47 protein-coding genes and 2 tRNA genes (2 of these 49 running past the window's edge) are annotated in these 57,671 nt (G+C 51.6%); 28 read left to right on the top strand and 21 right to left on the bottom strand.

Annotated features, from left to right (window positions below):
* Both GBK04_RS19155 and GBK04_RS19150 read left to right on the top strand, forming a co-directional pair.
* Positions 1-153, top strand: partial view of a capsule assembly Wzi family protein gene (locus GBK04_RS19155; RefSeq protein ID WP_152762432.1) — the end only. The gene continues 1,266 nt to the left of window position 1, outside the view; the window shows 153 of its 1,419 coding nt (coding positions 1,267-1,419); the start codon falls outside the window, past its left edge; the stop codon is at positions 151-153.
* Positions 154-265: 112 nt separating this feature from the next.
* The gene (locus GBK04_RS19150; protein WP_152762430.1) at positions 266-1,783 is read left to right on the top strand and encodes a capsule assembly Wzi family protein; all 1,518 of its coding nucleotides are present in this window, start codon (positions 266-268) and stop codon (positions 1,781-1,783) included.
* Between the two features lie 14 nt (positions 1,784-1,797).
* Here the strand turns inward: GBK04_RS19150 and GBK04_RS19145 are convergent, their stop codons facing one another.
* Entirely contained in the window at positions 1,798-2,199 is a 402-nt protein-coding gene (locus GBK04_RS19145; protein ID WP_152762428.1) for an HIT family protein, read from the bottom strand.
* A 309-nt stretch (positions 2,200-2,508) separates the two neighbouring features.
* Here GBK04_RS19145 and GBK04_RS19140 point away from each other — a divergent pair, with 309 nt between their 5' ends.
* A complete protein-coding gene (locus GBK04_RS19140; protein ID WP_152762426.1) occupies positions 2,509-3,204 on the top strand; it encodes a 3-keto-disaccharide hydrolase in 696 nt (231 codons plus the stop codon).
* A gap of 33 nt (positions 3,205-3,237) precedes the next feature.
* A complete protein-coding gene (locus GBK04_RS19135; RefSeq protein ID WP_152762424.1) occupies positions 3,238-4,110 on the top strand; it encodes a hydroxypyruvate isomerase family protein in 873 nt (290 codons plus the stop codon).
* 38 nt (positions 4,111-4,148) lie between these two features.
* Here GBK04_RS19135 and GBK04_RS19130 read toward each other — a convergent pair whose 3' ends face one another.
* Both GBK04_RS19130 and GBK04_RS19125 read right to left on the bottom strand, forming a co-directional pair.
* Positions 4,149-8,231, bottom strand: a complete 4,083-nt coding sequence (locus GBK04_RS19130; protein ID WP_152762422.1) for an AAA domain-containing protein — start codon at positions 8,229-8,231, stop codon at positions 4,149-4,151.
* 126 nt (positions 8,232-8,357) lie between these two features.
* Positions 8,358-9,575 (bottom strand): type III polyketide synthase, encoded by a 1,218-nt coding sequence (locus GBK04_RS19125; protein WP_152762420.1) that lies wholly within the window; start codon positions 9,573-9,575, stop codon positions 8,358-8,360.
* 90 nt (positions 9,576-9,665) lie between these two features.
* Between GBK04_RS19125 and GBK04_RS19120 the strand changes: the two genes are divergently transcribed.
* The 6 genes from GBK04_RS19120 (at position 9,666) to GBK04_RS19095 (ending at position 16,059) form a co-directional block, all read left to right on the top strand.
* The gene (locus GBK04_RS19120) at positions 9,666-10,535 is read left to right on the top strand and encodes a UbiA family prenyltransferase (RefSeq protein WP_152762418.1); all 870 of its coding nucleotides are present in this window, start codon (positions 9,666-9,668) and stop codon (positions 10,533-10,535) included.
* A 113-nt stretch (positions 10,536-10,648) separates the two neighbouring features.
* Positions 10,649-10,724, top strand: a tRNA-Gly gene (locus GBK04_RS19115).
* Between the two features lie 73 nt (positions 10,725-10,797).
* A tRNA-Leu gene (locus tag GBK04_RS19110) sits at positions 10,798-10,883 on the top strand.
* Between the two features lie 184 nt (positions 10,884-11,067).
* Complete coding sequence (locus GBK04_RS19105) at positions 11,068-14,013, top strand: DEAD/DEAH box helicase (RefSeq protein ID WP_152762416.1); 2,946 nt, start codon at positions 11,068-11,070, stop codon at positions 14,011-14,013.
* A 114-nt stretch (positions 14,014-14,127) separates the two neighbouring features.
* Positions 14,128-14,454: a helix-turn-helix domain-containing protein gene (locus tag GBK04_RS19100; protein WP_152762414.1), complete on the top strand. Its 327-nt coding sequence runs from the start codon at positions 14,128-14,130 to the stop codon at positions 14,452-14,454.
* 276 nt (positions 14,455-14,730) lie between these two features.
* Positions 14,731-16,059 carry an APC family permease gene (locus GBK04_RS19095; protein WP_152762412.1) on the top strand — a complete coding sequence of 443 codons (1,329 nt, stop codon included), beginning with the start codon at positions 14,731-14,733 and terminating at the stop codon, positions 16,057-16,059.
* Between the two features lie 240 nt (positions 16,060-16,299).
* Here GBK04_RS19095 and GBK04_RS19090 read toward each other — a convergent pair whose 3' ends face one another.
* The 5 genes from GBK04_RS19090 to GBK04_RS19070 all read right to left on the bottom strand — a co-directional run bounded on the left by GBK04_RS19090 (position 16,300) and on the right by GBK04_RS19070 (position 24,473).
* Positions 16,300-16,914, bottom strand: a complete 615-nt coding sequence (locus GBK04_RS19090; RefSeq protein WP_152762410.1) for a Uma2 family endonuclease — start codon at positions 16,912-16,914, stop codon at positions 16,300-16,302.
* Positions 16,915-16,948: 34 nt separating this feature from the next.
* Positions 16,949-17,449, bottom strand: a complete 501-nt coding sequence (locus tag GBK04_RS19085) for a phosphoribosyltransferase family protein (RefSeq protein WP_152762409.1) — start codon at positions 17,447-17,449, stop codon at positions 16,949-16,951.
* A gap of 105 nt (positions 17,450-17,554) precedes the next feature.
* Positions 17,555-18,475 carry a hydroxypyruvate isomerase family protein gene (locus GBK04_RS19080; protein ID WP_152766237.1) on the bottom strand — a complete coding sequence of 307 codons (921 nt, stop codon included), beginning with the start codon at positions 18,473-18,475 and terminating at the stop codon, positions 17,555-17,557.
* Positions 18,476-18,586: 111 nt separating this feature from the next.
* Positions 18,587-21,283, bottom strand: coding sequence for a PVC-type heme-binding CxxCH protein (locus GBK04_RS19075; RefSeq protein WP_152762408.1), 2,697 nt, complete (start codon positions 21,281-21,283; stop codon positions 18,587-18,589).
* A gap of 106 nt (positions 21,284-21,389) precedes the next feature.
* Positions 21,390-24,473 carry a PVC-type heme-binding CxxCH protein gene (locus tag GBK04_RS19070; RefSeq protein WP_152762406.1) on the bottom strand — a complete coding sequence of 1,028 codons (3,084 nt, stop codon included), beginning with the start codon at positions 24,471-24,473 and terminating at the stop codon, positions 21,390-21,392.
* A 232-nt stretch (positions 24,474-24,705) separates the two neighbouring features.
* Between GBK04_RS19070 and GBK04_RS19065 the strand changes: the two genes are divergently transcribed.
* On the top strand, positions 24,706-25,467 hold the full coding sequence (locus tag GBK04_RS19065) for an SDR family oxidoreductase (protein WP_152762405.1): 762 nt from the start codon (positions 24,706-24,708) through the stop codon (positions 25,465-25,467).
* A 147-nt stretch (positions 25,468-25,614) separates the two neighbouring features.
* On the top strand, positions 25,615-26,211 hold the full coding sequence (locus GBK04_RS19060; protein WP_152762403.1) for a hypothetical protein: 597 nt from the start codon (positions 25,615-25,617) through the stop codon (positions 26,209-26,211).
* Between the two features lie 85 nt (positions 26,212-26,296).
* Here GBK04_RS19060 and GBK04_RS19055 read toward each other — a convergent pair whose 3' ends face one another.
* Positions 26,297-27,307 (bottom strand): mechanosensitive ion channel family protein, encoded by a 1,011-nt coding sequence (locus GBK04_RS19055; protein WP_152762401.1) that lies wholly within the window; start codon positions 27,305-27,307, stop codon positions 26,297-26,299.
* Positions 27,308-27,547: 240 nt separating this feature from the next.
* Between GBK04_RS19055 and GBK04_RS19050 the strand changes: the two genes are divergently transcribed.
* Together GBK04_RS19050 and GBK04_RS19045 are read left to right on the top strand one after the other, a co-directional pair.
* Positions 27,548-28,168 carry a 2OG-Fe(II) oxygenase gene (locus GBK04_RS19050; RefSeq protein ID WP_152762399.1) on the top strand — a complete coding sequence of 207 codons (621 nt, stop codon included), beginning with the start codon at positions 27,548-27,550 and terminating at the stop codon, positions 28,166-28,168.
* Positions 28,169-28,377: 209 nt separating this feature from the next.
* Positions 28,378-29,292 (top strand): alpha/beta hydrolase, encoded by a 915-nt coding sequence (locus tag GBK04_RS19045; protein ID WP_152762397.1) that lies wholly within the window; start codon positions 28,378-28,380, stop codon positions 29,290-29,292.
* A 59-nt stretch (positions 29,293-29,351) separates the two neighbouring features.
* Here GBK04_RS19045 and GBK04_RS19040 read toward each other — a convergent pair whose 3' ends face one another.
* Positions 29,352-29,768, bottom strand: a complete 417-nt coding sequence (locus tag GBK04_RS19040) for a hypothetical protein (RefSeq protein WP_152762395.1) — start codon at positions 29,766-29,768, stop codon at positions 29,352-29,354.
* Positions 29,769-29,936: 168 nt separating this feature from the next.
* The gene (locus GBK04_RS19035) at positions 29,937-30,908 is read right to left on the bottom strand and encodes an aldo/keto reductase (RefSeq protein WP_152762393.1); all 972 of its coding nucleotides are present in this window, start codon (positions 30,906-30,908) and stop codon (positions 29,937-29,939) included.
* 250 nt (positions 30,909-31,158) lie between these two features.
* Here GBK04_RS19035 and GBK04_RS19030 point away from each other — a divergent pair, with 250 nt between their 5' ends.
* The 4 genes from GBK04_RS19030 (at position 31,159) to GBK04_RS19015 (ending at position 35,813) form a co-directional block, all read left to right on the top strand.
* Positions 31,159-31,926: a M23 family metallopeptidase gene (locus GBK04_RS19030; protein ID WP_152762391.1), complete on the top strand. Its 768-nt coding sequence runs from the start codon at positions 31,159-31,161 to the stop codon at positions 31,924-31,926.
* Between the two features lie 121 nt (positions 31,927-32,047).
* Positions 32,048-33,214 carry an ATP-binding protein gene (locus tag GBK04_RS19025; protein ID WP_373331132.1) on the top strand — a complete coding sequence of 389 codons (1,167 nt, stop codon included), beginning with the start codon at positions 32,048-32,050 and terminating at the stop codon, positions 33,212-33,214.
* A complete protein-coding gene (locus tag GBK04_RS19020) occupies positions 33,211-34,266 on the top strand; it encodes an ATP-binding protein (protein WP_152762387.1) in 1,056 nt (351 codons plus the stop codon). The genes GBK04_RS19025 and GBK04_RS19020 overlap by 4 nt, the downstream gene beginning before the upstream one ends.
* A complete protein-coding gene (locus GBK04_RS19015) occupies positions 34,152-35,813 on the top strand; it encodes a tetratricopeptide repeat protein (RefSeq protein WP_373331470.1) in 1,662 nt (553 codons plus the stop codon). Before GBK04_RS19020 ends, GBK04_RS19015 begins: the two co-directional genes overlap by 115 nt.
* Before the next feature lie 82 nt (positions 35,814-35,895).
* Here GBK04_RS19015 and ileS read toward each other — a convergent pair whose 3' ends face one another.
* Positions 35,896-39,360, bottom strand: coding sequence for an isoleucine--tRNA ligase (gene ileS / locus GBK04_RS19010; protein ID WP_373331131.1), 3,465 nt, complete (start codon positions 39,358-39,360; stop codon positions 35,896-35,898).
* A gap of 198 nt (positions 39,361-39,558) precedes the next feature.
* Here ileS and GBK04_RS19005 point away from each other — a divergent pair, with 198 nt between their 5' ends.
* Together GBK04_RS19005 and GBK04_RS19000 are read left to right on the top strand one after the other, a co-directional pair.
* Positions 39,559-40,560 carry a bile acid:sodium symporter family protein gene (locus GBK04_RS19005; RefSeq protein WP_373331130.1) on the top strand — a complete coding sequence of 334 codons (1,002 nt, stop codon included), beginning with the start codon at positions 39,559-39,561 and terminating at the stop codon, positions 40,558-40,560.
* 71 nt (positions 40,561-40,631) lie between these two features.
* Positions 40,632-41,255 (top strand): DUF4230 domain-containing protein, encoded by a 624-nt coding sequence (locus GBK04_RS19000; RefSeq protein WP_152762383.1) that lies wholly within the window; start codon positions 40,632-40,634, stop codon positions 41,253-41,255.
* 83 nt (positions 41,256-41,338) lie between these two features.
* Here the strand turns inward: GBK04_RS19000 and eutC are convergent, their stop codons facing one another.
* The 5 genes from eutC to GBK04_RS18975 all read right to left on the bottom strand — a co-directional run bounded on the left by eutC (position 41,339) and on the right by GBK04_RS18975 (position 46,918).
* Positions 41,339-42,130 carry an ethanolamine ammonia-lyase subunit EutC gene (eutC, locus tag GBK04_RS18995; RefSeq protein ID WP_152762381.1) on the bottom strand — a complete coding sequence of 264 codons (792 nt, stop codon included), beginning with the start codon at positions 42,128-42,130 and terminating at the stop codon, positions 41,339-41,341.
* A gap of 43 nt (positions 42,131-42,173) precedes the next feature.
* On the bottom strand, positions 42,174-42,665 hold the full coding sequence (locus GBK04_RS18990) for a DinB family protein (protein WP_152762379.1): 492 nt from the start codon (positions 42,663-42,665) through the stop codon (positions 42,174-42,176).
* Positions 42,666-42,723: 58 nt separating this feature from the next.
* Complete coding sequence (locus tag GBK04_RS18985; RefSeq protein WP_152762377.1) at positions 42,724-44,082, bottom strand: ethanolamine ammonia-lyase subunit EutB; 1,359 nt, start codon at positions 44,080-44,082, stop codon at positions 42,724-42,726.
* Positions 44,083-44,201: 119 nt separating this feature from the next.
* Positions 44,202-44,513: an isoamylase early set domain-containing protein gene (locus GBK04_RS18980; protein WP_152762375.1), complete on the bottom strand. Its 312-nt coding sequence runs from the start codon at positions 44,511-44,513 to the stop codon at positions 44,202-44,204.
* Between the two features lie 137 nt (positions 44,514-44,650).
* Positions 44,651-46,918 carry a TonB-dependent receptor gene (locus tag GBK04_RS18975; RefSeq protein ID WP_152762373.1) on the bottom strand — a complete coding sequence of 756 codons (2,268 nt, stop codon included), beginning with the start codon at positions 46,916-46,918 and terminating at the stop codon, positions 44,651-44,653.
* A gap of 195 nt (positions 46,919-47,113) precedes the next feature.
* Here GBK04_RS18975 and GBK04_RS18970 point away from each other — a divergent pair, with 195 nt between their 5' ends.
* The 7 genes from GBK04_RS18970 (at position 47,114) to GBK04_RS18940 (ending at position 53,688) form a co-directional block, all read left to right on the top strand.
* Positions 47,114-47,524, top strand: a complete 411-nt coding sequence (locus tag GBK04_RS18970) for a DoxX family protein (protein ID WP_152762371.1) — start codon at positions 47,114-47,116, stop codon at positions 47,522-47,524.
* A 108-nt stretch (positions 47,525-47,632) separates the two neighbouring features.
* Positions 47,633-48,823 carry a Gfo/Idh/MocA family protein gene (locus tag GBK04_RS18965; RefSeq protein ID WP_152762369.1) on the top strand — a complete coding sequence of 397 codons (1,191 nt, stop codon included), beginning with the start codon at positions 47,633-47,635 and terminating at the stop codon, positions 48,821-48,823.
* A 71-nt stretch (positions 48,824-48,894) separates the two neighbouring features.
* Positions 48,895-50,049 (top strand): FG-GAP repeat domain-containing protein, encoded by a 1,155-nt coding sequence (locus GBK04_RS18960; protein ID WP_152762367.1) that lies wholly within the window; start codon positions 48,895-48,897, stop codon positions 50,047-50,049.
* A 178-nt stretch (positions 50,050-50,227) separates the two neighbouring features.
* Positions 50,228-51,166 carry a hypothetical protein gene (locus GBK04_RS18955; protein WP_373331129.1) on the top strand — a complete coding sequence of 313 codons (939 nt, stop codon included), beginning with the start codon at positions 50,228-50,230 and terminating at the stop codon, positions 51,164-51,166.
* Between the two features lie 244 nt (positions 51,167-51,410).
* Complete coding sequence (locus tag GBK04_RS18950; RefSeq protein WP_152762363.1) at positions 51,411-52,061, top strand: Cj0371 family chemotaxis-regulating polar lipoprotein; 651 nt, start codon at positions 51,411-51,413, stop codon at positions 52,059-52,061.
* A gap of 69 nt (positions 52,062-52,130) precedes the next feature.
* The gene (locus GBK04_RS18945; RefSeq protein ID WP_152762361.1) at positions 52,131-53,303 is read left to right on the top strand and encodes a glutathionylspermidine synthase family protein; all 1,173 of its coding nucleotides are present in this window, start codon (positions 52,131-52,133) and stop codon (positions 53,301-53,303) included.
* 10 nt (positions 53,304-53,313) lie between these two features.
* Positions 53,314-53,688: a glyoxalase gene (locus tag GBK04_RS18940; protein ID WP_152762359.1), complete on the top strand. Its 375-nt coding sequence runs from the start codon at positions 53,314-53,316 to the stop codon at positions 53,686-53,688.
* A 79-nt stretch (positions 53,689-53,767) separates the two neighbouring features.
* On the opposite strand, the gene GBK04_RS18935 is transcribed toward GBK04_RS18940, so the two are convergent.
* The 4 genes from GBK04_RS18935 to panD all read right to left on the bottom strand — a co-directional run bounded on the left by GBK04_RS18935 (position 53,768) and on the right by panD (position 56,572).
* Complete coding sequence (locus GBK04_RS18935) at positions 53,768-54,448, bottom strand: zinc metallopeptidase (protein WP_152762357.1); 681 nt, start codon at positions 54,446-54,448, stop codon at positions 53,768-53,770.
* Positions 54,449-54,553: 105 nt separating this feature from the next.
* Positions 54,554-55,036 (bottom strand): D-glycero-beta-D-manno-heptose 1-phosphate adenylyltransferase, encoded by a 483-nt coding sequence (gene rfaE2 / locus GBK04_RS18930; protein WP_152762355.1) that lies wholly within the window; start codon positions 55,034-55,036, stop codon positions 54,554-54,556.
* Between the two features lie 20 nt (positions 55,037-55,056).
* Entirely contained in the window at positions 55,057-56,091 is a 1,035-nt protein-coding gene (locus tag GBK04_RS18925) for a lysylphosphatidylglycerol synthase transmembrane domain-containing protein (RefSeq protein WP_152762353.1), read from the bottom strand.
* A gap of 133 nt (positions 56,092-56,224) precedes the next feature.
* Complete coding sequence (gene panD / locus GBK04_RS18920) at positions 56,225-56,572, bottom strand: aspartate 1-decarboxylase (RefSeq protein WP_152762351.1); 348 nt, start codon at positions 56,570-56,572, stop codon at positions 56,225-56,227.
* Positions 56,573-56,879: 307 nt separating this feature from the next.
* Between panD and GBK04_RS18915 the strand changes: the two genes are divergently transcribed.
* Positions 56,880-57,671, top strand: partial view of a Gfo/Idh/MocA family protein gene (locus tag GBK04_RS18915; protein ID WP_152762349.1) — the 5' portion only. Its footprint extends 699 nt past the window's final position; only the first 792 of its 1,491 coding nucleotides appear in the window; it begins with the start codon at positions 56,880-56,882; its stop codon lies off the right edge, out of view.

Here is a 57,671-nt window from a genome sequence, read left to right as displayed (position 1 = left end):
CGAAATCAATTTTCTTTCATATTACAGGCTGAGAAGCCAGTAAGCTTTGCCAATGGCAGTTTCTTAAGCCTTCGGTTAGCCACCGATCTAGGAACCTTATATCCCACTAATTTTGGGGTAGAGGTAGGGTGGCAAAAGCGGGGTTTCTTATAAGACTTTTCCCACTAGGTTTCCAGCACTATTGAACAATTTGTGGATTTTTTTACTTTTGTTTCCACCGAATTCCCCTCCTTAATAATCCGTTTTCACCATCTGTTGGCTTTTCATGCGATTCTACCGAAGTACTTTGCTCTTTTTGTTGGGGACAATTCCCTTGCTGGGATATTCTCAAACGGACAGTACCTCGCTGGGTTTTATCCCAAATTATATCGAGTTAGGAGGGCTGGCCAACACGGATGATCATACCCCCTTCTGGCTACAGACGAATCAGTTCGGTACCGTGCCGCGTTCGGGATCAGCCCTGCTCGTGCGGGGAGGGTTCCAACATTCATGGCTGCTGAGTAAGCCTGACACTGTGAAGCAATGGCGTAAACAACTGGTGGGTACCTCCACCCCGGAACGGGCCTGGCGCCTAGAGACAGGCGTTGAGATAGCAGCCAATGTGGGGAATTCGGCGCAGGATGTGCTGCTGCCCCAGGCTTATGGGGCCATTCGCTATGGAAACTGGGAATTACGGGTGGGCCGAAGGAAGCAATGGGTAGGTCTGGCCGATTCGACCCTGGGTACAGGTTCCTATGCCTGGTCGGGCAATGCGCTCCCCATCCCAAAAATACAGTTGGGCCTCACCCGGTTTACGGCCGTACCCTTTACTAAAGGCTGGTTCTCTGTCCTGGGATTTTATTCCGATGGCTGGTTTGAAAAAGGTCGTGCAGTCACCAGTGAGCTTAAATTCCACCAGAAGCAGTTTTATGGGCGGATCGGAAAAGCGAATAGCAAACTAAAACTGTACGGTGGATTCAACCATCAGGTACAGTGGGGTGGAAAGTCGCCTTACGAAACGGTAAATGGTCAAATGCCCAATGGATTCAAAAACTACATGGTCATGATTTTCGGGGGCGGCAAGGTAGATACCGTCAACGCCACACACTTCGATAATGCCAATCGGGTGGGGAATCATCTGGGTAGCATCGACTTCGCCTTCGAGATAAATGGTCTCCATTCCAATTGGTTCTTTTACAGGCAAAATATTTATGAAGATGGCTCACTGTACCGTCTTACCAACATTGCCGATGGCCTGAATGGAGTCCGCATTCGGCGGAAGCAAGCCAATAAAAATCGCTTTTCAATTTCTGAAATTGTCTTGGAAGGACTATATACAAAAAGTCAGGGCGGAGATACCTTTATCTTTGATCAGAGGATATTTGGTAAGGATAATTACTTCAACAACGCCCAGGTACGCGACGGGTGGTCGTATTTTGGCCGTACTATAGGTACCCCTTTTATTACACCGACTTTCGAAACCATCTGGAAATTTCCGAACTTCGGGGACTCCTTCACCAGCAATAACCGCGTATGGGTACTACATACGGGATTGCGGGGTACCTTTTCAAGAAACGTCGAGTGGAGTACCAAACTTTCATATTCAAGCAACAATGGCGTTTATGACCTGCCTTTCCCCAATACAGCGTATCAGTTTTCGGGCCTGCTGCGGGTTCAGGTACGTACTGGATGGCTGGGCGGAAATACCTTGCTGACGGGATCGGTAGCAGCCGATTCCGGCGATTTATACCCCAATTCGTACGGGCTCATGCTAAGCCTGCGCAAAGAGGGCTTATTCCGCTAAAGTACCGCCAGGCATCAAGCGTCCAGGTTTACCTTCTGGTGAATTGCTTCGGCCAATTGCGCCAAATCTTCCGAAGGAACATGCATTTTCGTACCAAAATCCATATCCGCCATGGTATTCAGCGGAATCAGATGTACGTGCGTATGAGGTACCTCCAGACCAAATACACTGACTCCGATGCGCTTGCAGGGTACCACGGCTTCGATGGCCGGAGCTACTTTCTTGGCAAACAGTAGAAGCCCGATGTACAATTCATCGCTCAAATCGAAGATATAATCGATCTCCTGCTTGGGAATGACTAGCGTGTGTCCTTTTGCTACGGGATTGACGTCAAGAAAGGCTAGAAAATCCACCGATTCGGCTACCTTATGGCAGGGAATTTCCCCGGAAACGATTTTTGAGAAGATTGAAGCCATGGATTCAGATATCTGAGATGAATAATGGGGGTACTGCGCCCGCAAATACGGTTCATGGCAAGATGTGATATTTCTTCCGGATGGGCAAGCCTTTTCCATCAAGAGATCGCTTGAATCGCTGTTTTCCTAATCAGGTGTATCCTGAATCTTCTACTGGCATTGCGTCACTGTACCTGGGTGAACAAAAAATATCAATCCAATTTCCGGGTAAATCCAGGTAGGGCGCACCTTTGCTTGAAGCAAGGAGCAATAGCCCCGGGCAAGGTTCGTTTCTTTTCAAAATTTATCAACCTGCATCAGAAAAATAGTATGAAATCGGTAAAAATGTATTGTGGCGCGATTCTGGCGCTCTGCCTTATGGGCGGTCTCTTGGCTACTACCCCGGGCAAAAAAGGAAAATGGGAAACCCTGTTTAATGGCAAGAACTTCGACGGTTGGAAAAAATGGAAAGGAGGTGAGATCACCGGCTGGAAAATCGAAGATGGGGCGATGGTACTGGCCGAGCCCAAGGCCGGCGATCTCTTGACCGAAAAAGAATACGGCGATTTTGAGCTGGAGCTGGAATGGAAGATCAGTGAAGCTGGCAACAGCGGCATCATTTACCACGTAAAAGAAGGAGCCGACTACTGCTGTCCCTACGTAACCGGACCAGAAATACAGGTACTGGACGATGCCAAGCACCCTGATTCGTTTGCGGGTAAGGTAGGCAACCATAAAGCGGGTTCACTGTACGACCTGCTCCCGCCCAATGATTTTAATGTGGTGAAGCCCGCCGGGGAATGGAACAAGGCCCGCATTGTGATTCAAAACGGCAAAGGGGAAAGCTGGCTCAATGGCAAGAAAGTCGTGGATTTCCCGACCAAAGGCCCGGAATGGGATAAAATGGTAGCCAATAGCAAGTTTAAGCAATGGAAAGACTTCGGCACCTTTGACAAAGGCTCTATTGCGTTGCAGGATCATGGTAACAAAGTCTGGTATCGCAATATCCGGATTCGAGAATTGTAAGAATATGGATAAACAAGTAAACCCCTAAATAAAATGAAATCATCACGTAGGGATATGGTAAAGAAAATGGCCGGATTGGCCGTGGGGCTGCCCATGGCTGACTCGCTGCAGCAACGGCTGGATGCCTCTGATCAGGCAACGGGTCTCAAAGGACGCGTCAATCACTCGGTATGCCGATGGTGCTATAGCAAAATCGAATTTGAAGATCTGTGTAAGGCCGCCAAGGACATCGGATTGAGCTCCATCGAACTTACGGGACCCGAAGAATGGCCGATCCTGAAAAAATACGGACTTACCTCGGCCATGCCCTGGGGAGCGGGCAAGGGCATCGTGGATGGCTTCAACGATCTTAAACTGCACGACGAACTCGTGGCCAGTTATGAAGCTATTTTCCCAAAACTGGCGGCCGCCGGACTTGATAAGGTGATCTGTTTTTCGGGCAACCGTCGGGGCATGAGCGACGAACAGGGTCTTGAAAACTGCGCCATTGGCCTGAAGCGCCTGATGAGCTCCGCCGAAAAACATAAGATTACGATGAGTATGGAACTGCTGAACAGCAAGGTCAACCATCCCGATTATATGTGCGATCACACCAACTGGGGCGTAGAGTTATGTAAGCGTATCGGCAGCGAAAATTTCAAACTGCTCTACGACATCTACCACATGCAGATTATGGAAGGCGACGTAATCCGTACGATTCAGGACAATCATCAATACATAAACCACTACCATACGGGTGGCGTACCGGGTCGCAACGAAATTGATGATTCTCAAGAGCTATACTACCCCGCCATCATGAAGGCCATTCTGGCTACGGGTTATAAGGGGTACCTGGGACAGGAATTTATTCCCAAGCGCGACCCGCTGGTTTCGTTGAAAGAGGGCGTCATTATTTGTGACGTTTAGGCTTTTAACTATTGGCCGCTAGCTAATGGCTTTAAGATTTATAGATCCCGCGGGGAGGCAATGTTTTGCTTCAGCGCGGGATTTTTTATTTCGTAGGTAGGCTGGTTTCTATACGGGATCGGCTCAATGGGTACCCCCCTATTCAGTTTGTGTTGCCAGAACTCGCGGCTATATACGCGCCGGAAAGGCCAGTGTTTAGCCCGCAGGATGATAGGTAGATACGCATGAGGCTCTTTGGCTGACGAACTGCCGAAATACAAATCATCGTCGGTCAGCAGCAGGCCTTCGTAAGTTTCGTCAGGTCGGAGAGTCAGATCTGCAAAGGGCAACTCTTTTCTGTAAGCCGGGTTTTGAATGGCAAGGCGGTCTTTCAGCATCCATTCGCTCCGGTAGGTCTGGTTGGGCGCAGGCTGAGGACGGTAACGGCCTTCCGACACGTCCAGGGCATATTGTAGATAAGCTTTTAACAATCTAGGACCTTCATTCGCGGCCTGATCGGTATGCAGTTGGTCGGGCCATAGGCTCGTGACCACATACACCCGCTGCCGGGCCCGCGTCACGGCTACATTGAGGCGGTTTTCGCCGCCTTGCGTGTTGAGGGTACCGAACTGCATGGCTAGGCGTCCGCGGATATCGGGTGCATAGCCGATGGAAAAGATGATAACATCACGCTCGTCGCCCTGCACGTTTTCGATGTTTTTCACAAAAAGCCCCGGAGCCGTTGCATTTTCCTGCTCCAGTAATTCCTGAATCCACTGCTGCTGGTGAAAGTTAAACGTAACAATCCCTACGCTCAGGGTACTTTCCGCCAGCTCCCGAACGAGCTGTAGCACCCGTTCGGCCTCGATGGGATTGGTATTGTTTTCCCAAACGCCATCCACGTGCAGATAGTGGATACCCGGCTCGGCGTCGTTGACCTGCCTGAAATCCGGCAGCAGACGGAGGGTATTTTTGTAAAAATGCTGGTTGGAAAAATCGATCAAATCCAGGGAGCTGCTGCGGTAGTGACCGGTTAGCTGCCGTTGGGTAAGCGACTGGGCTGCCAAATCGAGCAAAGACTCAATCTCCAGTGCCACGGGGGTACCTTCTTCTTCATCGGAATTTTCCTCAAACCGAACCCGGTACAAATCATTTGGGGGTAGTTGCTTGCTATCGCCCGTAACCACAATTTGTTTACCTCGGTAGGCGGCGGGTAGCCCGTATTCGGCGTAGCACTGCGAGGCTTCGTCGAAAATAACCAAATCGAACAGTCCGGCCTGCATGGGAAAAAGTGTGGATACGGCTTCGGGCGAAGCCATCCAGCACGGAACAAGCTGAAAGACTTCCTCCGCGTATTGGTCCAGTATGCGCCGGATGGGCCAGATATTTCGCTTCTTGGTGACCTGATGGTAGAGTTCGCGGTAGGTAGTTCGATTGCCCAGGCGGTTCTTTTCCACATTTTCATAGGTAAACTCACGTAGCTTCATCACCGTGATATCGCGACTCAGGTTTTGCCTGTGCAGAATAGAATTCTGTAATTGTTGCTCCCACTCCTGCATTTTCAACGACGAAACAGCTCGCAAGATCGGGAATCGGTTTTCAAGATGTTCGATCCAGGCCAGGCGCAGGCTGTTGTCAAATACAGAGATGGCGTCTGTTTTCAGCTCAAAGGCCGCAGGCTCATTCAGTACCAGCGTCGTGACGGCCGATTCGGTCGGCGTGAAGGCCGCTGCGATCGTATCCATCTCCACCAGTGAATCAAAGTCATTGCCTAATTCCTGCCGGAGTTGCTGAGAAAAGATCTCCGGTTGGGTCAGTAGGTGCTCCCATTGTTTTTCCAACAGAAAGGATAGCATTTCCGCTTCCTTTTTCTCCCACGTCCTGAGCCAATCCAGTATTTCATGCAGTACCCGCGTAAAGTCCTGCGCGGAGGACGCCCGTAGGGCACATGCGGCCAACACAGGGTACCAGAGTTTTTTATCGATCCGTAGCCTGGCGTCAGCGGCCCGCTCGGCGCGTTGGAAATACGCCAGATGGCGTTCATCGAAAGCTTGCGAGGAATCCAAATCAGCGGGGTTGACCGACAGTAGGGAATTTTCCAGCCATTGTTCCAGTTCCAGGCGGTTGTTCAGCCGGGCTTCCAATTTCTGCAAATCGTCGCGTTGGGTGCTAAGCCCGTTGGCTTTTGCCACGCGGGAAACGACTGCCTTTTCTTTCCCAAACCATTCCCACCACTGCCCTTGCAGCGGGGTACCTTTGGCTTCGATCGCCCTGGCCAGTTGCGTCCGGAACGAGTTGAGTTCAGCGCCCGCCAGGGTACCCTCCACCCCTATTTCGTCAGTTCGCCAGCCTTCCAGCGCATCCATGATCTGTCTGAGCAAAGCCAGTCGCTCGGCAGGCGGCAAATTAGCCTGAAGGTACCTTTGGAAAAGTTGGAAGGCAGGTGTGTCACCAACCAGCGAAAGTACCTGCTCAATCCGCTCACGGATCTCGGCCTTCGCCCGTAGAAAATCATTTGAAAAGGCACTTTGGGTGCTTTTTTCAAATTCCTCACGTTGCTTGTGGAAAAAGTCCGGCCACAGGGTCAGTAAATCTTGCATGCGCCGCAAATCGCCTAGATTGTACGACGCAAAACTCTTCCGCTCGTACCAACTGTGTTGAGGACCAATCCGCTGGCGGTAGGTAGCATAGCTCGCCAATCGCCGGCGGTAGCTGTCCGATTCGTGAAGAGGAAAGCTACGGTAGTAGGGGCGTAAGTCTACGCGTGGGCCTTCAGGGTCGGAAGAAAGGTACAGTTCCTTGATAGAAAGCCCACTTTTGGTTTCATCAAAAAGAGCTTTTCTGAATTCTTCCAACTCGGTCACGACCTGGTCGACCAGGCGGCTTTCTTTCGTGAATTCGCGTTCCAGAAAAACCGCGTCCAGACTGTAATTGAGGCTTCTGTACTCATCGACTTTTTCAATTTGGGTAGCCAGTTGCCGGTAGAGCTCGGCCCGGTCGTTGCGAAAATCGTGAATCAGGGCGGCGAAAGGAGCCAGACCCAACGCTTGCAGGCGCTGGTACACGACATCGAGAGCGGCCCGTTTCTGGCATACCAGCAATACGCGCTTGCCCTGCGCGGCAAAGTCCGCCATCAGGTTGACAATCAACTGCGACTTGCCCGTGCCGGGTGGCCCCTGCACCACCACCGATTCGCCCTGCTTCACGAGCCGAACCACGCTTTCCTGCGACGAATCGACAGGAAGCGGGGTCAGGATTTGCTCCTCACGGAGGGCACCTTTTGGTAAGCCGGGTACCTCAATCCTACCATCTTCATCGATTGCTTCGTCGACGTCTTCGGTATTGAAGAGGGGTAGCCTTAGCTCATTTTGTGCCGCTTCCTGTAAGAGCAGGTTATAATCGGGTACCAGGTACGAACCCGCCTGCGGGAAAATGCCCAGCACGAGTTCAGGGTACAGTTTGAGTTCTCCATTCTTTTCAAGCGTTTGCAGGTCGCTGCTCTTGAGCATTTCGAACGGTTGCAGGCTGTCTTCAAAAAGTCTCTGGTTGAAATTCAGCCGGAAGGGCGTTTCCTTCAGCCATTCGTAAAGGCTGGTCCGGAAAGCGAGTGCATCTTTAGGAAAATCCTCAAAGCTTTTTTCCAGTACCTCATCGGGAATTTTGGCTTCGTTGAAATGCGCGTACGCCAGGGCAAAGCTTCGATTTAACGAAACGGTATCGTCGTCACGACTGAACAGGCACCACTGCTCGCGGTCCAGACGCATCGTTACGGGGAAGAAAAGCAGGGGAGCATGGACGACCGACCCATCCGCAAACTTCCCACGCACAAAGGGGTACCCTACGTACAAATCGCGCGAGCCCCGCTCCTCTTCGATGAAGCGCTCGGTGCGGGCAATCCTGCGCAGTTTTTTACTGATGACATTCACGCGCTCGAAGCGCGGATCCTGGACATCACAAAGCGGGATGCGACTTTTGCCTTGGATCAGTTGAGTGACAAGTTCGAAAGATGATTTGCTTAGCAGGAAATCCGTATCGTGCAGATCGAGAAACTGTTCCGCGGGCAGGCGGCTCAGCAGCAGGGACTTGTTGCGGCTACTGAGGTTGGTGAGGCGTTTGAGGTAGGTTTTGAGGAAGGGAAGCATGGTGTTTTTTTGACGTTCGACGTTTGACTCTCGACTAGCAGAATAGCGGGCTAAAAATAGCCCACGTCCTTACCCTCTCTGTTTGATCAGAATCGAGAGTCAAACGTCGAACGTCATTCCAGTATTTCAAACGATCTTCAACAGGGCCGTTTCGGCGGTAAGTCCCGGTCCGAACGCACTGGCAAAAATATAGTCTCCGGCAGACTGATGGTTCAATTCCCATAGTTTTTTCAACACGAACAGAATGGTGGCCGACGACATGTTGCCGTAGTCACGCAGGGTGGCATAGGCGGCCGCGTTATCTTCGTGGGTAAGCCCCAGCACCTCTTCTACAACTTCCAGGATGCGCCTTCCGCCCGGATGGATGGCGTACAGATTCACATCGTCGGGCCGGATACCTGCCGCACGCGTCAGACGTTCCAGTACGGACGACAATCCGGTTCGTAGAATTTCGGGTACCCTGGAGGTCAATTTCATTTCAAAACCGAAATCACTGATATGCCACGCCATGTCGTCCTTGCCATCTGGCAGCACTTCACAGGCAAAATCCACGATTTCCAGAGCATATTCTTTCTGGCTAGCTTCCAGGGAGTCGTCTTTCCGGGATTTTCCCTCCATCAATACCGCCGCTGCTCCATCGGCAAATAGCGCGTTGGCCAGCCAGTGGTCTTCCTCGTTTTTTTTCTGAAAATGTAGGGTACACAATTCCACACAGACTACCAGTACTTTGGCCTCAGGATCGGCTTTCACCAACGCCGAAGCAGCTTTCAACCCATTGAACGCCCCGTAGCATCCCATGAAGTTGACCGCCAGCCGGTGAACGGAACTTCGCAAGCCCAGGCGTCCAATCAATTCGATATCGGGCCCTGGAGCGTACATACCCGTACAACTCACGGTAATCAGGTGGGTAATTTCTTCAGGTTTAATATTTTGAGTGGCCAGGCAATCGCGCAACGCTGCTTCTGCCAATCCTACGGCGTATTGCCGGTAGGCGATCATACGCTGCTGTACCGTGGGAAAAGGCTCCAGTTCGGGCGTGTTTGGATAAAAGGTGTAGGTACCCCGCTCTTCGCCATAATCGGGGAGTACCGAATGCCGAAAGTCGATGCGCGTACTGCGATACAAGGCCCGCAGGCGGCGTTCGTCCTGCCCGGACAGCTTCATAGCCCGAACCATGAAATCGGCAATGCGGCTTTGGTCGAACCGATGGGCGGGAACGGCTGTCCCCATTGCAGTAATATAGGCGCCAGCGCCCGCTCGTATTGACACGCGATTCTTTTTTGAACGAAAAGTAGGTAATTTCACCGGGGGATCGTGTAAGGTAAACGACTTTACGGGAAACATGTTCTGATTAGCTGCTTAATTTCCCGTCCCTGAGGAATCCTAATGAATCAAACTCCCGGCTCATCCATTCAAATTTCTGTGCCAGTATTTATGAGGAATGTACTCTTGCACCTGCGCATCCCGTTTTCGCTCTTCCTGTTACCGGTTTTTTTGTTTGCCCTAAGTCAGACTTCATTCGCGTCGGCCAGTCAGGCCTGGTGGGCGTTTGTGCTTATTCACCTGTTTTTGTACCCGGCCAGCAATGCCTACAACAGTTATTACGATAAGGACGAAGGCAGCATCGGACTGCTTGAAACCCCGCCTCCCGTCAGCGTCGGATTACTCGTCACGGCCTGGGCACTGGATCTGGCCGCCATTGTGCTGGCTATTCTGCTAGATCTGGGTACCCCCTTTGTACTTTATCTTGTACTTTATGGCCTCATTTCCAAAGCCTACAGCCATCCGGCCATCCGGCTCAAAAAGTACCCTCTGCTGAGTTGGCTCATCGTCGGGTTGTTTCAGGGAGCGCTTACCTACCTGGCTACCGTTCAGGTACTCAGCCACATGGAGGTACCTTCTCTTTTTTCGGTACGACACTTGCTACCGGCGCTCATCTGTACCTCCAACCTGTGGGCAGTGTATCCGCTAACCCAAGTCTATCAGCACGACGAAGACGCCCGGCGCGGCGACCTCACGTACAGTCGCCTGGTCGGGATCGAGGGCACCTTCCTGAGCGCGGCAGTCTTTTTCACGCTTTCCTTTGTGGGCTTCCTGTACTATTTTCTGCATTTCGGCTCCGTAAATAGTCTGATCGTGCTGACGGTTTGCATGGGTCCAGTGTTGGGGTACTTCGGGTACTGGTGGTGGCGGGTGCGCCAGAATCCCACCGAAGCCAACTTCCGTCACACTATGCGGATGAATGTGCTGGCGAGCCTAGGGCTCAATCTTTTTTTCGGGATTCTGTGCCTGTACCCACTCTGATTACCAATTCATTATTTTTGTGTGAACGAATTTAGGCAAAAAATTTCCGGTCAGAACTTGCGTCCAATGCCGGAAGCCTCTACATTTGCATCACCTTTTCAGAAAAAGGGCACGCAGAAGTAGCTCAGCTGGTAGAGCGCAACCTTGCCAAGGTTGAGGTCGCGAGTTCGAACCTCGTCTTCTGCTCCAACAAGCAAGCACCTTCACTGGTGCTTTTCTTGTTCATAGACGGCCGGACAGCCCCCGCGTTGTCCGCCTTCGGGCCGGGGTGGTGGAATTGGTAGACACGCAGGACTTAAAATCCTGTGAGCCGCAAAGCTCGTACGGGTTCGACCCCCGTCCCCGGTACTGATTGTCAACGGGTTGCCCTATATAGGGCAACCCGTTTTTTTGTATTAGCATGCTGCTTTCAGTTGCTTTTCACCCCATAAACCCTATATTTGATGTTTTTCTTTTCAGGCTAGCCGGAAAATTCATCTGGAAAAGCCTCTCCTGAATCTTTAAGCAATTCCCCTCAGCTACCCGCCGCCGCATGAAGGTATCTACCACCGAACCCTACCAAATCATCTACTCTCTGCTGCAGCATGAGTACCTGGGCTATCTATTCGAATCGTTCGTGGTGCAGCTGGACAGCCGGGGCGACCTCACTTTTCTTAATCAGAATATTTCGGCCAAGAACGTCCGTGAATTTGCTGCCGGGCTGGACGAAACCGATTTCGAACTGGTCAGGCTGATCGATGATATGCAGCAGGATGTCATTTTACGAAAATACAATCCCCGTAAACTCAGTCCGGTTGATTTTTTCCTCAAAATCTACGATCCCCAAAAGGGCGATAAAGGGATTCAGGAAACCATTGCGGGGTACCTGGAAGGATTCAGGGCAAAGATTCTGGAAAAATTGGTCGGAAAGCAGCTGTTCATTATGGGCAACGACGGTGACCCGATCTGGAAGCGGCTGGAATGGATGCCGGAAAAAACCAGGGTGCGTTTTTACGTCATGCGCAATGAGGAGAACACCCACTATTTCCCCACCATGCTCTACGCGGGGCAAAAGCTTAACTTTCAGTATGCCGATGGCATGGTGATTTGTGACGAACCGGCCTGGCTCGTGGTCAACGGTGGTCTCTATCATTTTGAAGGGGAAGTAGACGGTAAGAAAATTCGTCCTTTCCTCAACAAAAAGTTCATTGCCATTCCGCGCGCGATGGAGGATCAGTACTACCGTAAGTTTGTGGTTCCGTTGATTGCCTCCTACGATGTAGCGTCGAAAGGTCTGGAAATCCGGCAGGAAAAATTGCCCGCCCGGCCTGTTCTTACCCTTTCGGAAATGTATTCCCACAAGAAACAGGTACCTGCGCTTTTTGGAGAGCCGGAAGGCGAGGCAGAAGAAGATCTTTCCGGGGATAGCGAGGTGGCATTCGACCTATCGTTTTGCTATGGTCAATTTTCTTTTCAATTCGACAGTTTTGCCCATGCGTCTAACGTGAGCCTGGAAAAAAGTGGCGACGACTACATTTTCCATAAAGTCAGGCGCGACCTACCCCTCGAACGGCAACGCATCAATCAATTGAAAGACTGGGGGTTGAATGTGCGGCAGGGACGTTGTCTCCTCACCAAAGCACAAGCTTTCGACTGGTTGAACGCGCATTTATTAAAACTCGGTGAGCAGGGTTTTGAAGTGCGGCAGAGCGCCGATAACACACGAAGGTACTTTCTGGGGTACTCCTCGCTGGATGTGTCCATCATCGAGGGCCGCGACTGGTTCGACATCCACGCCAAGGTACGGTTTGGCGAGTTCGAGATTCCCTTCCTTAAGCTGCGTCGCTATATCCTGCAACGTAAAAAGGAGTTTGCGCTACCCAATGGCGAGATTGCCGTCATTCCCGAATGGTGGTTCACGAAATACTCCGAACTCTTTACCTATATTGAAAGCCACAGCACCGACGACACACTGCGGCTAAAAAAGCATCACCTCATTCTGGTGCAGGAACTTCAGCGTGACAGCCTGGCGACCACCGTCCTGAGCCGACGGCTCGAGAATCTCCGTGATTTCCAGCAAATCGAAACCTACCCCCCACCCCACGGATTCCGGGGCGAACTGCGCCGTTATCAGCAGGCAGGCTACGACTGGCTGCGCTTCCTGAATCAGTACCGCTTCGGCGGCTGCCTAGCCGACGACATGGGCCTGGGCAAAACGATTCAGACGCTGGCGCTGCTACAATCGGAGAAGGAAAACGGGGCCACTGCGCCTTCGTTGCTCGTGATGCCCACCTCGCTGCTGTACAACTGGGCGCTCGAGGCACAACGCTTTACGCCCGATCTGAAAGTGTTCCAGTATACGGGTACCTACCGGGAGAAAAATACGGAGCAGTTTGCCGACTACGACCTGATCCTGACTTCCTATGGCATCGCGCGGCTGGACGTGGGTTTACTGAAGACTTTTCGCTTCCATTACATCATTCTGGATGAATCACAGGCCATCAAAAATCCTACGTCCGGCATCACAAAGGCCGTGATGAAACTCCACTCAGCGCACCGTCTGATCCTGACAGGTACCCCGCTGGAAAACAGTACCCTGGATTTGTGGTCTCAGATGACGTTCGTGAATCCCGGACTGCTGGGAAACCAATCGTTTTTTCGGAAAGAGTACCAGCTACCCATCGAGAAAAAAAATGATGAGGAAAAAACCCAGCGGCTCTACCATCATATCAAGCCCTTTATCCTGCGCCGCCACAAGTCGCAGGTAGCCACCGACCTACCCGAGAAAGTGGAGAGCGTGCAGTACTGCGATATGAGCGAGGATCAGGAAGCCAAGTACGAGGAAGCGAAGTCGTACTACCGTAATCTGATTCTGGAACAAATCGAAACCGAGGGATTGTCGAAGTCGCAGATGGTGGTATTGCAGGGACTCTCCAAACTCCGGCAGTTGGCCAATCACCCGCGCATGGTGGATGAAGGCTATGAAAGCGATTCGGGGAAATTCAAGGACATTATCCACAAGCTTGAAACGGCCATTGGTGAAAACCACAAAATTTTGGTTTTCAGCCAATTCGTCAAGCACCTCACGCTGCTCAGGGGGTACCTTGACCAGAAGAAAATCCGCTACGCCTACCTCGACGGCTCCACCAAAGACCGGCGGTACGAAGTAGAAACCTTCCAGAACGACCCTACCCTTAAGCTGTTCCTGATCTCGCTCAAAGCGGGCGGGGTAGGTCTGAACCTCACGGCCGCCGACTACGTGTTCCTGCTGGACCCGTGGTGGAACCCCGCCATCGAAGCACAGGCCGTCGACCGCGCCCACCGCATCGGGCAGGAGCAGACGGTGTTCACCTACAAATTCATCACGAAAAATACCGTAGAAGAAAAAATCCTGGCTCTACAACACTCCAAGCGCCAACTGGCCAACGACCTAATTTCCAGCGAAGAAGGCTTCTTAAAATCGCTCTCGCGGGAGGATGTACTGGGGTTGTTGGATTAAGAGGGTACCTTGATTGAAAGCATATTTTTAAATCTCATAGTCAATAGGGTTTCTAAATTTGGAAACTCTTAATATCTTTATGGCATCTGCGAGATTTAACATTTAGACAGTCCAATGGAAAATAAATACATTAAAACGTATTCGCTGGCCGAAATGAAAGACAAATATATCGGCAAAGCTGGGACGAGTGAGCGTGACGAATACGAATATGAACTTCGTATGGACCTTCTAGGAAAAATGATCAAGTCGGCTAGGCAGGAACGAAATCTGACGCAGGAAGAACTGGGGAAACTGGTCGGAGTTCAAAAAGCACAAATTTCGAAACTTGAAAGTAGTGCCAATAGCGCAACCATTGATACCATTTTAAAGGTTTTCAAAGCCCTGAAAGCAGAAATAAATTTTAATGTAAAGCTGGAAGATAATTTTGTAAAGGTAGCCTAATGGGTCTAATCTGGAAATAAGGTTTAGAGAATCATTCTTGCGGGAGGATGTGCTGGGGCTATTGGATTGAGGGGGTACCTATTTGTTTATGCAGGTAATTGTATAAGACCCAACTGTGAGGTAGTGGTGAGTTTGTAGCTATACGAAAAGTTCAATGCTATATAGGCAAGAGAGAAATAAATACAAATAGCACTGCAACAATAGCGTATATACGAGAGCTATGCGTCATACTTTGGCAGCACCCAATTCAAAAATGGATAGCGAAATATAAAAAATATGGCTCCAGTTTCAGTAAAAGAAAACCTTAAACGAGAAATCGGAGTATGGTCGCTCACATTGGCAATTATCAACCAAACAATAGGTACTGGCATTTTTGTAATTCCTGCACTTATTGCTGTAAACCTTGGAGCAGCAGCAGTGATTACTTATTTCGTTTGCGGGATACTAATTTTCTTAATTGCCTTGTGCTTTGCTGAATTAGGTAGCAAAACAACTGCAAGTGGAGGAGTTTATGAATACATCGAAACTGCATTTGGTCCTTATACAGGATTTTTAGCCAATAATATCTATTGGTTCGGGGCAAGTGTAATTTCAGATGCGGCAATAGCTAATGCACTAGCTGATACATTAAAATATTTTTTCCCTTCACTCAGCAATGAACTATTCAGAATAGGCTTCTTTTTTATAATTTTTGGCGGAATTGCACTCCTTAATATTCGAAGTGTAAAAAATGGAATTCGTTTCATTGAATTTACAGCATTTGGAAAACTTATTCCGTTGCTGGTTCTGGTAATTGTGGGAGCAAGTTTTATCGTAAGCGAAAATTTATACTGGACTATCAATCCAACTACTAGCAACATAGGTTCTGCATCTCTTCTTTTGTTTTTCGCCTTTATGGGATTTGAAACACCGCTTAGCAACGGTGGCGAGATGAAGAATCCAAAGAAAACTGTACCGTTAGGGATATTTTTAGGAATAGCCAGTGTGTTAATCATCTACTTGGCTATTCAATTGGTTACACAGGGTGTACTTGGAGGAACAATTGAAGCACATCAGGATGCACCATTAGCCGCAGTAGCAGGCATTGTCTTTGGTAAAAGTGGAATAGTATTGATAACTGCTACTACATCTATATCCATGCTTGGTGCCCTCGGTGGTGAAATTTTATCTGTGCCTCGTATACTCTTTGCAGGTGCAAGAGATGGCTTGATGCCAAAAGTACTATCCAAAATACATCCACGATTTTCAACTCCGTATATCGCCGTTTTGTTCTACGCTTCATTAGGACTTTTGTTTGCAATTTTTGGCGCCTTCAAGCAGCTTGCTATCATTGCAAGTGCGTCTTCGCTCATTATTTATCTTGGAGTTATACTTGCAACTTTAAAACTTAGAAAAACTGACTCCTTAATATCTGCAAAAACTTTTATAGTTCCTGGTGGTATTATTATTCCAATGCTTGCTATATGTGTTATTGTATGGCTTCTATCGAATTTATCAAAACAAGAACTAATTGGAGTTATTGTCTTCATTATTGTTTTTTCTCTCATTTATTCAATCACAAAGATTTCAAAGAAAAAAAATGATTTATACCGGCATCATAGTTGACAAAATAACACGAACGCACAATATGGGGTTTTGTGCAAGTGTGGCTCAACGGAATAACAATGTTCCACAGTAACTTTTTTGTACTTCAGTTCGGGTCTATCGAATAAAGCCCAGCATTAGCTCATAATATTTAACTTTATCAAAAAGCTTGGCAGTGATTTCAGGCGGTCATTGTTAACTTCACACCTACACAAAGCCCTGTTCGTTACCCACACCACATCTGAAAACCAAGATCCAACCTCACGATCCTTCCCCCACCCCCGCAAACAACTCCCCAAGATCCAGCTTCAAATCGGGAAAAACGACCGAAGGTACCGTTTCGTCGCTCACAAAAATGAGGGGACGTCCGTAGGTACCTCCTTCTTCGAGGTTGTAGCGGGTCAGGGTTTCACGGGCGGGGTCCACGATCCAATATTCCTGCACCCCGGACTCGCCATACAGTTCCCTTTTGATTTTCATTTCACGCGCCGCATTGCCGGGTGAGAGGATTTCCACCACCAAATCAGGCGCGCCCAGGCAGCCGCGCTCATCGAGTTTTTCAAGGTCACAGATAATACACAAATCCGGCTGCACAACGGTGTAAATATCCCGGTCGGCTTTGAGCGACTTGGTACGGTTGTAGAGCCGCACGTCGAAGGGCGCGGCGTAAGCTTCGCAGGGTTGGTTATTGAAATGGTTAAAAAAAAGCCCACTCAATTTCCACGAAATCTTCTGGTGCGTTCGGCTGGGACCCGACATGGGAAATATCTTCCCCCGGATAATTTCCAACGCCTGATCGAACCTCCAACTCAGGTAATCGGCGTAGGAGTAGGTACCCTGTGGGTCAAGCTGCGAAAGACTGGTGATGACGGCCATATCTTTTTAAGGTAAAGGTACCTCTAAAATCTTCTCACTTCAAATACACCCCTTCCTCGCCTTCCCGGCTGAGTACCACCTCTACATGCTCGTTGAAGGTAGTGCTCAGGGCATACCCTACGTAGTCGGCCGATACGGGAAAACGGCGATGGTTCCGGTCCACGATGACGGCTACCTGTAGCTTTTTGAGGCGATATTGCAGAAAGGGTTGCAGGGCGAAGGCCAGGGTACGGCCCGTGTTCAGTACGTCGTCGGCCATGATGACGACCTTGCCGTCGGTCAGCGTGAATTCGTTGCGGAAGGTAATCTCACTTCTATGAGGTTTTTCCTTGTCGAACAGCATCTCGGCCAGGCTGGTTTGCAGGGGAGAAATGCTTTGCAGTTCCGTGGCCAGCAGGCGCGCAAATTCGAAGCCCTGTCCGGCGATGCCCGCCAGAATGATTTCCTCTTCCTCAAAATTACGCTCGTAAATCTCGAAGGCGATGCGCCGGATTTTCTGGCGAGTCTGCTCGATGGTCAGGATTTGCTGGCTCAAATTAGTTGAAAATTGAAAGTGGAAAATTGAAAGATGCAAAGGCACAAAATGACAAAACTGACTTGCCCCTTTGTGCCTTTGGTACTTTGCTCCTCAAGAATTCCCTTAAATCGGAAATTTATCGCTTTCGATGTAGGCATTGATTACCGACTGCTCCCCTTCCTTGCCCGGATTGAAATTGCCGTGTTCCATCCCCATGATGAAGCTCTTGTTTTCCTTCTTGCTGCGGTCGTAGATGTACTTGAAGATATTCTTGTAGTTGATTTCGCCCGTGGTCGGTTCCTTGCGGCCCGGATTGTCGCCGATCTGGAAATACCCGATTTCGGGCCACGCCCAATTGATGTGCGGGATAATGTGCCCCTCGTTTTTCTGCATGTGGTAGATATCAAACAGGATTTTGCAGGAAGGGCTGTTGACACCCCGGCAGATTTCGTAGGTCTGGTCGGAGGTACGCAGGAATAGATTGGGCGTATCGCTCAGGGGTTCCAGCACCATGGTCAGCCCGGCTGGTTCGAGAATTTCAGATCCCCGGCGCAACGCGTCGATGACGTTTCCAGTCTGCAGACCGATGGGTAGGTTGCGCTCAAAGTCGCCAGGTACCACGGTGGCCCACTTGGCATTGACGCGCTTGGCCGTTTCCACGGCCCGCTTACAGCCATCCAGAAATATATCGACGTATTCTTTCTTACCCGCCGCCAGCGTATTGGCTCCATTGCCGCCTTTGTCGATCACAAAAACGCCCATTTCCATGCCCAGGCGCGACATTTCTTTCGCGATTTTTTCCTGTACGTCCACGGGACGCCCCATCATGCCGTTGTCTTCCAGCGCGGTGAAACCCTGGTCAGCCATAAATTTGAGCTGGTCGATCAGATCGTCGCCCGCCATGTTTTTGAACATTCCGAAGTGGGGGGCATATTTCAGGTTAAATTTATTCTTGGCCGTCGGACGAGCCGACAGGTTTCCTGTAGACAGGGCGGCAGCTCCGGCCAGGCCGAGGGTAGATTTTACAAAATTTCTGCGACGCATCATTTTTCTTCTTTTTAAGGTTTACAAGACAAAGGAGGGAAAACGAGAAATATACCAATTCCAATTGTGAATGAGTGAATGAATATTTACTCATTCATCATTCAAAACTCATCATTCGAGCACCTTACTACCTACCCCGCCACCGCGCGAGAAATCGAGGTACCTGTCGGCCTCTTCGCGGATTTCCTTCCGGTAGGCATGGCTGATGCCATCGATGGCAGCGGCTTTGATTTCGCCGTGCAGGCGGTTTTCTTTTAACAATTTTAAGACAAATTCTTCCCCTTCCCAACTACCGCCCAGGTACCTTGCCGCCCGCAGCCGCACCGCGTGGGGGAGCGAGGTACCTGCCGCCGCGCTGGCCAGAATGGTAAGCGAGTTTTGGCTCCCCACCGCCCTGATCGAGGCCAGCAGAGCCAGTTGCTTCTCGTCATTACTGGTTTCAAGCTTATTCCAGATGTAGGCATTCGGTGCCTGGCGCAGCAATTGGCGGCCCGCATCGCGACCGATATCGGTATCAGGGCGATCGGTGGCGAGTTTGAAAAGGCGCTCATTTTCAAATACAGGCTCATAGCGCGCCACCAGTTCGATGTAGTTCTGGGTACCGTAGGTTTCGTCCAGCAACTTCACCAGCGCGATCTTGCCCCAATACGAATCCTGAATAAAATCTTTTCCCAAATGGTACAGTGCCAGTTTGCTTACCTCCACGTGGTCGGGTACCTTCTTTTGGGTAAGTCCCAGGAGCGCTGTAGACTTGTCGTAGCCCGTCGGATTGAAATCGAAGGCGCGGAAGTACCGCAGGCGGTCTTTCAAAGGTACCTCCGGATCGGCCGCAAGTTTGGCCAGGTACGGGATGGTGTACTTGGTACGAGCCCGCCACACGATGTCGCGGTTGGCGGGGGTTTTCAGCGGATCACCTACCTTAGTGAGCCACGCCCGAAACAGCCGGTCCCACTGCTTGTAGCCACCGATGCCAAGGGCCTCAAGGTACCAGCGGTCGTTGCCCTCGTACTGTTCCACCAGTTGCAGCCACACGTCCAGGGCCTCGTAAGTATGGTTGCGGTAAATAGCCAGTGCACACTCGCGGCGTACCTGCGGGTCGCGGTCGGTGGTCAGGAGCTTGATGTATTCGGTAGGATCGGCGTTGCGCTGCCGCACGGCCCGTAGCGCCGTGATGCGCAGATTGGGGTTGATGTTCCGAAAACTATTCTCAAGATGTCGGTTGCTGACCCCCTCGATGTTGTTGAGCACCCACAGCGCCCGCGCACGAAGGCGGGGGTTGGCGTTGTAGCGGTGCAGCAGTTCGCCCAGCGGAGGTTCGGCCTTGAAGCTCATTTTCACCAGGGCATTCCAAGCCAGGTAACGGGTAGCCAGATTGGGGTTCTGCAAAGCATCCGTGGCTTCCTGGGGCGAGGTTAAATCGTACTTCGGAGCGCGGTAGGGTACCTTAGGCGGGGCAATGCGATAAATCCGACCCCGGTTCAGGTCAGTAATACCGATCTCACCCTCACCCGGATCGTACCAGTCGGATACGATGAGCGAACCATCGGGCGCCACACATACATCCGACGGACGAAACCATGTATCGCGGGTACCTTTGACCATCTCCAGCATGTTCGCCTTGTAGCCCGCGCCGTCGTTTTCGATCGGATACGCCCGTACCACGTTGGGACCCGCGTCGGCATGGATGATCTGATCCCAGTATTTGCGGGGTAAAAGTTGTCCTTCGTATATTGCCATGCCCGCCGGAGCGCCCGAACCCGTATGCAGTACATCAGGTACTACGCCGGGGTCGTTCTGGTGCCAGTGGCGCCGGGCAATGTCTTCTTCCAGGTTGGTGCGGTTCACACGCCAGGTGGTACCTGTCATTTCGTCGGTATAGCCAAAATTGCCGTTTTCCATCACGTAGTTGATGCGCACACTTTCGTTACCGTCCTCATCATGGTCCGACTGCCACACGGTACCGTAGCTGTCCACGGCCACTTCCAGGCCATTGCGAAAATTGTCGCCCAGTACTTCCAGGTTCTTGAAATCCTGGTCGCAGCGGAACACCATGCCTTTGCGGTAGTTGTGGAAATTGATGGGTTGATCGAACTTATCGTAGAAGCCCCGGCCCCGCGCGTCGAGCAGTTGCTTGCCTTCGCCACCGAAATTGAAGTAAAATTTTCCGTCGGGGCCAAAAACGAAGGAATGGATACCCTGGTCGTGCCGGGCGCCGCTGACACCCCGGAAAATAATTTCCTTGCGGTCGGCTTTATCATCGCCATCGTCATCGGTGAACAACCATACGTATGGGCTTTGCGACACGATCACGCGGTTACCGATCACACAAATTCCCAAGGGCGCGTCCAGTTCGGGGCCCTGGTAAAAGACCTTGGTCAGGTCCGATTTGCCATCGCCGTCGGTATCTTCCAGAATCAGAATCCGGTCGCCCGTCAGGCGATCCTGTTTGGAGCGGGTTTTGGCATCGCCGTGAATCGTGGGTCGGTAGTTGTAGGCATCGCATACCCACACGCGGCCCCGGTGGTCTACGTCGATGCTGGTAGGATTGGAAAGGGTAGGTTCCGAGGCGAACAAAGTAGCTTCCAGTCCCTCGGCCACATCGAGGCCCGCAACGGCAAATTCAGGAAAACGCTTTTCTTTTTCAGAAAGCGAATCGTAGACAAAAACGGTATCAGCAGCGAGTGAATCGGGAAAAGTTTGGGAAAGAGGGAGGCGGGAGAGGCGAAATGCGCTACTGCCAAAAACGACTAGCAGAATGCTACCTAAAACAAAAACTGACTTTTTATAAACTACTGACTTATAAGACATACGGGATTCTCAATTCTACTGCACGAAAATTATCCCGAAAATTACGGCTTCTTGCGAAGGAAAAAAAGCCCATGGCGATCAGCTGATCGCCATGGGCTTGAAATAATCACTTTCTTTTCAACGAACTTAGGTACTCCACCAGGCCCGTCAGTTCTTCGGTGCTCATGGCCTCCTGCAAACCCGAAGGCATCATGGATTCGTCGAGTTGTTTCATGGATTTCACATTCGACATCTTGTATTCCTGCGTAGTGCCACCGGGGAATTTCATGATGAGGTCGGTTTCGGTTTTACTGGAAACAATGCCCGTGACCGAAGAGCCGTCCTTGAATTTCACTTCCCAACCTTCGTAGCCAAAACTGATGCCCGCGCTGGGATAATAAATGGCCAGGTACTCGCCTTCCTTGGGTAGTTTGCTGCCGATTTCGGACAGTTTGGGTCCGAAGTCAGCGCCATCGCCGTTGACCTGGTGGCAGGTAGCACAGTACATTTTGAACACATTCTGGCCTTTGACCACATCACCTTTCATCTGCGCCAATTCTGTAACGGGCGGATGCTTTTTAGCCGAGGCAGTCGCGCCACCATCCAGGTACTTGGCCGCCTCGGTTCGCACCGCTCTGCGCCACGCCCCACTAACCCCCTGCACGGCAGCGCCTTTCAGTTCACCCGTTAGTTTGCTTTCTTTCAGGAGATTTAGTATCATATCTTCGCCATCCTGACTGCCGCCCATAGCCCGTACGGCTTCGCGACGAAGGGGCAGCGGATATTTAGCATCCAGTGCTACCGTCCGCAGCATGTCCAGCGACTCCTTGCTACCCACGCTTCGGATAGAAGCCAGTGCCGCGCCCGCTTTGGCGGCATCGTTGCCTTTCACCACATTCCACAGCATGGGCGCTCCGCCCTGGGCCAGCAGGAGGCGGCCCGCATCGCGACCGACACCGTCGTAGGGCTTCTGAAGGGCTAAATCGAGCAGGCGCTTGTTTTCGGTGGCAATGCCATAGCGAGTCATCAGGTCGATGTACTCCGGGGTACCATAGGTCGAGTCCAACAGTTTTTGTAACGCCTCCAGGGCTTTGGGCGATTTTTTAACGAATTCCGGGTCGAGGTGTCGCAGGGCCAGTCGATTGATCTCATCCTGATTGGCGGCTTTTCCCTCCATGATTTTCAGCAGAGCTTCCGACTTTTCCTTCCCCCCTGGATTGAAATCAAAGGCCCGGAAGTACCGCAGTCGGCTTTTCAGATCTACGTTCGGATCGCCCGCCAGAGACGCCAGCAAAGGTACCGCCTCGGCCGTACGCGCCCGCCATACGATGTCCTTACCGGCTTCGGTAGCCAGCGGATTTTCTCCGGCGGTTTTCAACCAGACGTCGAAGAAGGTATCCCACTGTCCGGCGGCACCAATGCCCAGGGCTTCCAGGTACCAGCGGTCTTTGCCATCATACTGCTGGGCCAGCTTGGCCCAGGCGGCCGCTGCGCCGCTCGACGTATTGCCATGCAGAGCCAGCGCACATTCACGGCGAACCTGAGGATCGGGATCGCCCGCCAATTTCATAATGATGGAGGTTGGGTCACTGGGAAGTTCCAGTACTGCTCGCAGCGCCGTGATGCGCAGATCAGCATTATAATCGGCCAAGGCTTTATCGAGGCTGGGCGAGGTTCTACCCTCGATTTTACTCAGCAGCCACAGCGCCCGCGCCCGCATCCGGGGGTTGGCCGACTCATCGTTAAACAGCTTTGTCAGTTGCGGAACGGCCTTACTATCCATGTTTTTCAATGAATTCCAGGCCATGTACCGCACCGACATATTGGGGCTTTGAAGTGCTTCCACGGCCCCTTCGGGCGAGGTAGCGTCCACAGAGGGAATGCGATAGGGCGTATTGGCGGGTGCCACGCGATAAATCCGTCCCCGGTTGAGGTCGCCCGCCTGGTGGCCACCCACGCCGGGATCGTACCAGTCGGCTACGATGAGGGATCCATCGGGCGCCACGCACACATCCGAAGGCCGGAACCATTGATCGCGCTTGCCTTCCAGCACATTCACGATCGAGGCGGTGTAGCCCGCTCCGTCTTTTTTGACAGGGTATGAGCGCACCACATTGGGGCCCGCATCGCAGTGGATCATCTGATCTTGAAATACGGGGGGTAGCATCCGGCCTTCGTAAACGATCATGCCGGTAGGTGAGCCGGCCCCGGTCTGTAACAGATTAGGAATTACGCCCGGATCGTTCAGGTGCCAATGTCGGCGGGGGATTTCCTCTTCGATGTTGGTGCGATTGGCGCGCCAGCCTGCCCCGGTGAGTTCGTCCTGGTAGCCGTAATTACCGTAGGGCATCACGTAGTTGATACGTACCCCCTTGTTGCCATCGTCGTCATTATCAGACTGCCACAGGGTACCATAGCTATCGATAGCTACCTCATAGTTGTTCCGGAAATTATTTCCCAAAATCTCGACATTCTTGAAATCGGGATCACACCGGAACACCATGCCCATGCGGTTTTTCTTAAAATCCAGAGCCTTGCCATCTTTATCAAGTACCGGGTTTCCTTTGCCATCAAGCAATTGCCCACCTTCGTTGCCAAAATTAAAATATAGCTTGCCGTCGGGCCCAAATACGAAGGCGTGCATGCCGTGGTCATGTTGGGTACCCCCCACCCCTTCGAAAATAATTTCCTTTTTATCGGCTTTATCGTCGCCGTCGGTATCGGTCATCAGCCACACGTACGGACTTTGTGACACCAGCACCCGATTCCCCATGACCAGGATACCCAGTGGCGCGTTTAACTCCGGCCCTTGGTAGAACACCTTGCTGTTATCGGACTTGCCGTCGCCATCGGTATCTTCCAGAATCACGATGCGATCGCCCTCGGGGCGGGTCGGCTTCCCGGTGATGGCCGGACGGTAGTTGTAGGCTTCACATACCCACACGCGCCCCCGGTAATCCACGTCGATATTGGTAGGGTTAGTAATAGCGGGTTCCGAAGCGAACAGATTGGCCTCCAGTCCTTCGGCAACGTTCAATCCTGCTACGGCATACTGCGGCGAGTGTTTCTGCTCATCGGTCAGGTCGTTGTACAGCGTGTCGAGAGCACCACTCGTCACGCGGCTCGGGTTCAAATTGGGGTAGGAAGCGGCCAAAAAGCCCAGGGCGGCTACGCTGCCCGCTATGAAGGAAAGGGATTTGGTAAATTTCATGGAAGTATGGGCTTTAATATTACATAGAGAAGCACTGCATGGGCCTCATTTTTAGAATCGTGTAATAGGTTAAAGAGAAATAGTAAGCGGTTTTCTCCTTTTCTAATGAAATAAATTTTAGGTTTAAGCCTATTTCAGGTAGTACAGCCCGGATGATAGCGGTTTGTTCCCAGAAATACTTTTACTTAAACTACTTATATAATTCTTCACTCCCGGGACTCATCAAAACAATATGGAAAAGTGGCATCTGAAAGGCAAAAAAGCGCTGATTACCGGAGGCACCAAAGGCATCGGTGAAGCCTGCGCGCTATTGATGGCCGAAGCTGGGGCGGAAGTGATGGTATTGGCCCGAGATGAGGAAGTCATAAAAAGATCGGTTTTTGAGGCCAATCAAAAGGGTCTTTCGATCATGGGTGCAGCCTTCGACATGGCCGAGCCCAAGGTAGCTTCGCGCATTATCGCGCACGTGCAGGAAACCTGGGGTACCCTGGATATTCTGGTCAATAACGCAGGCATGAATATTCGTAAACCTACCGTGGATTATTCGGCGGACGAATACGATCGTATTATGCAGGTCAATCTGCGTTCCGTTTTTGAATTGTGCCAGGCGGCGTATCCCCTACTGAGAGCCAGCGGTGGGTGCATTGTCAACATGAGCTCGGTGTCGGCTCTGACACACATCAGCAGCGGTTCGATATATGGCATGAGCAAAGCCGCCCTCACGCAGTTGACCCGAAATCTGGCCGTGGAATGGGCTAAGGATGGCATTCGGGTCAACGCCATTGCGCCCTGGTACATCAGCACCCCATTGGCCGCTCCGGTGCTGGAAGATCCCGAAAAACTGAAAAATATCCTGGCCCGCACGCCCATGCAGCGCGTCGGCACACCCGAAGAAGTGGCCGCCGCCGCCCTATTTCTGAGTTTGCCCGCGGCCAGCTACATCACAGGACAATGTATCGGGGTAGATGGTGGATTTATTGTGAATGGGTACTAGTAGTTTATGAGTGAATTTAATAGTTCTACAGATTGGAAGTTCCTTTTTTGTACTTTTATAAAAATAGTATCAACCGAAGTCCTGCGCGTATCCGCTCCGGTCCTCAACAGATCGAATAACTTAATTACTTATTTATTTCCTGAATCCATGAAAAAACTACTCATTGCCTCCCTGACCGCCTGCCTGGTTGCACCTAATCTGCAAGCCCAAACTACCCCCGCGCCCAGCGCCGACATGCAGATTAAAACGGCGCTGCTCGCCGCCCCAAGTGACAAAAAAGAGGGTGCCAAAGTCTACGGTTATTCGTCCGACGGCCAGTTCAAAGTACTCCGTGAGGGTACCAACGACCTGATTTGCCTGGCCGACGATCCTGCAACCAAAGGCATTAATGTGTCGTGCTACCATGCCAAGCTGGAACCGTTCATGGCGCGGGGGCGGGAATTGAAAATGGAAAAGAAATCAGCCAAGGAGGTATTCGATATTCGCGAAGCGGAGGCCAAATCGGGCAAATTGAAAATGCCCGACGCACCCTCTACGCTCTTTGTTCTGTCGGGTAATGACGAAAATTACGACCCGGCTACCGGTGAAATCAAGGATGGGTACCTTCGCTACGTGGTGTACATCCCGTTTGCGACGGCCGAGAGTACGGGGCTACCGCTCAAGCCCGAAGGCCCGGCCATGCCGTGGATCATGGACCCCGGCACGCACAGGGCTCACATCATGATCAATCCGCCGAAGCAGTAAAGAAGAACGTTTTGATCGGCTCCTAGTCGGTGGGTAGTGTGGGTGAAAGTGATTTTACAAAAAAGCAGATTACTGTACTGCTTTCCTATTTCTGTGACTCCGTTTTCCCAGAATCAATCTTTTTTGTATCCATCTGCGCTCGCCAGCGTGGCTGCGTGCCGCCCTCCGGCGCGGGCCAACCTTCGCGTTGCTCGGCGCGGTTGCCTTCGCTGGCTTCGGTCTGGTCATGAAAAAGGTGCACCTCCGTGGTGTAGGGTATATCGATATGAGCCTGGTCGAGGGCGTTCTTAACCGCCTGAATCACGCGGGCGTGTACCTTCACCACGTCGGCCCGGCGGCTGTGGGTCCACCAGCGGATGCGGATCGTAACCCAACTCGCGGCCAGATCCCAGGGTAGGGCTTCCACGCCCGGCTCCTTCTCTACGTCCACCACTTCTGCCACTGCCTTTCGGATCACTTCACAAGCCTCTTCGATACCATCGCCGTAGCCAATGCCGACGTCGTACTGACTACGCCGCTTTTCGTGGGCGGTTTTTACCAGTACGGAATTGGTGTAAATATCACTGTTCGGAATCACAACCCGCTGGCCGTCATAGGTCCGCATGATCGTGGCGCGGGTTTCGATGCGCTCTACGGTACCTTCATAGCCATTGACCTCGATCTGATCGTGGGTTTCGAAGGGTTGCCGGAACAGAATCAGCAGGCCCGCCAGCCAGTTTTGCAGAATGTCCTTAAAGGCAAACCCGATCGCCACCGAACTCACACCCAGTCCGGCGATCAGGTCACCGGGTTTGAGCGAAGGAATTATGATGGTCGCACCCAGCAGAAAACCAAGGATAATAATGATCCAGCGCACAAATCCTCCCAGTACCTCGCCGAGGTTGTCACGCTGGTTTTTTGTGGTGCGGCGTTGAATGATTTTCCGGGCCAGGTACCCCAAGCCGTAGAATATAGCAATCACGACGCTGGCTACGATAATATTGGGCAGGAGCCGGATAAATCCGTTGATCCAGTTCTGCACGCGTTCGACCGCGCCACTGAAATCAAAATTCATGGATTGTAGGGCAATTTGGGTAGAGTCAGCCTGAATAAGCATAGAAGTATAGGTCAAGAATAGTAGTAGCTGGTAGCGATATGTGAACGCAGTAAAAGAATTATGCCTTTTCGGCCCCGGTGCCGCGTATACTGAAGTATAGCGCTACCTGTATTCACTAAAAATTTGTATTGCGCTTGGCCACAACATTCGTTTTTACGGTTAGCTTTGTCCACTTTTTGGCGTCGCTTTTCTTCGCCGACAGAAAGGTTGATATTCAATGTACTATAACTTGTATTGACCATGCTACCCGCTTCCGTACACTCGCTTGAAGACGAATTTGAAAAAATAATTGAGGGTATCTTAAGTCGGGGCTACGGATACTCCGACGCTATCCTTACTCCTTCCGAAATCCGCACGTTGAGTCATGCTTTCGATTACCGTCAAAACACAGGCGAGTTTCGCCCGGCGGCGGTGGGCCATCAGGCCGGCAAGCAAATCCTGACCGAGATTCGGGGCGATCAGATTTGCTGGCTTTCGGAAGAAAACCTCATGCCCGCCGAAGTCGCTTATTTTGCCAAAATCCAGTCCCTCATCGAGTATTTCAACCGCACTTGCTACCTGGGTTTGCTGGATGCTGAATTTCATTACGCCGAGTACCCCGTGGGTACCTTTTACAAGCGCCACCTGGATCGGTTCAAAACGGATTCGCGGCGCAAATTATCCGTAATCTGCTACCTGAACGAAAACTGGCAACTGGATGAAGGCGGGCAATTGATTCTTTATCCGGCTGAGAATCAAATTGAAAGCATCCTACCCATCGGCGGCCGACTCGTGTGTTTTGAAAGCGACAAGCTGGAACACGAGGTACTATCGGCTGTTCGTCCCCGCCGGAGCATTACCGGCTGGTTAAGGACGCGCTAAGGATTTAGCGGGTATTTTCAGAAAATATTCGTCTTTTGTGACAATAGCCGACAGCTCTTGGCTGATGGCATTTGACTTTTTATACCCTGCCATGGAATAGGGCTTTACTACCCAGGTAGGTTTGATTAGGGAAAGGCCAAATCCGTTTTGTTCGATTACTATAACCCCAAAAAGGCCGACAGACATCCGCTGTCAGCCACTAGCTATTCATGAAAAAAATCCTATACACCGTGTCGCTTATCGCTTTATCGTTCTCGGCTATGGCCCAAAATGAAACCATCATGCTGTGGCCCGCCGGAAAAATACCCAACGCTATTCCCAACAGTCTGGAAGAGAAAGCCGTCACCACCGGAGGCATCACGCGCCTCAGCAATGTGACGGTACCCAACATGGTAGCCTTTATTCCGGCCAAAGACAAAGCCACGGGCGCGGCGGTGCTGATCTGCCCCGGCGGGGGTTACGGCATCCTGGCCTACGACCACGAAGGTACCGACCTGGCGGCGTGGTTTAAAGAGCGGGGTATCGCGGCCTTCGTGTTGAAGTACCGTCTGCCCAACGAAAAAGCCATGACCCACCAGCATGAGGTACCCCTGATGGATGCCATGCAGGGCATGAAAATGATTCGCCGAAATGCCAATAAATACAACGTGAAGCCCGACCAGATCGGCATCATGGGCTTTTCGGCGGGTGGTCACCTGGCCGCTACGCTCTCGACCCACTTCGACCGGGGCGCCAACGCCAGCGAGGAAGCAAAACCCAATTTCGCGCTTTTGCTTTACCCGGTCATTACGTTCCTACCCGAATTCGCGCACGGCGGATCGCGGAAAAATCTGCTGGGACCCGATGAGTCGGACGAACTGGTCAACTACTATTCCAACGAACTGATGGTTTCGTCCTCCACGCCCCCTACGTTTCTGGTTCACGCCGAAGACGATGGCGGGGTACCTGTCGAGAACAGCATCAACTATTTCCTGGCTTTGAAGCAGTATAAAATTCCCGCCGAATTGCACATCTACCCTACGGGCGGTCACGGCTTCGCAATGAAAACCGCCGGCAAAGGCTCGGTAGATACCTGGACGCAGGCGATGGAAAATTTCCTTAAGAGCCGAAACCTGATGAAATAAAAAACGGGACAGACCTAAAAGCCCGTCCCGTTTCCGAAACCTTATCACTACATACTACATTAGTTTACTGCTACGAGCGTCCGGGCGGGTGTTTCAACGATGTCTTTGGTGGATAGTTTGATGTCTTTCCGTACTATTTCCTCGCCGTTGCTGATTTCGAGGGTGTAGCGACCGTCCTGGCTATCGGAGAAGTTGAAGGGGCGGGCATACTTCTGCATCTTCTTGCCCAGTACTTCTTCGTGCAGTACCTCGCCTTTTTGGTTTCTCAGGCGTACCGTCACGACTTCACCCGCTTCTTTGTACAGGATCAACTTCATGTTGAGGGTATTCTGAACCCGGTACATCCCCACCTGGAAGGTACCACAATCGTTGTTTTTACACTCCCGCATCTCTTTCGTTGGCGTTCCGGCTTCTACTGAGGCACTCATCATCATCCCGCACAGGGCAACTACCAGCATTCTTTTTACGTTTTTCATGGCTTTTGAATTTTTGGGCTTTATAAATTACTTTGACCCAAAGACTCCCACCGCCTTGCTCACGTTGCAGGCAGTTGCGCGAACGGCAGAATAAAAGGATGAATGGTAAAAGGTAGCGGAACTTAACGCTGACAACCTTCAAAAGGCCGTCAGCGTTGGAATGAGTACCTACTGCGACCACTCCGTGGGGGTACGGTCCCAGCGGTGGGTTTTTAGTTTTTCCAGTAATGAATCCTCCAATGTTTTCCCATCACTCGCCGCGATGTTGGCCCGTACGTGGGGTAGCTTGCGCATACCGGGAATGGTAGTGGCCACATCGTCATTGGCCAGAATGAAGCGGAGCGCCATCTCAGGCATTGTCAATCCATTGGGAATGAGCGGCTTCAAAGCGTCGGCGTGGTCTACGCTGCTGTTGAGATTCTCGGGTACAAAGTAGGTAGAGCGCCAGTCGTCGGCCGGGAAAGTCGTTTCTTTGGTCAGGGTACCGGTCAGGGTACCTTCGTCGAAGGGTACCCTGGCGATGATACCCACATCGTACTTGCGGCAGAGGGGGAACAACTGGTCCTCGGGATTTTGGTCGAATATATTGTAGATCACCTGCACGGCGTCGATGAGGCCAGTTTTGATGGTTTCGAGCGAATTGTCCGGTTCCCAGCGGTTGACGCTGATTCCCCACGCCTGTACCTTGCCTTCCTGGGTTAGCTTCTGGATGGCTTCTTTCCATTCGTCGCGATTGGCCCAATGATCTTCCCAGACGTGGAATTGCATGAGGTCGATGCACTCTACATTCAGATTTTTCAGGCTTTTCTCGGTATATTTTACAATGTAATCGGCGGGAAATACCTCGTCGAGCGAAAATTCGGGCCGGGAAGGCCAGTTGCGGTTTTTGGGAGGTATTTTGGTCGCGGCGTAGAGCTTCTTGTCAGGATTCCGCTTCATGAGTTCACCCAGAATCTGCTCACTTTTCCCTTCGGCGTACCCCCAGGCGGTATCGAAAAAATTACAACCCAGTTCCACGGCCAGATCGAGGGAAGCGTTCACTTCCTCGATATCAGAGCCCGTCCAGCCAGCCAGGCCCCACATGCCGTAGCCTATCTCGCTGACCTGCCAGTCGGTACGGCCAAATCGTCGGTAATTCATAGTCAAATAAAGGTTTTGTGATTAGGATTGATTTTTCGCAAAGTACGGCAAATCCGGTTTGAAAAGAATTATTCTGCCCATACCCAAACCTACTGACCCGAGCGTTGTTCTGAAAAAAAGCACCTTGCGAAGGAACTGGAAAAGTTCTATTTTTGGTAAAATCGGGTGTTGCACAATAGATCCAACAGAACGATATCAGTACAAGCAATTTGAAACTAAGATCTGCATACGTTAAAAAATTGAAGGAAGAATGATTTGGAGAAACGTAGGCAATAGCCTGATGGCGCTCTCAGTGATCATGGCTTTGATGGGATGGAGCCGGGTAGAAACGCCTTCGGAACAAATGCTGAACTATGTGCACCAGTTTCAGCAAATCCAGATCGACATCCGGGAATGCAACGTCAGCCCCGACTCGGCGGCACGGGCTTTCCAGGCTACCATGCGTAACATCCAAAGCGTGCTGCCCCTGCTGGACTCCTGCCGCGACGACGCGGCCAATCGGTTCGTGTATCCACTCCGGGGGTACCTGCCCCGCTATTCCATCGGGGGCAATGGGCGCGGTTTCCGCGCCAAAGGATTCGACCTGTTTGATGCCGATGCGCGCGGGAGCCACCCCGCCCACGATTTGTTCATCCGCGATGGCAATCAGGACAATCTCGACGACCACATGTGCCTTCCCGTCGATCTGCTTTCATTCAGTCAGGGCGTCGTGCTGGCTACCGACACTACCTGGCAACCCGAAAGTGAATTACGCGGCGGTAATTTCGTTTGGGTATACGATCCCTGCCTCAACGGACTTTTCTACTATGCCCACAACAGCCGCGTGGTGGTGCAGCCCGGCCAATGGGTACAGTCCGGCCAGAAACTCGGCGAGATAGGTCGCACCGGCCTCAACGCCTACAAGGGACGCTCCCCTACCCACGTACACATGATGTTCCTGCGGCTGGATAGCAGCTACCTACCCCAACCCGAGAATCCGCTGGCGTGGCTGCGCGAGGCGGAGGTGAAAGAGTGGTAATTTGATACTCTTCTAGTATACAGGCAATTCTGGACTGGCCTTTTTCAAAATTCTCATATACAAATTTGTATATATGCATTTTTGTATATATACTTGCCTTATAAAATTAAATGAGAGGTATATGAAGAACAGAACCGGTGCTCCCGTAGATGGCAACGATTTTTTTGGGAGAGAAAAGGAAATAGCCTATGTATGGGATTTGCTCCAAAATGGGAATAACATCTTGCTGCCCTCGCCCCGTCGGGTAGGTAAGAGCTCCTTTGCCAAGAAAATGCTCGAAAAAGCCGAAGGGGAAGGATGGGAAGTCATTGAGATCAACCTGGAACGGGCGCACTCGGAACTGGAATTTGTGGAACTGCTGACCGGAGAACTACGAAAAATGTCCGTTTGGGAAAGAAGTAAGGAGTCGGGCATTAAGTTGCTTGAAATAATTAGTGCTTTAAAACCAACCTTAAGTATAGGCGGGGCAGAAGTCAAACTGGACTGGAAGAAAGAAAAATCAAATATATACCGCGAGTTAGAACGAATTCTTCCGCACGATCGGGAAGTTCTGATTTTCTTCGACGAGGTAGCCGTACTGCTCAATGGCATATTACTGGACAGTAATGGTGACAAACGACAAATAGAAGAACTCATGCACTGGCTCAGGAGCCTCCGGCAGGTATCCGGCTCACAAATCCGCTGGATTTTTTGCAGCTCAGTGGGTATCGAGAACTTTACCACTGGTCATCAACTCAGTAAAACCATCAATGACTTTTCCTATTATGAACTCAAACCGTTCAGTTCTGAGGCAGCTACTTCCATGATCATCGAGTTAGAAAAAGGAGGAAACGTAACGTTCAACGAAGAAATCAGAGCACAAATGCTGGCTAAGTTAGGGTACCTACTACCTTACTTTATTCAAGTACTGTTTGAAAAAATGAAAGGGAAAATCCAGATAGAGGACGCTCTGATTGATCAAAACCTAGTAAACAAAGCGTACAATGAAATAATCGAAGGGGCGTATCTGAATACCTGGGACGAGCGGCTGCGGGAACAATATGGCGATCACAAAGACGATGCCTATTTGCTACTCCGGCATATTTGCCGGGCAAAAGAAGGGATGAAGCGGGAGAATCTGCACAATCTACTATACCAGAAGTACAGCGACGCCGACCGGACGGATAGCATCCTGGCAACCTTGCTGAACATGCTCCAGAACGACGGCTATCTGGCGGAGAACAACGCCCACTACCTATTCCGCTCTCCGCTGATTCGTGATTTCTGGTTTAACCGATTTGTAAAATGAGCGAGGAAACTGGATTCAAAACCACTCAAATCGGCATATTCAACCCGGGCCGGTTAAGTGACCGTGAAATCGAACGGGCTTTCATTACCCGGATTAAGTTGTTCGAGTACCTTCTACAAGGTATTGTGTCCGAAACGCCGGGTACTATTCCGCAGCACTACCTGATCATCGGGCAGCGTGGCATGGGAAAGTCTACCCTCCTGCACCGGATAGCCGTAGAACTGCGGAAGGAGCCGCACCGAAAGAGTTTTCTGCCGCTGACCTTTCCGGAGGAGCAGTACAACGTAGACCGCCTGTCCAAGTTCTGGCTCAATTGTCTGGATGCCCTCGCCGACGCCCTTGACCGCGAAGGCAGCACCGATCAGCTCGATCAGCTGGATCTGGACATCAGTCGCTGGGCTTCCACCGCGCGGGATAGTTCTGCTACGCAGCTCTACGAATACTTTGCGCAATGGGTCCATCGGACAGCGCGACGGCCAGTACTACTGGTAGATAATCTGGGACTGATTTTTGATCGACTAGCCAGGGAAGAACAACACCAACTGCGCGCCATTTTGATGGATAAAGATGCCCCGATTCTGGTGGGGGCGAGCGCCAACACCCTCACCGATACCGTGGAATACGGAGCACCCTTCTACGATGCTTTCCAGACGCAATACCTCAAAAAACTAACGTTTGAGGAAACCATGGAGGTATTGGAAAATCTCGCCCAGATGACTGGCAACTCAGAATTTGCTATCACTCTGCGGGGCAACCGGGCGCGATTACGCACTTTGTATCAGCTCACGGGCGGTACCCCGCGTACCATCGTGATGCTATACCCGCTCATACGGGGCGGTTTTTCACTAGAAGTACAGACCGACCTCGAAGGCCTCATGGATGTGATGACCCCTTGTACAAGGCCCGTTTTGAAGAACTTCCCGAGCAAATGCAGGTCATTCTCGACGCAGTGGCGCTACATTGGGACCCCATCGCTCTGGATGACCTGCGCCAGATTACCCAACTCGAAAACCCCCAACTTTCTCCTCAACTTAAACGCCTCTACGAGGTAGGTTGGCTTGACCGCCTCAATGCCTACGAGAAGAAAGGCCAAGCCTACGAAATCAGTGAGCGATTTTTCAATATCTGGTACCTTATGCGCCGCAGCAGCCGGAGGCAGAAAAAAGAATTGCTATGCCTGACCAAGTTCCTGGTCACACTGTACGGGGAAGACCTCAACCAGATGGGGGAAAGGCTGATACAGCAGGGAGTCACCCATCGTGATCACGTCAGTATGCAATTGGCTATTGCGGATGGGGTTAAAGACCTTGAGCTTGCCCGAAAGTTAAGAGAAAAAAGCTATAAGGAACTATTTGATCTGTCGAGAACAGATGCTTCTATTTTGAAGGATTTTGATATTCCGGGGAAGGTACTAAATGAAAGAGGAAAAGCATTAATAGAGCGCATGCATGAATCTATTTCAGCAAAAGCTTGGCCAGAAGCCATAATTATCTGCGAGGAATTAATCAGATTAAATCCTCAAAGTCCAGCTGGATGGAATTTATTAGGAACTATTAATCAAAAACTAAGAAAATATGAGGAAGCAGAAGTAGCCTACCGCCGAGCAACAGAGTTGAATCCAACTGATGTCAATCCATGGAACAATCTGGGCACCCTCTATCAGGACCACCTGGGGAACTACGCTGAGGCAGAAGCAGCCTACCGCCGGGCTATCAAGCTGGATGAAACAGATGCCGCGCCATGGTTTGGTCTGGGCACCCTCTATCAGGACCACCTGGGGAACTACGCTGAGGCAGAAGCAGCCTACCGCCGGGCTATCGAGCTGGATGAAACGGATGCCGCGCCATGGTATGGTCTGGGCACCCTCTACCAGTATCAGCTGGGGAACTACACTGAGGCAGAAGCAGCCTACCGCCGGGCTATCGAGCTGGATGAAACAAAAGCCGCGCCATGGTTTGGTCTTGGCACCCTCTACCAGTATCAGCTGGAGAACTACGCTGAGGCAGAAGCAGCCTACCGCCGGGCTATCGAGTTGGATGAAACGGATGCCATTCTATGGAACAACTTGGGAAACCTCTATCAGGATTATTTGAGAAAATATGAGGAAGCAGAAGCAGCCTACCTCCGAGCCAGTGAATTAGATTTGAATAATGAAAGTTCAAGGATAAATCTCCTATTTCTGTATCGGGACAAAATGCATTTATTTGATAAAGCAAAAATGCTTTACGAGGCTATGGATGAGCCTAAGGATGGAAAAGACAGTTACTGGCTCAATGCTTCCCTATTTGCCCTGTACGATAAAAACCTAGGGATTGCCGAAAAGCATCTGCTGCAAGCTTTACACTATACCGAAGGAAAGCTCCCTCCCAACACCCAGGACGATTGGTGGCGCTTCGCGGCGGTATCCATCAATCTGGGATACGGGCAGGCTATTTTGGAAGTACTGCAACAAAATGGCTATGATGTGATTCTTCGGCCGTATTTTGTGGCAATTCAATCCTTGGTAGCGAAAGACAGCACCGCCTTTCTCAATAGCATCGCCGCCGAGGTACGTGAGGTAGCAGCCGATCTGGCCGAGCGGATCAAACGATTCATGTAAACTACCTTACAGAAAAGAGGCTGAATCAGATACAATTCTGATTCAGCCTCTTTTGTATAGAATTCTCTATAACCGAAGGTACTTATACTACTTCTACTTTCACTTTGAGTAAAAACTCATCCATCTCGATTTCCGTCGCGGCACCATTCAGGTCATTGACCAGGTCGAGTCCTACGGCTTGTACTTCCTGGCAGATGTAGTCGCGCTGGGATGAGACCGCCTCGGTGAGGGTAGCATCGTCGTTTTGCAGGCTGATCTGGATTTTGTCCGTCACGTCGAAGCCGCTGTCTTTGCGCAGATTCTGGATCCGATTCACGAAGTCGCGGGCGATACCTTCTTTACGTAGCTCGTCGGTGATGGTCACGTCCAGGGCTACCGTCAGGCCGTCTTCACTGGCCACCAGCCAGCCGGGTACGTCCTCGGCGATGATTTCCACCTCGTGCAGCGTGATGAACACCGGAGGCTCAGCCACCGGCAGCGCAAATTCGTTGTCGCGTTCCAGTACCTTGATGTCGTCTTCGCTCATCTGCGCAATAGCGGCCGCAACCTCCTTCATCCGCGGGCCGAATTTGGGGCCCAGGGCTTTGAAGTTGGGTTTGATTTTCTTCTTCAAAATCCCGCTGTCGTCGTGGACAAACTCGACGGTCTTGATATTGACTTCCGACAGAATGATAGGTACCACGCTTTCGATCTGACGGCGTGTTTTGTCGCTCAGTACCGGAATCAGGATTTTGGACAACGGCTGACGTACCTTGATTTTGTGGCCTTTACGCAACGAGTGCACCAGCGAACTGATATCCTGCGCCAGCTGCATGGATTCTTCCAGATCGAGGTCGATCCAGTCGTACTCTACGGGATGCCAGTCAGTCAGGTGGACGGAGGAATGTTGGAAAGGCGTGTTATGCGATTTCGAACGGGCGGCGCTCCGTTCAGCCCGCACATGCTCAGTGAGCTGGCGATAGAGCCAGTCTCCGTAGAAAGGCGCGATGGGCGACATGAGTTGTGCCACCGCCGTCAGGCAGTGTTGCAATGTTTCGTAGGCCGCTTTTTTGTCGAGCGTCAGTTCGCCACTACCGGTGCTGCCGGTCCAGAAACGCCGTCGCGACAGCCGCACGTACCAGTTGGAGAGCTGGTCGGTCACGAAATCCTGCACCAGTCGCCCCGCTTTGGTCGGGTTATAATTCTCGAATTGCTCACCTACCTCCTTGACCAGCGTATTCAGTTTCGACAAAATCCAGCGGTCCAATTCGGGCAATTTCTCATGAGGTACCCGGTCGAATTGATTGATCGTGTAGCCGTCCAGATTGGCGTAGAGCGCAAAAAAATTGTAGGTATTGGACAGCGTACCGAAAAACTTCCGCTGCACTTCCCCGATGCCGTCGATATTGAATTTCAGGTTGTCCCAGGGTTCGGCGTTGGTAATGAGGTACCAGCGAGTAGCATCAGGTCCGAAGGTACCCAGCGTCTTGAACGGATTCACGGCGTTGCCCAGGCGCTTGGACATTTTGTTGCCGTTTTTATCCAAAACCAAACCCGTCGAAACGACATTCTTAAAGGCCACCGAATCGAACAGCATACCCGCAATGGCATGGAGCGTAAAGAACCAGCCGCGCGTTTGATCTACCCCTTCACTGATAAAATCGGCCGGAAAGCTTTCGTTGAAAATTTCGTGATTCTCAAACGGATAGTGCCACTGCGCATAAGGCATCGCGCCCGAATCGAACCAGACGTCGATGAGATCGGTTTCGCGCTGCATGATGTTGCCCGATTCCGAGATCAGAAAAATCTCATCGACAAACGGACGGTGCAAATCCAGTTTTTGTTCTAGATTGGCTTGCAGGAAGGCGTCGTTTTTGTGTAAATATTCCTCGTAGCCCGATTTCCCTTCCAGCGTCCAGGCTCGCATTTTTTCGTTGGCAGCTTCGCAACGCTGCACCAATTCTTCAATCGAGCCAATGCACACTTCTTCGCCCGCATCGTTGCGCCAGATCGGCAGGGGGGTACCCCAGTACCGTGAGCGCGACAAGTTCCAGTCTACCAGATTTTCGAGCCAGTTGCCGAAGCGGCCGGTGCCGGTACTTTCGGGTTGCCAGTTGATGGTTTTGTTCAGAGCCACCAGCTTTTCCTTCATGGCCGTGGTGCGGATAAACCAGCTATCGAGCGGGTAGTACAGTACGGGCTTGTCGGTGCGCCAGCAATGTGGGTAGGGGTGTTCGTATTTTTCTACCTTGAAAGCCAGGCCTTCCTCTTTCAGCTTGATCGCGATCAGCACGTCCGTCGGTTTGAAATCGGGTTCATCCTGTTCGGCGTCGGAGTAGTATTCCGGCTTCACGTACCTGCCCCCGAATTCGCCAATCTCTTTCACAAAACGGCCCTGACGATCCACAATGGGTACCTCTTTGCCGTTGGCGTCCTGCACCATAATGGGCGGAATGCCGTTGGCCTGCGCCACGCGAAAGTCGTCCGCGCCGAAGGTAGGTGAGGTATGTACCACGCCCGTACCGTCCTCGGTCGTGACAAAATCGCCCAGAATCACACGAAAAGCGGGCGTCTTGGGCTGGACGTAGGGCATGAGTTGCTCGTACTCGATGCCTTCCAGGTCTTTTCCCTTGAACTCCGCAAGAATCTGCCAGGGAAGTACCTTCTTGTCGCTTTCAGGGTACCCCACAAAATCGCCGTCTTTCCCTTTTTCCGAAAAGAAGTTTTTGACTAAATCCTTCGCCAGCACTACACTGACGGGTGCGTAGGTATAGGGATTAAACGTTTTGACCAATACATAGCTAATGTTCGCGCCGACGGTCAGGGCCGAGTTGGCGGGTAGGGTCCAGGGCGTGGTCGTCCAGGCCAGGATGCGGATGTCTTCCTGGCTATATTCCTTAAAAACTGAATGCGTCCCGGCATCTTTAACCTTGAACATAGCCACGATCGTGGTGTCTTTCAGTTCTTTGTAGGTACCCGGCATATTCAGCTCGTGCGACGAAAGGCCCGTACCCGCCGCCGGACTGTACGGCTGGATCGTGTAGCCTTTGTACAGCAAACCCTTGTCGTATAGCTTTTTGAGCAAATGCCACAGGCTCTCGATGTAGTTATTTTCGTAGGTGATATAGGGATCATCCAGGTCCACCCAGTAGCCCATTTTCTCAGTCAGGTTGTTCCACTGGTCGGTGAACTTCATGACCGTTTCGCGGCATTTGGCGTTATATTCTTCGATGCTGATTTTGGTACCGATGTCTTCCTTTGTGATACCCAATTCCTTCTCTACCTGCAACTCGATGGGCAGGCCGTGCGTGTCCCAGCCGCCCTTGCGCTTCACCTGAAAGCCGCGCAGGGTTTTGTAGCGGCAGAAAATATCCTTGATCGTCCGGGCCATCACGTGGTGAATGCCCGGCGCGCCATTGGCCGAGGGTGGCCCTTCGTAGAACGTGAAGGTAGGGTTGCCCTCGCGCAGGGTGACGGATTCCTCGAAGATTTTATTCTCTTTCCAGAAGTTAAGTACTTCGTCGGCGAGCTGGGGGTAGCTGAGATTTTTGTATTCCTGGTAGTTCACTAAAATGGACGTTAGATACTTAATATTGGATTTTAGAAACCTGGCCCTGAACCAGGGTATTCCCGAAAAAGCGATTCATTTTTCAAGGGAGCAAATTTAGCGATTTTTGGGGCGGGCAAGAAATTGCATTCCTGATTTGAAAATAATTTCAATTAGCCTGCCGAAATTCGTTGCTTTGCCTAATCAACAAAATTGGTTTTGAAAAAATCGCAAAGATCATTCTGGGAAATTCTGCAACGCGCCGGGTTCGACGGTTTTATTCTCGCGCTGATGGGGGCGGTGTTTCTGGCGTGGCTCTGGCCGTACCCGGGTACGGTATCGGCCCCGGTGCAGCTGGGGAAGATCGCGGGCTACGGAGTGTCGGTCATTTTTTTCTTTTACGGCCTGAAACTCAATCTGACTCAGTTGCGGGTAGGGCTTAGCAATACACGGCTTCATCTGATAATCCATGCCGCCACCTTTGTGCTGTTTCCATTGCTGGCCCTGGCCATCAAGCCTTTTTTCCAAAATCCTGAGGATCATACCTTATGGCTCGGCATTTTCTTCCTAGCGGCGTTGCCGGGCACGGTTTCGTCGGCGGTGGTGATGGTATCCCTGGCCGGGGGCAATATTCCGGCTGCCATTTTCAATGCCAGTCTTTCCAGCCTGCTAGGGGTGTTCATTACCCCGCTGTGGATGGGGCTCGTGATGAGTACCTCATCCATGCGCTTCGACATGACCGATGTAATTCTTAAACTGATCGTGCAGGTACTGCTGCCCGTGGTGGCAGGGATGCTGATGCACCGGTTCTGGGGTACCTTCGCCGATCAGTACCGGAAAGCGCTCAGCAATTTCGACAAGGGCGTGATTATCTTGATCGTATACACCAGTTTCTGCGAATCTTTTGCTAATCGGGTGTTTTCGCTCATTGGCTGGCAAGAACTTTTTATGCTGATTGGGGGCGTAGTTTCGTTATTCTTTCTGGTGTACGGAATTCTTTCCTTCCTGGCAAAAATCTTACATTTCAACCACGAAGACCGGATTACGGCGCTATTCTGCGGTTCCAAGAAATCGCTCGTGCAGGGAGCCGTGATGTCCAAGGTACTTTTTGCGGGTATGGCCAGCGCGGGGGTACTTCTATTGCCGATTCTGCTCTACCACGCCTCGCAGCTCCTGATCGTAAGCTCCATCGCCCAGCGGCTGAGCCGGGAAACGAGGTAGGGGCATGTCTATGATTTTATCTTACAGAGCTAATAGCTGATGGCTAATAGCCAATAGCTTTTTTAGAATACATGCGTTTCATTCAGGGAATTTTCCGCTTAGTTCTTTTCTTCCTCATCATCGTTGGGGTCATTTCGCTGTGGGAAAACTGGCGGACGGGCGACTGGCTGCCGGACTGGTTCAACAGCAAGAAAAAACTTGAAAACACCCAAACGGTAGTTTTGCAGGAAATCACTTCGCTCGGCAAACTGGAACTGGTGCGCTATAATTTTAAAGATGTAGTAGAACAGCAGATCACCAAAATGTGGCTACCCGACGCCAAAGCGGTGCTCATCGTGCAGGGCGAAGCCATTGGCTGTGTGGATTTGACCCAAATGGACATTGCCGACATAGAAGCTGGTAAAGATACATTGGTTGTTCACCTACCCGAACCCGAATTATGCGTGTTCAAGATCAACCACGACCGCTCCAAAGTCTACAACACCGAGTATGCTTTTATGGAAGAGGCACAGCTCGTACAGGAAGGCTACAAACAGGCCGAGCGACAAATCCGGCAATCGGCGCTCGATATGGGTATCCTGGACCAGACCCGCGAAAATGCCCGCAAGATGCTGACGCCCATTCTGGAACGTACGTCAGGTAAAAAGGTAGTACTGGTGTTTCCGATGAAAGCCGAATTGCCGAAATTGAGGTAAGAAGGAAGGATCAAACGGTTAAAGGTGAAGGGTTAAATGGTTAACAGCTTTCGGAAACGGATTTACTTATGGACTTTCCACTATCAACCGTCAACTCTCGCCGCGGGGCGCCCCGCACTAAATAAGTCTTTCAACCCTACCCCACTGAGTTGCTGTCGTTTCATTTCCTGTAGTAAATAAAAAATCTTCTCGGCAGCTCGCTCGTAGGAAAGTCCGCCAGGTCGGATATTGGACACACAGTTGCGGCCCTCGTCCGTCAAGCCCACGCGGGGACGGTAGGTGAGGTAAGCCCCCAGACTATCGGGCGAGCTCAGACCCGGCCGTTCGCCAATCAAAATCAGGGTCATCTCGGAGCGCAATGTCTGGGCGATTTCATCGGCAATAGCTACCCTACCCTGTTTGACCAGCGCGACAGGAGCCAGCCGCCAGTTTTTTGCCCGGACCATAGGTACCAGCCGCCGAATCACTTCCAGTGCGTGGGTATTAACGGCAGTAGCCGACAGACCATCGGCCACCACGACACATAGCTCATTTTCCTCATTATCAATATTTTGTAGAGAAAGGTTAGATTCATGACTAAGTTGACGGCCCAGATCAGGTCGAAGCAGGTACTCCTGCCGGTCTGATACCCGACTGTGTAGTCGCGTGGAAAGAAGACCTAGTTTACGGAGCAAAATTTCCGCCTGATCCAGATCGAAAGTAGAGTACACCGCGTCGCGAGCCCGGGCGTGATCCAGATTGAATTCCAGCAGCCGCTTTGTGAGAAGGCTATGCCCCGTCCGGCCCAACGCCACTCGGGCAGGGGTGTATTTCGTAAGATCGGATGACGCCTCACCGGGTACAGTATAACTTTCAGCCTTTTTTAGTGTGTCCATATACAGGGCTTGTTCTTTCTGGTAGCTTATTTCATTATTGGATTTACTCGTTTAATCGATAAAAATTAATAAGATCTGTACTTTCTATGGCTGTAAAGCCCACTTCTCGTAGATAGTTGACGAGTTGGCCCCGGTGGTAGGTCGAGTGGTTGAATACGTGGGCCAGAACCTTGCTGCGTTCATCAGTGAATTCGTTTCCTTTCAGATTCCGATAAGTGAATTTCTCTCTCAGGCTCTCCTCCGAACTATCAACAAGGTACCTTTCAAGATTAGCGGACGCACTTTTCCAAATAGCCAGTACTTCATCCCTATCGCCCTGAAAAGTAAGTGACAGAAAAGGCTGGGGTTTCCCTTCTAGCCGTTCGAACCATATTTTTTCGGCTGAAACAATGTGCAGGGCAGTAGCTTCCAGACTTTTGAAACTCCCACCAAATTCCCGTTTCCACTGCTCTACGCTGATTTGTGACAGCCACGCTGACAACTTTGCGTTGGCCCACACGTTGTAGCGCGCCAATTCGAGTAAATATTCTTTCATCTTGTTTAAAAGCTCATATTTATAAAATCATCGGTTGGGCAAACAGGCAAAACCCATATTATTCTCCCAACAGCCCGTTAAATTTTTCAATTTTCCATTCTCCATTTTCAATTAACCGGAGAAGCCATTTTTCAAATTCTGGCGCGGGTCGTACGCCCAGCACATCGCGAAGGTACAGGGCATCATGGAAGGAGGTACTTTGGTAGTGCAGCATCACATCGTCGGCACCAGGTACCCCCATGATGAAGTTGGCACCCGCTACGCCCATGAGGGTCAGCAGAGTATCCATGTCATCCTGGTCGGCCTCGGCATGGTTGGTGTAGCAGATGTCGATGCCCATCGGTAAGCCCAATAGTTTTCCGCAGAAAACGTCCTCCAGACCCGCGCGGATGATTTGCTTGCCGTCGTACAGGTACTCTGGCCCGATGAACCCTACCACCGTGTTAACCAGCAATGGATCAAACGCCCGCGCCACGGCGTAGACCCGCGCCTCGCAGGTCTGCTGGTCGAGGCCGTGGTGAGCATTGGCCGAGAGCGCCGCGCCCTGCCCGGTTTCAAAATACATGAGGTTGGTGCCTAGAGTACCCCGCTTCAGGGACAGGCCCGCTTCGTGCGCTTCTTTGAGTAAGGCCAGATCGATGCCAAACGACTTGTTGAGCGCCTGGGTACCCCCAATGGATTGAAAAACCAGATCTACGGGAGCTTTTTCTTCAATAAGTTGCAACGTGGTAGTCACGTGACTGAGCACGCAACTTTGGGTCGGAATATCGAACCGTTGCCGGATGCCATCCATCATTTCCAGCAAACCCCGTACCGTGGCTACGTGGTCGGTGGCGGGGTTGATACCGATCACGGCGTCACCGCTTCCATAGAGCAGTCCGTCGACGATCGAGGCAGCGATCCCTTTGAAATCGTCCGACGGATGGTTGGGCTGTAATCGGGTAGAAAGCCGGCCTTTCAGGCCAATCGTATTTCTGAATTTTGTGACAATCTCGCACTTGGCCGACACTGTGACCAAATCCTGAATCCGCATGAGTTTGCTGACCGCCGCTGCCATTTCGGGTGTAATGCCGGGAGCCAGTCGGCGCAGCTTTTCGGTAGTGGTTTGTTCCGACAGCAGGAAATCCCGGAACTCCCCAACGGTGAGGGCTTTTATGGGCTCAAAAGCCCCTACGTCGTGGGTATCCACGATGAGGCGGGTCACTTCGTCTTTTTCGTAAGGAATCAGATGATCGGTCAGAAAAATGCTCAGCGGCAAATCGGCCAATGCCATCTGCGCAGCTACCCGTTCCTCGTAGCTGCGGGCAGCTACCCCCGCCAGTTGGTCGCCCGAACGCAGCGGGGATGCTTTGGCGAGGAGGGTTTTCAAATCCTCGAAGTGGTAGGTAAAAGCACGGACGGTTTGGCGAAAGGGCATTTTTTGAAGAAGATAAAAGCTAGTAGCTGATGGCTAGTAGCCATTGGCTTTTAAAAATACACAAAAAAAGCGGTGAGAAATGAATCCCACCGCTAGTGTCTTGCTTAAAAGACTGTTTTTTACAGCACTACTACCGAATTCTCGTCGGTTGAACCTTCAGCAGGAACATACTTGTCAGCTTGCCAGTCGTTCTCCCATTTCTCACCATCGAGCAAGTAACGGAACTGGTATTCTTTGCCTGTTTCCAGTTCTACGATTGCTTTATATGAGCCGTCTTTCTGCTTTTTCAGGGGAGTTGCTTCGGAAGGATCCCAACCGTTGAAATCGCCCAGCAGAATCACCTTTTTCGATTCAGTAGTCGCCTCAGCGGGTAGGGTAAACGTTACTTTGCAGACAGGTTTGCTTTTCAAAAATTGTTTTGTCAAAGCCATAGTTGTAATAAAGTTTTGTGAATAACCCTGCAAAGGTAATAAGATATATTTTTTAATACAATGATTATCAGTTGAATAAATTTTTCACTTCTTTTAATAATTACATTTATTCTACTTTTATAAAGGATAGTGCAATTTTACTGAACACGGTATCGGAAGCCTAAAAAGCCCCGGATTCCCTGATTAGGCGCATATACATAGCTGGGATCGAAGGTAAGCCGATACGGATTATCGGGCGTAGCCACTACTTGCCCCGCCGCGTCAAACTCCACATTTTTATCGAATGGATCGTGCGCCCGGGCAATGGAATTGGCCGGGGGACGGAAATTGAGCAGGTTTTTCACGCCTCCGTATAGTTCGGTGCGGGTACCCAGCTTTTTGGTAAATTGAATGTTCTGCAACGACCACACGGGCGAGTACGCGGCGCGCGGGTCGCTTTCGCTAAGCAAAGGCAATCGCATGGGGCCGTACACATTGCCAGTATAGTCCAGCGTGAGGCCCGCCCGCACAAAATCGTAGGTGACGGCCCAAGTACCCATGAACCGTTCCGTCAGAATGGGCCGAATCCGTACGCCGTCTTTCACCTGCACATTGTCCATCAAGGTACCCCCCGCCACAATTTTCAGAGGTGCGTACAGATTCACGTCCAGATTCAGGCTGATGCCTTTGGACTCGGCGTAACCGCGCAGGTTATCATAAATAATCTGGTTGGGATTGGTGTCGTAGTCGGGCAGGATGCGGTTGCTGAAGCGGGTATAAAACAGCGAGGCGTCCAGACCCACGAACGAATTCCCCGTCACGATTTTCTTGACAAAATTCACATTGGCGTTCCAGCTTTGTTCGGGTTTGAGGGCGTTTTTCACGATCACCTGCCGCGCTCCGGTCAGGGCGGCATGTTCTTCGGTGAACAGGTTGACTACGCGGTACCCTCGTCCCACGTTGAAGCGCAGGGCGTCGGTCTGGTTCAAGCTGTATTTGTAGGCCAGGCGCGGCGTGAAGATATTCCCATGCCGCGAGTTATAGTCGTAGCGCGCGCCGAGCAGGAGTTTGTGCGAACCGCTAGTAATTTCATCCTGTACAAAAAATCCCGGCAGGAAAATCCGCTCCGGCTGGTTGCCCCGCCCTTCCAGAAAGGTAGCGGCGGTGTTGTCATCATAGTAGGTGTAACGCACGGGTAGCCCCGTCAGTAGGCTGTGCTGGCCGAGCTGCTTGTCCCACAGCAGTTGCCCGAAGGCAATCCGCTGCGTGGCCTGGTAGGAAGTAGTGCCGTAGAAAGAGTTCTGGTCGTGCGAATTCAGCGAGTACTGGAAGGTCAATTTTTCAGTGGTAGGCAATTGGTACAAGCCCACGGCTTCCAGGCGTTTCGTATAGATACTCTCGCCGTACACCCGGTTGCCACCCCGTTCAGCGGGCGTCCAATTCATTTGTCCACCCCAGCGATCTTCGTAGAAGTACCGTACCGCCAGCGAAGCCTGCCGGTTTTCGGGACGCTGTACCGACCACTTGTTGAAAACCGAAATGCGGTGCTGAAGCGTAAGATCCGTGAAGCCATCGCCGTTGTTGTCGATGGGATTTTGATAATTAAAGTAGTTGACACCCAGCAGCGAGGACACTTTCGCTCCCGCCGAAAATTTGAAGCCCAGATCTACATTCATATCGCGCCAATTACTGCTGAACACATCCGCCGAAAAAGCGGGGGCTTTATTGACGTTTTTGGTAATAATATTGATCAAACCACCTACCGCTTCCGAACCGTAAAGCGTCGAGGCCGGGCCTTTCACGATTTCGATGCGTTCGATCAAACTGTTAGGAATACCCACCAACCCATACACCGTCGAAAGGCCGCTGACGATGGGGGTACCATCCAGCAGTACCATGGTGTAGGGTCCTTCGAGGCCGTTGATGTGGATGTCGCCCGTGTTGCAGATGTTGCAGTTCAGTTGCGGACGCACTCCATTGACGTAGGTGAGCGCCTCAAAAATACTGGGAACGGGGTTTTTGTACAGGAATTTCTGCGTGATGATGTCTACCGGAACGGGACTGGCCAATTTGGAAACTTCCTTCATGGTACCCGTCACGACCACTTCTTCCAACTGTCCGGCAACTTCTTCCAAATTTGCGTTTACGGTGGTCGCTTGATGGGCGGTCAGCGAAACATTTTGCTGATAAGGTTTGTAGCCGACGGCGGAAATCAAGACGGTATGTTTTCCAACGGGCAAACCCGTAAGTCTGAAGGTACCCGTTGAGTCAGCCGTAGTTCCAAAAGCCGTTCCCTTAATGGCTACGCTCGCAAATTCCACGGGTTTCTGATCCTGCCGGACGATCCCTTCCAACGTAGCCTGCGCCAGGGTCACTCCCTGTATAAGTCCAATAATCAGGGCCGTCAAATGTATTTTTACAAACATATTTTTATTTTATTTTAGCCAATATCTATTTTTATTTTTGACAAAAATAAACATCATAAACTTGTATTGAAATATTATTTTTAGATTAGTCTAAATTTTATTCAACCAAAATATTTCCTAGACCGGAACAGTACCCGGCCTAAACGGGTTGAATGATTTTCAAGGGTACCCTACCTGGCAATAAATCCACAAAGAATGATTCGAAGAATTTTCAGTCCACCTACCCTACCCGATCCCGCCAGTTGGGGCGTCCTGATTCTGCGCGTGGGCATGGGTTTCTTCATGGCCACCCACGGCTACGATAAGCTCAGCAGTTACTTGGGCGGCAATAGTGGCTTTGCCGATCCCATTGGCTTGGGAGAAGAAACTTCTCTGATCTTGACTATTTTCAGCGAATTCTTCTGCGCGCTGCTGCTCATGCTAGGACTATTCACGCGGGCGGCCCTCATTCCGCTGCTGATCGGTATGCTGGTGGTCAGTTTCGTAGTGCATGGCGGCGAACCATTGAGCGAGCGGGAACACGCCCTGATGTTTGCCGTCGCATTCGTAGCGATTTTCCTAACAGGTCCGGGCCGCTATTCGGCCGATCAGGTACTTTTCAAGTAGGGCGGTTCTTGCAGGCTTTCGCCTTTTTTGCTTCAAATCTGGTAGAATTCCGTGGGTGTGCTTCTTTTATGAGTCAAGCAACCTACCTATTCACTATACCGATTTGTTATGCAACGCATTGCCATGCTGGGTTCCGGTTTCATCGGGCGCTTTTACGCCGAGTCCATCCACGGCCAACGGGGCCGCGATCGCGTCACGGCCATCTACGCCCGTCGTGACGAGAGCGCCAAAAAATTCGCGGACGACTATGGCTGTGATTTCTGGTCGAGCGACATGGAGGAAGTCATCGCGCATCCCGACGTCAACATGGTGTGTATCGCCCTACCCAACCACGTCCACGAAGCCGCAGTACTCCTCTGCGCCAAACACAAAAAGAACGTCGTATGCACCAAACCACTGGGCCGCACCGCCGACGAAGCCCTGCGCATGATGCAGGCGGTGGAAGAAGCGGGGATCTTTGGTGGGTACCTTGAGGACTTATGCTACACGCCTAAATTCCTTAAGTCGATGGAAAGCGTAAAAAATGGCGCGTTGGGCCGTATTCTCTGGGCAAAATCGCGCGAAGCGCATCCCGGTCCGCACAGTGAGTGGTTCTGGGACATCGAGCAGGCGGGTGGCGGCTGCATCCTGGATCTGGGCTGCCACTGCATCGAAATTGCGCGTAATTTTATAGGAAAAGATGTAAAACCCGTGGAGGTTATGTGCTGGGCCGATACGCAGGTAAAACCCATCGAGGCCGAAGATCACGCCATCGCGCTGGTGAAGTACGAGAACGGTGCCATCGGGCAATTCGAAACGAGCTGGACGTTCCGGGGTGGCATGGATTTGCGCGATGAAGTGATGGGTACCGAGGGTACCATCTGGATCAACAATTTTCTGCGCACGGGTTTCGAGATGTACACTTCCGGCAAGGGTGCCGACTACGTGGCCGAAAAAGCCGAAAGCAACTCGGGCTGGCTGTTCCCGGTGGGCGACGAGGTCAATGATCTGGGCTACAATCACATGTTTACCGATATGTTCGATGCCGCCGAAAAGGGCGGGGAAGCCGCCGAAACTTTTTATGATGGCTACGTAGTGAACGCCGTGATCGACGCGGCCTACCGCTCGGCCAAAACCAAACAGTGGGAACCCGTGCAGTTGCCCGTCTGGCGAGGTCAGGAAGGGCTCAGCAAGCCTTCCAACTATACCGACTACGACGCCGACCACTACCTCATCAAGCAGGAAATAACGCACGACGGACGGAATAAGCTGATTTTGAAAGAGAAAGCAAGCGGAAAAATTGTGGAACGTGATTTATGATGGCTATTGGCTATCAGCTTTTTGAAGGCAAATAACCGGGTACCTGACTCCGAAAACCTCTTGATCAACCTATGAAACAGTTAATACTTTTTCTAGCCGCTGTCCCGGTATACGCCCAAAGCCCTACCTTCAAGGCCGAGGTCATCGACCCTAAAATCAGTATTGGGTACGGTCTCGCGACGGGCGACGTAGATGGCGATGGCCAACTGGACATCCTAATGGCCGATCAGAAGGAAATCGTGTGGTATGAGAATCCCGGCGGCCCGAATGAATCGTGGAAACGGCACGTCATCGCCGCCAACCTCACCGAACGTGATAATGTGTGCATCGCCGCCCGCGACATCGACGGTGATGGGAAGGTAGAGGTAGCCGTAGGGGCGCAGTGGAATCCTGGTGAAACCAAAAATGTGAAAGAGTCAGGCGCGGTATTTTACCTCGTGCCGCCCGCCGATCGCAAGTCGAGCTGGGAGCCCGTAAAGCTACACCACGAAGTCACCATTCACCGGATGCACTGGGTGCAAGATACCGAGGGCAAGTACCAGTTGATAGTACTACCCCTGCATGGATTGGACAACGATAAGGGCGAAGGCGCCGGGGTAAATATGATCGTTTTCGATGTACCTGAAAATAAAAAGGGCTTGTGGGCCTACCAATTGGTGGATACTGGTATGCACATGACCCACAATATGGAACCTATGGAAGTCAGGGGAGCCTTCCTGGGCATGGCCGTGGCGGGAAAAGAGGGCGTACAGGTCTTTCTGGACGGAGCCGACGGCTGGGCCCCATCGGGCAACTGGATGGTACTTAAAAATGGGGTGGGCGAAATTAGGACCGGAAAGCTTAAAAACAATATGCTTTTCACCACCACCATCGAACCCATGCACGGCAATAGTCTGGTGGTGTATACCAAAGACGACCGTACCATACTGACCGACCGGATGAATCAGGGCCATGCCCTGGTAACGGCCGACTTCCTGGGCTTGGGCCGCGACCAGATCGCGATGGGCTGGCGCGAAAAAAACGCCGCCGAGCAGGTGGGTGTCCGCCTGTACGTAGGTACCGACGATTCAGGGGCCAAATGGCAGGAGTACGCCCTGGACCAGAAAGTAGATATGGCCGCTGAGGATCTTAAAGCCGCCGATCTGGATGGAGACGGTGACCTGGATCTGGTGGCTTCGGGGCGTGCCACCCACAATGTGGTGATTTACTGGAATCAGCGCTTCTAGAATTCTTCAGACTATCGATTTTTTGGATTAGAAATCAAATATAAATAGCCTTAATCTCTAAAAAAGTTACTTTTCAGTTTGGTAAAGTTCTAATTAATGTTAAATTTGTACAAGTTAGTGCGAGTGTTTTGTGAAGGGGTCTGCACCCTTATTTTTCACCTTCTAAACCTCCATGAATATGTACAACCTACATTTTTCTCCGCGTAAGGGCTTATCCCTTGTTTTGCTCTTCTTCGTCAGTTCTTCTCTCTTTGCTCAAAAAATCATCAGGCACAACGACGCCATTAGCCTAAGCAAAAGCGCCGACCAGAACGTGGCCATCCTCAATAACTACCTCGATGCCCTCATAGCCAACGACCTGGTGCAGGCCCGCCCCTACCTTACGGCCAACTACCAAGAATATGGCCCCAGCCACGATGAGCCTTTCACCAGTGAACAAGCCCTGGCGAGTTGGGAAGCCAGTAGCAGCCAGCGTACGTCCCAGAACATTACCGACCGCCGTACCCTTACGTTTCGGGAAAAGAGCGGTCCCCGGGAAGGCGACTGGGTCATGGGCTGGGGGGTGTACCATTGGAAAGACAAGGAAAACGGCGCTGCTTACGATATGCCTTACCAGATTACGGCCCGGCTGAGCGACGGTAAGTTGTCGGAAACCCATTACTACTACGACCGGGCGGCTATCCGCGACAGGATGGGCTATGTGAGTATACCTCCGGGGGTAGATCCCGACGCCTATATGATTCGCAGGGTGCTGGAGGCCGAGACCCAGGCCTGGCTCGACAATGATGGCGAGAAGATGGGTACCTTCTGGGCCGACCTGCCCTACGCCGCCCATACTGTAACCGACGAGGGCGGCAAAGCCTACGACATTACAGCTACCGAAATCGGTGAGATGGTAGACCGGCTCTCCACTCAAAAACCCAATAAACCGGGCACAATATTTGTTAATACCAACTATAATATCCGGCCCAATGGCCATGCCGCCTGGGCCAGTTACGAACAAACTTTCCGCTATCCCGACGGGCGTGCTCCCGTAACGAACCTGGAAAGCCGCTATCTTGAAAAGATCGATGGGGAATGGAAAATTTCTCACATGATTTCCATCCCAAAACGGTAATCCAACCCTATTAATACTTGCACGCACGATTCTTGGTCTGCATGGGGGTACCTTCCCACCCTTATGCGGGCCAAGTCTTTTATGGGTTTCTCCATTCATCCTGCCCTGCCCTATGGTTTCAATTGTTCCGAACCGTCTGCCCCAAAAGGATGTTTCATCAGGAATTCTTTCCTAGTTTTGTTTTACCTGCTTTGTGAGGCCAATACCTACCCGCAAACCCTTTTTCCACTAAACCCATCGAACCATGACCCCGATACGCAAGGGCTCTTTCATCCGGCGAGCCAAGGACATCACCATCAGTAGCACCCTCGCCCTGGCCCTATTGGCCAGTGGCATGACTCTGCCGGGCTGTTCGGACCAACAGGACGACGAGGCCGCGTACAGCTACGAAGAAACGGTTGACACCAAAGGAATCCGTTCGCACATCAAGGAAATCAAACCCGGCGAATTCGAGATTACCGACGAAGAAACCGTACCCGCCGAGCGGGCCGAGGCAATAGTTACCTACCTCGACGGGCGCGTCGAAACCATCAGTCCGGTAGCCGCCAAGGCGTTGATTGATGAAGAAATTAAAAACGCAGGAGATAGCACTGTTACTGACAATGGCAGGCACTACGGCTACCATCGCAGGGGGCTATCGAGCATGCTGCTGTATGGCGGCATGGGCTACATGCTGGGACGTAACATGAACAATGGCTACATCAATTCATACCGGGAGCGCGAATCGCAAAATGGTACCTTTGGCAGGTATTATAGCTCGCCGTCTACCTACCAGAAGTCACAGAGCGTCCACAACGACGTACGGGCTTCCCGCACCACCCGTACGGTCAATAGCCGTCCCTCGGGCGGAAGGAGTGGATTTTTCGGTCGTTCCGGCGCACGAAGCGGAGGATAATTTTTAGCTACCAGCTATTGGTCAATAGCTGGTAGCATTTTTGAATTCTCCCTACAAAACTCCCCCAAAATGATTCTCTTGAAAGAAATGCCGCAACATCCTGAAACTGCCCTGCGTTCGGTGGGCTGGGACTGGATGTTGGGCGAGGACACCCTACCCTATCTGGTACAGAAGGCCGTGATTGTGTCCGAAGCGGAAGCCAACGCCTACTACGAAGCGGCCCAGTCGCTCTACGATATGTTTGTAGAAGCCGGGCAGTACGCCATCGACCAGCATTTGCTTAAAGAAATGGGGATTCCCGAATCGTTACACGAGTTGGTCAGGCGCTCGTGGGAGGACGATCGGCAGGTACATCTTTACGGGCGCTTTGATCTGGCCGGTGGGCTGGATGGCCAGCCCATCAAGCTCATCGAATTCAACGCCGACACTGCCACCTGCCTACCCGAAACCGCCGTAGTGCAATGGGCGCACCTACGGGCCAACGGTATGGACGACAGCCGCCAGTTCAACACCCTTTACGAAACCCTGGTGGGACAGTTCAGGTACCTGCGGGAAATAAATCCCGACCTCACCCCCAGCCTCCTCCTGACTACCCTGCGCGACTACCCTGAGGATGATACCAATGTAGCCCTACTGAACGAAGCGGCCCGCGAGGCGGGGTTCGACGCGGAGTTCTGCTACATGGACGAGGTAGAATTCTCTGTCGAAGAAGGGATCTTCAAACAGGACCCGGTTAATGGCAGTTTCGTGCGTTTTGATTTCTGGTTCAAGCTGGTACCCTGGGAGTATATCGGCGAAGAGGAAAGCGAATTGGCGGACATCCTGACACAACTCGTTACTGACCGGAAAGCGGTCGTCCTGAATCCCGCTTACACGCTGCTGTTCCAGTCCAAATACATCCTCAAAATTCTGTGGGACATGTACCCCTACCACCCCCTGCTGCTACAAACCGAGCGCTACGTACTGCCGCACAAGCGTTCGGTGAGCAAGGTACTCTTTGGCCGTGAAGGAGCCAATGTGACGATTTTGGAAAAAGGCGGCGATGTGATCGAAAAAGTGGAAGGTGAGTACGGTGCCCAACGGTGCATCTACCAGGAGTACGTCGATTTTGTGAGCGATAACGAAGATTTTTGCTACCAGGCCGGGGTGTTTTACGCGGGAGAGCCCTGCGCGCTGGGCTACCGGCGTGGGGGCCGGATTCTGGACAACACCGCCCAGTTCATTGGGCATGTAATCGAATAAATCAAAATACGTGAATTCAAAAGATACTGCATTTATCGCCCTGCGGCCCCAGCTTTCAACGGAACCCACCGAAAACCCGGCGGAGCAATTTCAGAACCAAGTCCTGCGTCCCATCCTTAAATTCCAGCATGAGCGAATCGTCGCCGTTTTTCAACATCATGTTATGAAGCGGAGGGTACCCCTGGATGGCATGGCACCCGACGATCGAAAAAGCTATGTCGAAAAGGCTTTTCAAAAAGACCTGGCTCTGCGCAACCAATTGATAGGCCTGGTACTTGGATTAATGACCACCGACGAATGGGCCACTTTTATTTCACAGGAAAAGGAGTTGAGCCGCCGCTTGCATGACCTGCTGATCCAGCGCCTGCAAAGTACCCTGGGGTAGACTTTATGGCAGTTTATGTTAAAAAAGCGCGGCCTCCTGAGGAGGCCGCGCTTTTCAATATTTAGTCCAATTCATTTTTCTAGTCCCTTCTGCCCATCAGGATACTGACGTAGTAGAGCAGCGTCGCCAACGATCCGATGGCAGCTACCAGGTAGGTGCGCGCGGCCCATTTGAGGGCATCGGCGGCCATTTCGTGCTCGCGCTGGGTCACGATGCCGTGGGTTTCGATCCAGGCCAATGCCCGGTTGCTGGCGTCGTACTCTACGGGAAGCGTAATAAAACTGAATAGCGTCGTGACGGCAAAAAGCGCCACGCCAATTGCCAGAGGGATAGTCGAAGTGTTGATCAAGAGAATCCCGGCCAGAATCACCCACTGCATGTAGCGAGAGGAGATCGTCAGGAAAGGTACCATCTTGGAACGCAACTGCAGCCAGGTGTAGGCGGTGGCGTGCTGCACGGCATGCCCGCACTCGTGCGAAGCAACCGCGGCTGCCGCCACGCTCCGTCCGTGATACACATCGGGACTCAGATTGACCGTCTTGTCCTGGGGATTGTAATGGTCCGTCAGACGGCCCTCCACCGATACTACCCGCACATCGAAAATACCGTTTTCGCGCAGCATTTTTTCGGCAATTTCCTTGCCACTGAGGCCATTGCTCAGACCTACCTGCGAATACTGTTCAAACTTACTTTTGAGCCGCCACTGCACGAACATGCTTACGGCCATGACGATAATACCAATCAAATATGCTCCTGCCATGTCTTTGTTAATTATGAGTTATGACGGGGTCACCCGTGCGATGATGAATTATGAGATCTCTTGATTTGAAAACGTTTTGAAATTAGTCAAACCTTGACGATAGACTCAATAACTTTGCTTTATTTTTTCAATCAGAGCCGTAGTCGAATAGCCTTTAACGAGGGCTATCGTTTCTACTGTTCCTCCCTTATTTATAACAAAATCTGCGCCAACGATCGTTTCGACAGTATAGTCGTCGCCTTTGACCAAAATGTCAGGTTTTAGGGCCTCAATTAACTCTTTGGGGGTAGGTTCGTCGAACAAAATGACAGTATCCACGAAGCTCAAAGCCGCCATTAGCCGCGCCCGCGCGTATTCATTCACCACGGGTCGGGCGGGGCCTTTCAACCGACTCACCGAAGCATCGGTGTTCAGCCCCAGCACCAGGCGGTCGCCCAAAGCCCTGGCTTTTTCGAGGTAGTCGATGTGGCCCAGATGCACAAGGTCAAAACAGCCGTTGGTAAACACCACTTTTTGTCCCGCACGCTGCCAGTCAGCTACTTGGGTCATTGCTTCATCCAGACGCAGAATTTTGGCTTCGGTAGTCATGTCAGATGTATCGCTTCAGATTAAGAAACGGGCTGTTCACTCAGGGCAGGTTCGGTAGTGGATTTCCGGTTTTTAAGCAGCACCACTAAAAACGCCAGTGCGCCCACGGCCAGCATAAACAACATTTGGGTACCGTGCACGAAGGTAGCTAAGGTAATGCCGTCCTTTTGGGTCAGACCGTACAAGATCATCACATTTCCCACCAACAGATGGTACGCTCCGATGCCGCCCTGCGTCGGAGCCGTCATACCAATGGCTCCGATCACCAGAATCGTCAGCCCGGCCAATGGCCCCAGGGTAGACGTTTCGGGAATACTGAAAAAAAGCACGTACGAAATCAAGTAATAAAACACCCAGATGAGCAGGGTACTAAAAATGAACAACGCCGGACTACGGAGCTTGCGAATGCTCAGTACCCCTTCCAGCATACCTTTCAGAAAGGTCGCGATTTTTATGATGATAGCATTTTGCAGGAGTTTTTCCCGAAGGCTTTTATTCGTCAAAATAAATACAACCCCGATCGTAATCAGCAATACTATTCCTCCAAAACCAATCAACAGGAAGTTGGTACCCTGTGGCTCTCCACCCGAAACCTTACTGCCGAAAAAATCCAGAAAAAACGTGCTGAGCCGGTCAAATTCCAATAAAAAGTTAAGGGCAATCAGTACCAGCAGCGTCAGCACATCAAATACGCGCTCGGCTACTACGGTCCCAAAACTGAGGTTCACCGGGACTTTCTCCAATTTATAGAGGGTACCACAGCGCGTGACCTCGCCCATACGCGGAATGATGTAGTTGGCAAAGTACCCCGTCAGCACCGAAGTCGTGGCATCGAACAGGCTGGGACGATGGCCCAGCGGCTCGAGCAACATCTGCCAGCGCCAGGCCCGGGTAATGTGCGCCATCAACACCAGCGAGCACGACAGCGCGATCCAGCGCCAATCGGCCTGCTGGAGCCGGTCCAGCATGGCGGCCAGATCCATATCCTTGAATACCAGCCAGAGCAGACCACCCGCCAGGGCTAACGAAATCGCATACCGGAGGACGTTTTTCATGTAGTTAGTATACTAGTTGAAGTGTTGAATCGCCTGGTTGGCACTTGGTTCCGGAACAGGTAGGTCGTACATTGCTTCGGATACGTTCCGCTGGGCGGTAAAGCCCATGGCGCGATTAAACAAGTGCCAAAACCTACACAATTCGATTATTATCGTCGGGGAACACCACGCGGGGCCTGAACGTACGGGCTTCCTCTTCCGACATGCTACCATAGGCAATGATTATGATTATATCACCTACCTGTGCCTTACGGGCGGCCGCGCCATTGAGGCACACGATGCCCGTGCCGCGTTCGCCTTTGATGGCGTAGGTTACCAGCCGCTCGCCATTATTATTGTTGACAATATGTACCTGTTCATTTTCGATGATTCCCACCGCATCCATCAGATCCTCGTCGATGGTGATACTGCCGACGTAGTTGAGTTCGGCCTGCGTCACCTTTACCCGGTGGATCTTTGACTTCATAAGGGTAATTTGCATGATTTGATCGAGTGAGTAGCTTTATTGTGTCCGACTACCGGCGCCTGAAAAATCCGTCAAAGGTACGCCTAAATATTTACATCAGACAAAACGCAGGAGCATGGCGGGTAGTTCACCTACCCCGGGTCCAGGCAATAGTTGCCGGTCATTTACAAGAATGCCCCTGAAAAAACGTTACGTACGATAACGCACGATTACCCAAAATAAAAAACTCCTGTTCTGCCGACCTTTCATAAGTAATAACAGGCATCTGCTGGCTTTTTATAAATTGGATATTAGTCTAAGCATCATATTTTAAACCTATACCATGAACAAGCAAGACCAAAAGGAAACCGTTTCGCGGCGGGATTTTCTCCAAAAAAGTTCAGCGGCAGCCATTGGAGCTTCGGCCCTCGGCAGCTTTTTTATCGTGCCGCGGCACGTACTTGGCAAGGGCTATCGCGCTCCGAGCGATAAGTTGAACATTGCCGGCATTGGCATCGGCGGCAAGGGATCTTCCGACATTCGAAACGCCTACAACAACGGCGCTGAGAATATCGTGGCGCTCTGCGATGTGGACTGGGCCCGCAATAAGGATAATTTCGCCCGCTATCCCAACGCCAAAAAGTACATGGATTTTCGTAAGATGTTCGATGAGATGGGTAAGGACATTGATGCCGTAACAGTCTCCACGCCTGATCACCAGCACGCCGTGGCCGAAATGGCCGCCATGCAACTAGGCAAGCACGTGTACGGCCAGAAGCCCCTTACGCACGATATTTACGAAACCCGGATGCTCACCGAGGCGGCCCGCAAGTACAAGGTCGTCACCCAAATGGGTAATCAGGGAGCATCCAACCCCGGTCAACGGCAGATGCAGGACTGGTTCAACAAAGGCTTGATTGGTACGGTAAAAGAAGTCCATGTTTGGACAAATCGCCCCGTATGGCCGCAGGGCATCCCTGTACCCACGGGCAAATTCGAGGTACCCGAAGGCCTCAACTGGGACCTTTGGGTAGGTACGGCTCCCTGGGTGGATTACAATCCGGCCTATCATCCTTTCAAGTGGCGCGGCTGGTGGGAATTCGGTACGGGCGCACTCGGCGACATGGGTTGCCAC

Origin of the sequence: Salmonirosea aquatica, assembly GCF_009296315.1 — a bacterium.
GTDB classification, from domain to species: domain Bacteria; phylum Bacteroidota; class Bacteroidia; order Cytophagales; family Spirosomataceae; genus Salmonirosea; species Salmonirosea aquatica.
This window is presented reverse-complemented; position numbering and strand designations above follow the sequence as displayed.

Coding starts and splice junctions, on each gene's coding strand:
- GBK04_RS19040 (WP_152762395.1), bottom strand. CDS start 29,768: ATGAAAAACGTAAAAAGAATGCTGGTAGTTGCCCTGTGCGGGATGATG.
- GBK04_RS19090 (WP_152762410.1), bottom strand. CDS start 16,914: ATGGCCGTCATCACCAGTCTTTCGCAGCTTGACCCACAGGGTACCTAC.
- GBK04_RS19095 (WP_152762412.1), top strand. CDS start 14,731: ATGGCTCCAGTTTCAGTAAAAGAAAACCTTAAACGAGAAATCGGAGTA.
- GBK04_RS19060 (WP_152762403.1), top strand. CDS start 25,615: ATGAAAAAACTACTCATTGCCTCCCTGACCGCCTGCCTGGTTGCACCT.
- GBK04_RS18970 (WP_152762371.1), top strand. CDS start 47,114: ATGATTCGAAGAATTTTCAGTCCACCTACCCTACCCGATCCCGCCAGT.
- GBK04_RS18925 (WP_152762353.1), bottom strand. CDS start 56,091: ATGAAAAACGTCCTCCGGTATGCGATTTCGTTAGCCCTGGCGGGTGGT.
- GBK04_RS19105 (WP_152762416.1), top strand. CDS start 11,068: ATGAAGGTATCTACCACCGAACCCTACCAAATCATCTACTCTCTGCTG.
- GBK04_RS18945 (WP_152762361.1), top strand. CDS start 52,131: ATGATTCTCTTGAAAGAAATGCCGCAACATCCTGAAACTGCCCTGCGT.
- GBK04_RS18935 (WP_152762357.1), bottom strand. CDS start 54,448: ATGGCAGGAGCATATTTGATTGGTATTATCGTCATGGCCGTAAGCATG.
- GBK04_RS19135 (WP_152762424.1), top strand. CDS start 3,238: ATGAAATCATCACGTAGGGATATGGTAAAGAAAATGGCCGGATTGGCC.
- GBK04_RS18950 (WP_152762363.1), top strand. CDS start 51,411: ATGACCCCGATACGCAAGGGCTCTTTCATCCGGCGAGCCAAGGACATC.
- panD (WP_152762351.1), bottom strand. CDS start 56,572: ATGCAAATTACCCTTATGAAGTCAAAGATCCACCGGGTAAAGGTGACG.
- eutC (WP_152762381.1), bottom strand. CDS start 42,130: ATGGACACACTAAAAAAGGCTGAAAGTTATACTGTACCCGGTGAGGCG.
- GBK04_RS18990 (WP_152762379.1), bottom strand. CDS start 42,665: ATGAAAGAATATTTACTCGAATTGGCGCGCTACAACGTGTGGGCCAAC.
- GBK04_RS19055 (WP_152762401.1), bottom strand. CDS start 27,307: ATGCTTATTCAGGCTGACTCTACCCAAATTGCCCTACAATCCATGAAT.
- GBK04_RS19075 (WP_152762408.1), bottom strand. CDS start 21,283: ATGTCTTATAAGTCAGTAGTTTATAAAAAGTCAGTTTTTGTTTTAGGT.
- GBK04_RS18975 (WP_152762373.1), bottom strand. CDS start 46,918: ATGTTTGTAAAAATACATTTGACGGCCCTGATTATTGGACTTATACAG.
- GBK04_RS19030 (WP_152762391.1), top strand. CDS start 31,159: ATGATTTGGAGAAACGTAGGCAATAGCCTGATGGCGCTCTCAGTGATC.
- GBK04_RS19140 (WP_152762426.1), top strand. CDS start 2,509: ATGAAATCGGTAAAAATGTATTGTGGCGCGATTCTGGCGCTCTGCCTT.
- GBK04_RS19125 (WP_152762420.1), bottom strand. CDS start 9,575: ATGTTTCCCGTAAAGTCGTTTACCTTACACGATCCCCCGGTGAAATTA.
- GBK04_RS19100 (WP_152762414.1), top strand. CDS start 14,128: ATGGAAAATAAATACATTAAAACGTATTCGCTGGCCGAAATGAAAGAC.
- GBK04_RS18960 (WP_152762367.1), top strand. CDS start 48,895: ATGAAACAGTTAATACTTTTTCTAGCCGCTGTCCCGGTATACGCCCAA.
- GBK04_RS19020 (WP_152762387.1), top strand. CDS start 33,211: ATGAGCGAGGAAACTGGATTCAAAACCACTCAAATCGGCATATTCAAC.
- GBK04_RS18985 (WP_152762377.1), bottom strand. CDS start 44,082: ATGCCCTTTCGCCAAACCGTCCGTGCTTTTACCTACCACTTCGAGGAT.
- GBK04_RS19000 (WP_152762383.1), top strand. CDS start 40,632: ATGCGTTTCATTCAGGGAATTTTCCGCTTAGTTCTTTTCTTCCTCATC.
- GBK04_RS18955 (WP_373331129.1), top strand. CDS start 50,228: ATGTACAACCTACATTTTTCTCCGCGTAAGGGCTTATCCCTTGTTTTG.
- GBK04_RS19130 (WP_152762422.1), bottom strand. CDS start 8,231: ATGCTTCCCTTCCTCAAAACCTACCTCAAACGCCTCACCAACCTCAGT.
- GBK04_RS19025 (WP_373331132.1), top strand. CDS start 32,048: ATGAAGAACAGAACCGGTGCTCCCGTAGATGGCAACGATTTTTTTGGG.
- GBK04_RS19045 (WP_152762397.1), top strand. CDS start 28,378: ATGAAAAAAATCCTATACACCGTGTCGCTTATCGCTTTATCGTTCTCG.
- GBK04_RS19035 (WP_152762393.1), bottom strand. CDS start 30,908: ATGAATTACCGACGATTTGGCCGTACCGACTGGCAGGTCAGCGAGATA.
- GBK04_RS18980 (WP_152762375.1), bottom strand. CDS start 44,513: ATGGCTTTGACAAAACAATTTTTGAAAAGCAAACCTGTCTGCAAAGTA.
- GBK04_RS19145 (WP_152762428.1), bottom strand. CDS start 2,199: ATGGCTTCAATCTTCTCAAAAATCGTTTCCGGGGAAATTCCCTGCCAT.
- GBK04_RS19050 (WP_152762399.1), top strand. CDS start 27,548: ATGCTACCCGCTTCCGTACACTCGCTTGAAGACGAATTTGAAAAAATA.
- rfaE2 (WP_152762355.1), bottom strand. CDS start 55,036: ATGACTACCGAAGCCAAAATTCTGCGTCTGGATGAAGCAATGACCCAA.
- GBK04_RS18965 (WP_152762369.1), top strand. CDS start 47,633: ATGCAACGCATTGCCATGCTGGGTTCCGGTTTCATCGGGCGCTTTTAC.
- GBK04_RS19080 (WP_152766237.1), bottom strand. CDS start 18,475: ATGCGTCGCAGAAATTTTGTAAAATCTACCCTCGGCCTGGCCGGAGCT.
- GBK04_RS19120 (WP_152762418.1), top strand. CDS start 9,666: ATGAGGAATGTACTCTTGCACCTGCGCATCCCGTTTTCGCTCTTCCTG.
- GBK04_RS19070 (WP_152762406.1), bottom strand. CDS start 24,473: ATGAAATTTACCAAATCCCTTTCCTTCATAGCGGGCAGCGTAGCCGCC.
- GBK04_RS19150 (WP_152762430.1), top strand. CDS start 266: ATGCGATTCTACCGAAGTACTTTGCTCTTTTTGTTGGGGACAATTCCC.
- GBK04_RS19065 (WP_152762405.1), top strand. CDS start 24,706: ATGGAAAAGTGGCATCTGAAAGGCAAAAAAGCGCTGATTACCGGAGGC.